The organism is Streptomyces sp. CB02058 (assembly GCF_001905505.1).
Classification (GTDB): domain Bacteria; phylum Actinomycetota; class Actinomycetes; order Streptomycetales; family Streptomycetaceae; genus Streptomyces.
This window is the reverse complement of sequence record NZ_LIPG01000001.1, coordinates 1,244,184-1,300,443: the sequence shown is the minus strand read 5'-3', so window position 1 is coordinate 1,300,443 and position 56,260 is coordinate 1,244,184. Positions and strand designations below refer to the sequence as shown.

Annotated in this window: 54 protein-coding genes and 1 riboswitch (2 of these 55 only partly in view); of the genes, 18 read left to right on the top strand and 36 right to left on the bottom strand. The window is 71.4% G+C overall.

Features of this window, described 5'->3' with window-relative positions; all coding sequences use genetic code 11:
• From AMK10_RS06045 to AMK10_RS05985, 13 genes are all read right to left on the bottom strand, one after another.
• On the bottom strand, positions 1–276 hold the start of the coding sequence (locus AMK10_RS06045) for a hypothetical protein (RefSeq protein ID WP_382563698.1). 378 nt of this gene lie to the left of the window's left edge; the window shows 276 of its 654 coding nt (coding positions 1–276); the start codon lies at positions 274–276; its stop codon lies beyond the left edge, outside the window.
• A gap of 35 nt (positions 277–311) precedes the next feature.
• Entirely contained in the window at positions 312–881 is a 570-nt protein-coding gene (locus AMK10_RS06040; RefSeq protein WP_073745490.1) for a GNAT family N-acetyltransferase, read from the bottom strand.
• 48 nt (positions 882–929) lie between these two features.
• Complete coding sequence (locus tag AMK10_RS06035) at positions 930–3,149, bottom strand: MMPL family transporter (RefSeq protein ID WP_073745488.1); 2,220 nt, start codon at positions 3,147–3,149, stop codon at positions 930–932.
• A 189-nt stretch (positions 3,150–3,338) separates the two neighbouring features.
• On the bottom strand, positions 3,339–5,450 hold the full coding sequence (locus AMK10_RS06030) for a phosphocholine-specific phospholipase C (RefSeq protein ID WP_073745486.1): 2,112 nt from the start codon (positions 5,448–5,450) through the stop codon (positions 3,339–3,341).
• Positions 5,451–5,613: 163 nt separating this feature from the next.
• On the bottom strand, positions 5,614–7,122 hold the full coding sequence (gene gatB / locus AMK10_RS06025) for an Asp-tRNA(Asn)/Glu-tRNA(Gln) amidotransferase subunit GatB (protein WP_073745484.1): 1,509 nt from the start codon (positions 7,120–7,122) through the stop codon (positions 5,614–5,616).
• 14 nt (positions 7,123–7,136) lie between these two features.
• The gene (locus AMK10_RS06020; RefSeq protein WP_073745482.1) at positions 7,137–7,379 is read right to left on the bottom strand and encodes a hypothetical protein; all 243 of its coding nucleotides are present in this window, start codon (positions 7,377–7,379) and stop codon (positions 7,137–7,139) included.
• Positions 7,376–8,878 (bottom strand): Asp-tRNA(Asn)/Glu-tRNA(Gln) amidotransferase subunit GatA, encoded by a 1,503-nt coding sequence (gene gatA, locus AMK10_RS06015; protein ID WP_073745480.1) that lies wholly within the window; start codon positions 8,876–8,878, stop codon positions 7,376–7,378. The genes AMK10_RS06020 and gatA overlap by 4 nt, the downstream gene beginning before the upstream one ends.
• 5 nt (positions 8,879–8,883) lie before the next feature.
• A complete protein-coding gene (gatC, locus tag AMK10_RS06010) occupies positions 8,884–9,180 on the bottom strand; it encodes an Asp-tRNA(Asn)/Glu-tRNA(Gln) amidotransferase subunit GatC (protein ID WP_014153935.1) in 297 nt (98 codons plus the stop codon).
• 226 nt (positions 9,181–9,406) lie between these two features.
• A complete protein-coding gene (locus tag AMK10_RS06005; RefSeq protein ID WP_073745478.1) occupies positions 9,407–11,560 on the bottom strand; it encodes a putative bifunctional diguanylate cyclase/phosphodiesterase in 2,154 nt (717 codons plus the stop codon).
• A gap of 314 nt (positions 11,561–11,874) precedes the next feature.
• Positions 11,875–14,070: an NAD-dependent DNA ligase LigA gene (gene ligA / locus AMK10_RS06000; RefSeq protein WP_073745476.1), complete on the bottom strand. Its 2,196-nt coding sequence runs from the start codon at positions 14,068–14,070 to the stop codon at positions 11,875–11,877.
• 40 nt (positions 14,071–14,110) lie between these two features.
• On the bottom strand, positions 14,111–15,136 hold the full coding sequence (locus AMK10_RS05995) for a methionine synthase (protein ID WP_073745474.1): 1,026 nt from the start codon (positions 15,134–15,136) through the stop codon (positions 14,111–14,113).
• 33 nt (positions 15,137–15,169) lie between these two features.
• Positions 15,170–15,859 carry an SDR family oxidoreductase gene (locus tag AMK10_RS05990; protein ID WP_073745472.1) on the bottom strand — a complete coding sequence of 230 codons (690 nt, stop codon included), beginning with the start codon at positions 15,857–15,859 and terminating at the stop codon, positions 15,170–15,172.
• 15 nt (positions 15,860–15,874) lie between these two features.
• Complete coding sequence (locus tag AMK10_RS05985; RefSeq protein WP_073745470.1) at positions 15,875–16,414, bottom strand: TIGR00730 family Rossman fold protein; 540 nt, start codon at positions 16,412–16,414, stop codon at positions 15,875–15,877.
• Between the two features lie 65 nt (positions 16,415–16,479).
• Here AMK10_RS05985 and AMK10_RS05980 point away from each other — a divergent pair, with 65 nt between their 5' ends.
• Both AMK10_RS05980 and AMK10_RS05975 read left to right on the top strand, forming a co-directional pair.
• A complete protein-coding gene (locus tag AMK10_RS05980; RefSeq protein WP_073745468.1) occupies positions 16,480–16,815 on the top strand; it encodes a DUF427 domain-containing protein in 336 nt (111 codons plus the stop codon).
• A 62-nt stretch (positions 16,816–16,877) separates the two neighbouring features.
• Positions 16,878–17,678, top strand: coding sequence for an alpha/beta fold hydrolase (locus AMK10_RS05975; protein WP_073745465.1), 801 nt, complete (start codon positions 16,878–16,880; stop codon positions 17,676–17,678).
• A gap of 63 nt (positions 17,679–17,741) precedes the next feature.
• Here AMK10_RS05975 and mnmA read toward each other — a convergent pair whose 3' ends face one another.
• Positions 17,742–18,875, bottom strand: coding sequence for a tRNA 2-thiouridine(34) synthase MnmA (gene mnmA, locus AMK10_RS05970; protein WP_073745463.1), 1,134 nt, complete (start codon positions 18,873–18,875; stop codon positions 17,742–17,744).
• Positions 18,876–18,936: 61 nt separating this feature from the next.
• Here mnmA and AMK10_RS05965 point away from each other — a divergent pair, with 61 nt between their 5' ends.
• Entirely contained in the window at positions 18,937–19,623 is a 687-nt protein-coding gene (locus tag AMK10_RS05965) for an N-acetylmuramoyl-L-alanine amidase (protein WP_073745461.1), read from the top strand.
• On the opposite strand, the gene AMK10_RS05960 is transcribed toward AMK10_RS05965, so the two are convergent.
• Both AMK10_RS05960 and AMK10_RS05955 read right to left on the bottom strand, forming a co-directional pair.
• Positions 19,616–20,785, bottom strand: coding sequence for a cysteine desulfurase family protein (locus tag AMK10_RS05960; RefSeq protein ID WP_073745459.1), 1,170 nt, complete (start codon positions 20,783–20,785; stop codon positions 19,616–19,618). The two genes, AMK10_RS05965 and AMK10_RS05960, sit on opposite strands and share 8 nt — an antisense overlap.
• A 115-nt stretch (positions 20,786–20,900) precedes the next feature.
• The gene (locus AMK10_RS05955; RefSeq protein ID WP_073745457.1) at positions 20,901–22,685 is read right to left on the bottom strand and encodes a serine/threonine-protein kinase; all 1,785 of its coding nucleotides are present in this window, start codon (positions 22,683–22,685) and stop codon (positions 20,901–20,903) included.
• A gap of 147 nt (positions 22,686–22,832) precedes the next feature.
• Between AMK10_RS05955 and AMK10_RS05950 the strand changes: the two genes are divergently transcribed.
• Positions 22,833–23,426, top strand: a complete 594-nt coding sequence (locus tag AMK10_RS05950; RefSeq protein ID WP_073745455.1) for a TetR/AcrR family transcriptional regulator — start codon at positions 22,833–22,835, stop codon at positions 23,424–23,426.
• Between the two features lie 11 nt (positions 23,427–23,437).
• On the opposite strand, the gene AMK10_RS05945 is transcribed toward AMK10_RS05950, so the two are convergent.
• Positions 23,438–23,719 (bottom strand): DUF4190 domain-containing protein, encoded by a 282-nt coding sequence (locus AMK10_RS05945; protein WP_073745453.1) that lies wholly within the window; start codon positions 23,717–23,719, stop codon positions 23,438–23,440.
• Positions 23,720–23,735: 16 nt separating this feature from the next.
• The gene (locus AMK10_RS37295) at positions 23,736–23,930 is read right to left on the bottom strand and encodes a hypothetical protein (RefSeq protein ID WP_143194940.1); all 195 of its coding nucleotides are present in this window, start codon (positions 23,928–23,930) and stop codon (positions 23,736–23,738) included.
• A 64-nt stretch (positions 23,931–23,994) separates the two neighbouring features.
• Here AMK10_RS37295 and AMK10_RS05940 point away from each other — a divergent pair, with 64 nt between their 5' ends.
• Both AMK10_RS05940 and AMK10_RS05935 read left to right on the top strand, forming a co-directional pair.
• Positions 23,995–24,618, top strand: a complete 624-nt coding sequence (locus AMK10_RS05940) for a TetR family transcriptional regulator (protein WP_073745451.1) — start codon at positions 23,995–23,997, stop codon at positions 24,616–24,618.
• Between the two features lie 10 nt (positions 24,619–24,628).
• The gene (locus tag AMK10_RS05935; protein WP_073745449.1) at positions 24,629–25,462 is read left to right on the top strand and encodes an alpha/beta fold hydrolase; all 834 of its coding nucleotides are present in this window, start codon (positions 24,629–24,631) and stop codon (positions 25,460–25,462) included.
• Here the strand turns inward: AMK10_RS05935 and AMK10_RS05930 are convergent.
• The 11 genes from AMK10_RS05930 to AMK10_RS05880 all read right to left on the bottom strand — a co-directional run bounded on the left by AMK10_RS05930 (position 25,434) and on the right by AMK10_RS05880 (position 37,527).
• Positions 25,434–26,405, bottom strand: coding sequence for a helix-turn-helix transcriptional regulator (locus AMK10_RS05930; RefSeq protein ID WP_073745447.1), 972 nt, complete (start codon positions 26,403–26,405; stop codon positions 25,434–25,436). The genes AMK10_RS05935 and AMK10_RS05930 overlap by 29 nt on opposite strands.
• 21 nt (positions 26,406–26,426) lie before the next feature.
• Positions 26,427–27,290 (bottom strand): thioesterase family protein, encoded by an 864-nt coding sequence (locus AMK10_RS05925; RefSeq protein WP_073745445.1) that lies wholly within the window; start codon positions 27,288–27,290, stop codon positions 26,427–26,429.
• A gap of 51 nt (positions 27,291–27,341) precedes the next feature.
• Positions 27,342–28,013 carry a trimeric intracellular cation channel family protein gene (locus AMK10_RS05920; RefSeq protein ID WP_073745443.1) on the bottom strand — a complete coding sequence of 224 codons (672 nt, stop codon included), beginning with the start codon at positions 28,011–28,013 and terminating at the stop codon, positions 27,342–27,344.
• A gap of 18 nt (positions 28,014–28,031) precedes the next feature.
• On the bottom strand, positions 28,032–29,438 hold the full coding sequence (locus tag AMK10_RS05915; RefSeq protein ID WP_073745441.1) for an ABC transporter ATP-binding protein: 1,407 nt from the start codon (positions 29,436–29,438) through the stop codon (positions 28,032–28,034).
• The gene (locus tag AMK10_RS05910; protein ID WP_073745439.1) at positions 29,435–30,523 is read right to left on the bottom strand and encodes an ABC transporter ATP-binding protein; all 1,089 of its coding nucleotides are present in this window, start codon (positions 30,521–30,523) and stop codon (positions 29,435–29,437) included. The genes AMK10_RS05915 and AMK10_RS05910 overlap by 4 nt, the downstream gene beginning before the upstream one ends.
• The gene (locus AMK10_RS05905) at positions 30,520–31,509 is read right to left on the bottom strand and encodes an ABC transporter permease (RefSeq protein ID WP_073745437.1); all 990 of its coding nucleotides are present in this window, start codon (positions 31,507–31,509) and stop codon (positions 30,520–30,522) included. Before AMK10_RS05905 ends, AMK10_RS05910 begins: the two co-directional genes overlap by 4 nt.
• A gap of 90 nt (positions 31,510–31,599) precedes the next feature.
• On the bottom strand, positions 31,600–33,360 hold the full coding sequence (locus AMK10_RS05900; RefSeq protein ID WP_073745435.1) for an ABC transporter substrate-binding protein: 1,761 nt from the start codon (positions 33,358–33,360) through the stop codon (positions 31,600–31,602).
• A gap of 48 nt (positions 33,361–33,408) precedes the next feature.
• Complete coding sequence (locus tag AMK10_RS05895; RefSeq protein WP_073745433.1) at positions 33,409–34,401, bottom strand: ABC transporter permease; 993 nt, start codon at positions 34,399–34,401, stop codon at positions 33,409–33,411.
• A 453-nt stretch (positions 34,402–34,854) separates the two neighbouring features.
• Positions 34,855–35,607: an enhanced serine sensitivity protein SseB C-terminal domain-containing protein gene (locus tag AMK10_RS05890; RefSeq protein WP_073745431.1), complete on the bottom strand. Its 753-nt coding sequence runs from the start codon at positions 35,605–35,607 to the stop codon at positions 34,855–34,857.
• 234 nt (positions 35,608–35,841) lie between these two features.
• Positions 35,842–36,618, bottom strand: a complete 777-nt coding sequence (locus AMK10_RS05885; RefSeq protein WP_073745429.1) for an enhanced serine sensitivity protein SseB — start codon at positions 36,616–36,618, stop codon at positions 35,842–35,844.
• 219 nt (positions 36,619–36,837) lie between these two features.
• The gene (locus AMK10_RS05880; protein ID WP_073745427.1) at positions 36,838–37,527 is read right to left on the bottom strand and encodes an AAA family ATPase; all 690 of its coding nucleotides are present in this window, start codon (positions 37,525–37,527) and stop codon (positions 36,838–36,840) included.
• A 172-nt stretch (positions 37,528–37,699) separates the two neighbouring features.
• Positions 37,700–37,797: riboswitch (glycine riboswitch) on the top strand.
• 167 nt (positions 37,798–37,964) lie between these two features.
• On the opposite strand from AMK10_RS05880, the gene gcvT reads away from it, so the two are divergent.
• The 6 genes from gcvT (at position 37,965) to AMK10_RS05850 (ending at position 43,273) form a co-directional block, all read left to right on the top strand.
• Positions 37,965–39,092, top strand: a complete 1,128-nt coding sequence (gene gcvT / locus AMK10_RS05875) for a glycine cleavage system aminomethyltransferase GcvT (RefSeq protein ID WP_073745425.1) — start codon at positions 37,965–37,967, stop codon at positions 39,090–39,092.
• A 90-nt stretch (positions 39,093–39,182) separates the two neighbouring features.
• On the top strand, positions 39,183–39,560 hold the full coding sequence (gene gcvH, locus AMK10_RS05870) for a glycine cleavage system protein GcvH (protein WP_073745423.1): 378 nt from the start codon (positions 39,183–39,185) through the stop codon (positions 39,558–39,560).
• An 18-nt stretch (positions 39,561–39,578) separates the two neighbouring features.
• Complete coding sequence (gene glyA, locus AMK10_RS05865) at positions 39,579–40,838, top strand: serine hydroxymethyltransferase (protein WP_073745421.1); 1,260 nt, start codon at positions 39,579–39,581, stop codon at positions 40,836–40,838.
• A gap of 154 nt (positions 40,839–40,992) precedes the next feature.
• The gene (locus tag AMK10_RS05860; RefSeq protein ID WP_073745419.1) at positions 40,993–42,378 is read left to right on the top strand and encodes an L-serine ammonia-lyase; all 1,386 of its coding nucleotides are present in this window, start codon (positions 40,993–40,995) and stop codon (positions 42,376–42,378) included.
• Between the two features lie 251 nt (positions 42,379–42,629).
• Complete coding sequence (locus tag AMK10_RS05855; RefSeq protein WP_073745417.1) at positions 42,630–42,884, top strand: hypothetical protein; 255 nt, start codon at positions 42,630–42,632, stop codon at positions 42,882–42,884.
• Positions 42,881–43,273, top strand: coding sequence for a type II toxin-antitoxin system VapC family toxin (locus tag AMK10_RS05850; RefSeq protein WP_073745415.1), 393 nt, complete (start codon positions 42,881–42,883; stop codon positions 43,271–43,273). Before AMK10_RS05855 ends, AMK10_RS05850 begins: the two co-directional genes overlap by 4 nt.
• Before the next feature lie 348 nt (positions 43,274–43,621).
• Here the strand turns inward: AMK10_RS05850 and AMK10_RS05845 are convergent, their stop codons facing one another.
• Positions 43,622–44,461 carry a hypothetical protein gene (locus AMK10_RS05845; RefSeq protein ID WP_073745413.1) on the bottom strand — a complete coding sequence of 280 codons (840 nt, stop codon included), beginning with the start codon at positions 44,459–44,461 and terminating at the stop codon, positions 43,622–43,624.
• 399 nt (positions 44,462–44,860) lie between these two features.
• Here AMK10_RS05845 and AMK10_RS05840 point away from each other — a divergent pair, with 399 nt between their 5' ends.
• The 6 genes from AMK10_RS05840 (at position 44,861) to AMK10_RS05815 (ending at position 51,427) form a co-directional block, all read left to right on the top strand.
• A complete protein-coding gene (locus AMK10_RS05840) occupies positions 44,861–45,334 on the top strand; it encodes a carboxymuconolactone decarboxylase family protein (protein WP_073745411.1) in 474 nt (157 codons plus the stop codon).
• A 155-nt stretch (positions 45,335–45,489) separates the two neighbouring features.
• Positions 45,490–46,434 (top strand): ABC transporter ATP-binding protein, encoded by a 945-nt coding sequence (locus AMK10_RS05835; RefSeq protein WP_073745409.1) that lies wholly within the window; start codon positions 45,490–45,492, stop codon positions 46,432–46,434.
• Complete coding sequence (locus tag AMK10_RS05830; protein ID WP_073745407.1) at positions 46,431–47,399, top strand: ABC transporter permease subunit; 969 nt, start codon at positions 46,431–46,433, stop codon at positions 47,397–47,399. The genes AMK10_RS05835 and AMK10_RS05830 overlap by 4 nt, the downstream gene beginning before the upstream one ends.
• 25 nt (positions 47,400–47,424) lie before the next feature.
• Positions 47,425–47,850, top strand: coding sequence for a GntR family transcriptional regulator (locus tag AMK10_RS05825; protein WP_073745405.1), 426 nt, complete (start codon positions 47,425–47,427; stop codon positions 47,848–47,850).
• A 76-nt stretch (positions 47,851–47,926) separates the two neighbouring features.
• Positions 47,927–48,934, top strand: a complete 1,008-nt coding sequence (locus tag AMK10_RS05820) for a terpene synthase family protein (RefSeq protein ID WP_241839480.1) — start codon at positions 47,927–47,929, stop codon at positions 48,932–48,934.
• Positions 48,935–49,135: 201 nt separating this feature from the next.
• The gene (locus tag AMK10_RS05815; RefSeq protein ID WP_079180616.1) at positions 49,136–51,427 is read left to right on the top strand and encodes an N-acetylmuramoyl-L-alanine amidase; all 2,292 of its coding nucleotides are present in this window, start codon (positions 49,136–49,138) and stop codon (positions 51,425–51,427) included.
• Between the two features lie 43 nt (positions 51,428–51,470).
• On the opposite strand, the gene AMK10_RS05810 is transcribed toward AMK10_RS05815, so the two are convergent.
• From AMK10_RS05810 to AMK10_RS05785, 6 genes are all read right to left on the bottom strand, one after another.
• Positions 51,471–51,686, bottom strand: coding sequence for an EF-hand domain-containing protein (locus AMK10_RS05810; protein ID WP_073745401.1), 216 nt, complete (start codon positions 51,684–51,686; stop codon positions 51,471–51,473).
• 125 nt (positions 51,687–51,811) lie between these two features.
• A complete protein-coding gene (locus tag AMK10_RS05805) occupies positions 51,812–52,648 on the bottom strand; it encodes a polysaccharide deacetylase family protein (protein WP_073745399.1) in 837 nt (278 codons plus the stop codon).
• Positions 52,649–53,028: 380 nt separating this feature from the next.
• Positions 53,029–53,544, bottom strand: a complete 516-nt coding sequence (locus tag AMK10_RS05800; protein ID WP_073745397.1) for an ATP-binding protein — start codon at positions 53,542–53,544, stop codon at positions 53,029–53,031.
• A gap of 251 nt (positions 53,545–53,795) precedes the next feature.
• A complete protein-coding gene (locus tag AMK10_RS05795) occupies positions 53,796–54,563 on the bottom strand; it encodes an enoyl-CoA hydratase/isomerase family protein (protein ID WP_073745395.1) in 768 nt (255 codons plus the stop codon).
• Between the two features lie 87 nt (positions 54,564–54,650).
• Positions 54,651–55,910, bottom strand: a complete 1,260-nt coding sequence (locus tag AMK10_RS05790; protein ID WP_073745393.1) for a L,D-transpeptidase — start codon at positions 55,908–55,910, stop codon at positions 54,651–54,653.
• A gap of 204 nt (positions 55,911–56,114) precedes the next feature.
• Positions 56,115–56,260, bottom strand: partial view of a L,D-transpeptidase gene (locus AMK10_RS05785; protein WP_073745391.1) — the final stretch only. 1,075 nt of this gene lie beyond the right edge of the window; only the last 146 of its 1,221 coding nucleotides appear in the window; its start codon lies off the right edge, out of view; it ends in the stop codon at positions 56,115–56,117.

Below are 56,260 nucleotides of genomic sequence, written 5' to 3'. Positions count from 1 at the left end.
GGCGCCCGTGCCGGCCCCGGCGGCGGCAGCCGCCTCGGCCTCGGCGTAGGGGTCGGGCTCCAGCTCGGTCTCGATGCCGTCCTCCGCCGCCGCGTCCGTCGCGGCGACGACCATCTCGGTCACGTCCGACGCGGTCACGCCCGGTGCGACGCCGTCCGGGACGGCGTCCTCCTCGGGTGCGGCCTTCTTCGTCACGTCCGGCACGGCGGCGGTCCCGCCCGCTGTCTCCTTCTCCTCGGTGTCGTCTGTGGTCGCGGTCGAGGGGGTGGTGTTCATGCGCCGCACGCTAGGGGTCCCGTATGAGAACCTCCTTAACGCCGGGCGTCCAGGTCCTTCGCGGCGCGCCATTCCGGGGCGAGGACGGCCCAGATCTCCTCGTCGTGGCGCTTGCCCCGGTAGGCGTAGGCCTCGCGCAGGACGCCCTCACGGGTCATGCCGAGCCGTTCGGCCACCGCGACGCTGCGGGTGTTTGCGGAGGAGGCGACCCACTCCACCCGGTGCATGCCGCGCGTGTCGACGGCCCAGTCGATCAGCTTCCGCGCGGCGCGGGTCACCAGGCCGTGGCCCTCCCCGGCGGCCTCCAGCCAGCAGCCGATCTCGCAGTTCCCGGCCTCGGCCTCGAATATCCGGAACAGGACGCCGCCGACGAGCGTGCCCTCCCACCAGATCCCGTAGATCCGTCCGGTGTCGGCGGCCTGCTTGTCGGCGTAGCGCTGGAGCAGCGCACGGGCGGAGGTGAGGTCCGTGGCCGCGGCGGCGAACGGGATCCAGGGGTCGACCAGGGCGCGCGCCCGGTCCATGTGGGCGAGGAACTCCTCCGCCTGCCAGGGCTCCAGCGGGCGGAGTTCCGCGCCGTCGTTCCCCAGTGACACCGTGAACATGGCTCTCCTCGGTCTGCGCGACGTCCTGTGCCGACGTGCCGCGACGTGTCAGTGGACGCGCTGCGCGCCCTGCCGGTCGAGGTCGTCGCTGCGCTCCTCCGGGATTTTCGCATGCGGTACGGGGCTGTCCGGCGGCTCGATGCTGATGCGCGGCAGCAGCCGGTCGATGCGGGCGGGCAGCCACCAGTTCGCCCCTCCGAGCAGGTGCATCAGGGCGGGCACGAGCAGGGTGCGCAGGACGAAGGCGTCGAGGGCGACGGCCGCGGCGAGGGCGATGCCGAACATCGCGATGACGCGGTCGCCGCTCAGCACGAAGGCGAGGAAGACCGAGATCATGATCACCGCGGCCGAGTTGATGACCCTGCCGGTCTCGGCGAGGCCGACCCGCACCGACCGGCGGTTGTCCCCGGTCTCCAGCCACTCCTCGTACATCCGGCCGACGAGGAAGACCTGGTAGTCCATGGAGAGCCCGAAGAGCACCGAGACCATGATCACCGGGAGGAAGGGTTCGATGGGGCCCGCGCTGCCGAGCCCGAGGAGCTCGCTGCCCCAGCCCCACTGGAAGACGGCGACGACGACGCCGAAGGAGGCGGCCACCGCGGCCACGTTCATCAGGGCCGCCTTCAGCGGGACGGCGAGTGAGCGGAACGCCAGCAGGAGCAGGAGACAGCCGAGAGCGATCACGACCCCGACGAAGAGCGGGAGCTTGCCGACGATGATGCCGGCGAAGTCGTCGTAGCTCGCCGTCACCCCGCCCACATGGGCCTGGAGCGAGGAGGTCTCCTCGCTCTGCGGCAGGACGTCGTGGCGCAGCCGGTCGACGAGTTCGCTGGTCCTCTTCGACTGGGGCGCGGAGTCGGGGACGACGGTGACGAACACCGTGTCGCCCGCCGCGTTGTAGGTCACCGGACTCACCGAGGCGACTCCGTCGGTGGCCCGCAGCACGGCGGGAAGGCCGTCCAGGGCGAGCCGGTCGTCGGCGCCGTCGAGACGGGCGGCGATCGTCAGCGGGCCGTTGACTCCGGGGCCGAACCCGTCGGCCAGCAGGTCGTACGCCTGCCGGGTGGTGGCGGTGGCGGGGTCGTTGCCCTGGTCCGACGTGCCCAGGTGCAGCCCGAGGGTGGGGATCGCGAGCACCGCCATGACGACGACGGCGACCGCTCCGAGCAGCCTGGGGTGCCGCTCGACGAAGGCGGACCAGCGGACGGCGAAGCCGGTGGGCCGTTCGGGGAGCGGCCCGTGCGCGGCGAGCCGTACGCGCTCGCGCCGGCCCAGCGCCCGCATGCCGATGAAGGAGAGCAGCGCGGGCAGCAGGGTCACCGAGGCGAGGACGGTGAGGACGACGGTGAGCGAGGCGGCGATCGCGACCCCGTCGAGGAAGCCGAGCCGCAGTATCAGCATGCCCAGCAGGGCGACGCAGACGGTGGCTCCCGCGAAGACGACTGCGCGCCCGGTCGTCGCGACGGCGTTCTGCGCCGCCTCGTGCACGGACATGCCGCGTCTCAGTCCCCGCCGGTGCCGGGTGACGATGAACAGGGCGTAGTCGATGCCGACGCCGAGCCCGATGAGCATGCCCAGCATCGGCGCGAAGTCGGCGACGGTCATGACATGGCCGAGCAGCACGGTGCCCGCGTAGGCCGTGCCGACGGAGACGAGGGCGGTGGCGATGGGCAGCAGGCTGGCGGCGAGCGAGCCGAAGGCGAGGAAGAGGACGAGCGCGGCGACGGCCACCCCGACGGCCTCGCCCACATGGAGGGACGGCGCCCCGGTCCCCGCGACGGCGGTGCCGCCGAGCTCGATCCGCAGTCCGTCGGTCTCGGCGGCCTTCGCGGTGCCGACGACGGCCGCGGTCTGCTCGGGCGGGATCTCGCCGGAGCGGTGGTCGAAGGTGACCGTGGCGTAGGCGGTGCGTCCGTCCTCGCTGATCTGCGCCCGGCCGGTCGCGCCGTAGGGCCCGGAGACGTCACCGACGCCGGGCAGAGCCCCGATCTCGTGGAGCGTCCTGGTCATCGTGCGCTCGACGCCGGCGTCCCGGACGGTGGAGTCCGGGGTGTGCCAGACGACGGTGCCGGTGTCGCCCCCGAGGTTCTCGAACCCGGACTGCAGGAGCTCCCCCGCGCGGCCCGACTCGGTGCCCGGGACCTCGTAGTCGTTGGAGTACGAGGAACCCGCGGACACCGCGGCGGCGGCCACGCCCCCGAGCGCGGTCAGCCAGATGAGGACGGTGGCGAGGCGGTGCGTGAGACACCAGCGTGCGATGGCGGCCAACGGAGGTGCTCCTGATGGTTCGTGGAGATTTGTCAGGAGTTGATGGGACAACTCATGGAAAACCTCACATGACCTGAGAACAATCACTCTGACAGCCGATCGCCGTCCTCGGCGCCATTCGTGGCCAGGGTCACACGTCCGGACTTCGCGTACGCGAACTCCTGGAGGCGCCCCGGCCACGTCGTGGGCTCAGCCGGTGACGCTCGCCCTGCCGTTCTCGATGTGTCCCATCAGCCGGCGCCGGAAGGAGCTCTCCCCGTCGGCCGTCACCTGGAGGTCGTACCAGCCGTGGGCGTCGGCCGCGGAGTGCACGAGCGTGCGGCTGCGCCCCGGCTTGACCTTCACCCTGCGGCTCCAGTCCCGCAGGTCGTCCTCGTCGACGTAACCGAGCGGCCGGACGGTGTAGGTCAGCGTCCGCCTGCCGTTGTTGCGCAGCGTGAGGTGCAGGTCGCGCTCGTGGGCGTCGATACGGGAGGCGAGCTCGGCGGCGCCGTCGGCCGCTCCCTCGAACTCCCGGCGGAAGCCGTTCGGGCCGGTCACCGTGAAGCGGTAGCCCTCACCGGTCAGCGGCACCGTCCACTGCCCGGTGCGCCTGACGTCCCGGTGCTGCGGAGCGGGGAACTCGTTCGCGTACGGGTAGAGCGCGAAGTGCGCGGAGGACCGGCCCGTGTTGCTGAGGGCCACCCGCAGCTCCCCCTCGACCCGCCTGGCCTGGGCGTCGGGCTGGTACGGCAGGGGCCTGGCGGGGCGGCTGCCCGGCTCCTGGACGGGCATGTGCTGGACGTCCGGGGGCTTCGGCTGCCAGCGTCCGCCGAACGGCGGGATGGCGGCAGGCGCCTCCGTCTCCGGCTGCCGCCGCGCGCGGGTGAAGTCGAAGGCGGAGGTGAGGTCGCCGGTGACCTGGCGCCGCCAGGCCCCTATGTTGGGCTCCTCCACGCCCGTCCAGCGCTCCAGGAAGCGGATCACGGACGTGTGGTCGAAGACCTCGGAGCAGACGTGGCCGCCGACGCTCCACGGCGAGACGACCAGCAGGGGGACGCGGACGCCCAGCCCCGTGGGCCTGCCCTCCCACTGCTCCTCGGTCACCTCGGCGGGGGCGACCGGCGGCGGCACATGGTCGAAGAAGCCGTCGTTCTCGTCGTAGTTGACGAGGACGACGGTGTGCCGCCAGACGTCGGGATGCCTGCCGAGCGCGTCCAGGATCTTGTAGACGACCGTCGCGCTGTGCACCGGCGAGGAGACGCTCGGGTGCTCCGAGTCCACGGCCGACGGGACGAGGTAGGAGACCTCGGGCAGCGTTCCCGCCGCCACGTCCGCGGCGAACGCGTCGGCCAGAGTGCCCGTCCCGACCCTGCGCAGCCCCCGCTCGAACAGGCTGCGCTCGGCCGTCGTCAGGGTGGCCACGCCCTCGTCGAGCAGGCCGAGCAGCCGCTCGCGCCCGCCCGCGTCCTCCGTCTCGCGCACCGCCGCGTAGAAGGACTCCATGTAGGTGTGCCCGCCGGTCCTCACCAGCGCCTTGCGGGCGATCGCCTTGAAGGTGGTGAAGAACTCGATCTGGTTGTCGGTGAAGTTCTCCCACTCCGTGTACGTCTTCCAGCTCCGCCCGGCCTTCTCCAGCCGCTCCGCGTAGGTGCCCCAGTCGTATCCGGGATGGGAGCCCTCGTCGTAGGCGTCGTTGCCCACGGCCCGCCGGCCGTCCGGCTCGTCGCCCGTCCTGCCGCTCCACAGGTGGTTGCGGTTGGGGCTGGTGGAGGTGTGGATCGAGGAGTGGTAGGCGTCGCAGACGGTGAAGGTGTCGGCGAGCTCGTAGTGCAGCGGGATGTCCCGGCGGTCGTAGTACGCCATGGTCGCGGCCGACTTCGCGGTGATCCAGCCGTTCATCCAGCCGCCGGCCCAGGCCTTGGCTCCCCCGTTCCAGGAGTGGTCGAGAGCGCCGATGTACTGGAGGTCCTTCTGCTGGGCCTCGGCCGCCCCGCGCACGGCGAACGGCAGCACGGTGGTCCCCGACGGGCCCGGCTGCTCGAAGACGGACGTGCCGGAGGGGAGTTCGACCGCGTTGCGGTCCCCGAAGCCGCGGACTCCGCGCAGCGTCCCGAAGTAGTGGTCGAAGGAGCGGTTCTCCTGCATCAGGATCACCACGTGCCGGATGTCCTTCAGCCCCTCGCCACCGGACTTCCCGCCGGTGGCCTCCGCGGCGATGGCCGCCTGGAGCGACGGGGGAAGAAACGATCCCGCCGCCGCGGCGCCGAGTGCGCCGCCGCCGAGCGCGAAGAGTCGCCGCCGTGACATGTCCGTGGTCAAGTGAGCCTCCCGGTTCCGTATCTACGGCGGGAAACTAGTCAGCCCGGATGGCCCCGGGAAGGCCGCGACGGGGCCTGACGGTGAACGTGACGACGGCCGCCGGGTGAAGCGAAGGGGCGGTGCACCCCGACCACGGGTGCACCGCCCCTCTGGCGTACGGGGATCAGCCCTCGACGCCGAGCTTCTCCAGGATCAGCTCACGGACGCGCGCCGCGTCCGCCTGGCCCCGGGTCGCCTTCATGACCGCGCCGACCAGCGCGCCCGCGGCGGCGACCTTGCCGCCGCGGATCTTGTCGGCGATCGCCGCGTTGGCCGCGATGGCCTCGTCGACCGCCGTGCCCAGCGCGCCCTCGTCGGAGACGACCTTCAGGCCGCGCTTCTCGACGACGGCGTCCGGGTCGCCCTCGCCCGCGAGGACACCCTCGAGGACCTGGCGGGCCAGCTTGTCGTTGAGGTCTCCGGCCGCGACGAGCTCGGCCACCCGGGCGACCTGCGCCGGGGTGACGGGCAGCTCGTCCAGGCTGCGGCCGGTCTCGTTGGCGTTACGGGCGAGCTCGCCCATCCACCACTTGCGGGCCTGGTCGGACGGGGCGCCCGCGTCCGTCGTGGCGACGATCAGGTCGACCGCGCCCGCGTTGAGGATGGACTGCATGTCGTGCTCGCTGACACCCCACTCCTCCTTCAGCCGCTTGCGGCGCAGCCGGGGCAGCTCGGGAAGCCCCTTGCGGAGCTCCTCGACCCAGTCGCGGGAAGGGGCGACCGGCACCAGGTCCGGCTCGGGGAAGTAGCGGTAGTCCTCGGCGTTGTCCTTGATGCGGCCGGCCGTGGTGGAGCCGTCCTCCTCGTGGAAGTGCCGGGTCTCCTGCACGATCGTCCCGCCGGAGTTCAGCACCGCGGCGTGGCGCTGGATCTCGAAGCGGGCGGCGCGCTCGACCGAGCGCAGCGAGTTGACGTTCTTCGTCTCGGAGCGCGTGCCGAAGGTCTCGGTGCCGTTGGGGCGCAGCGACAGGTTGACGTCGCAGCGCATCTGGCCCATCTCCATGCGGGCCTCCGAGACGCCGAGCGCCTTGATCAGCTCGCGGAGCTCGGCGACGTACGCCTTGGCGACCTCGGGGGCGCGTGCGCCCGCTCCCTCGATCGGCTTGGTGACGATCTCGATGAGAGGGATGCCCGCGCGGTTGTAGTCGAGCAGCGAGTGGGAGGCGCCGTGGATGCGGCCGGTGGCACCGCCGACGTGCGTCGACTTGCCGGTGTCCTCCTCCATGTGCGCGCGCTCGATCTGCACGCGGAAGATCTCTCCGTCCTCCAGCTGGACGTCCAGATAACCGTTGTAGGCGATCGGCTCGTCGTACTGGGAGGTCTGGAAGTTCTTCGGCATGTCCGGATAGAAGTAGTTCTTCCGGGCGAAGCGGCACCACTCGGCGATCTCGCAGTTCAGCGCGAGCCCGATCTTGATGGCGGACTCGACGCCGATCTCGTTGACGACCGGAAGCGCGCCCGGCAGCCCGAGGCAGACCGGGCAGGTCTGCGAGTTGGCGTCCTGCTTGAGCTCCGTGGAGCACCCGCAGAACATCTTTGTCTTGGTGCCGAGCTCCACATGGACCTCGAGGCCCATGACGGGGTCGTACGTCGCGAGGGCGTCCTCGTACGACTCCAGGTCGATGACAGTCACTGAAACTTTCCCTCTCAGCCCAGCAGGACGTCGTCGTCGCCGAGACGCTTGAGCTCGCGGTAGAGGATCGCGAGTCCGGTCACGATCGCGGCGGCGGATACGGCGGCGTCGATCAGCCGCAGTGTGTCGTTGTCCGAGCGGGCCATCTTCACCTGCTTGTAGACGCTGAGCGCACCGAAGGCGGTGGTGCCCATCGACACGTACGCGCCGGTCTTGGACTTCTTGAAGTTCTTGGCCTTCTTAGCCATGGCACTCATAGCGACGGAGCCTCCTCGAGCAGCGGGTGTCCCCACTTTTCCACGAAGGCGGCCTCGACGGCGGCTCCGACCTTGTACAGCCGGTCGTCCTTCATGGCGGGGGCGATGATCTGCAGCCCGACCGGCAGCCCGTCCTCCGGCGCCAGGCCGCAGGGCAGCGACATGGCGGAGTTGCCGGCGAGGTTGGTCGGAATGGTGCACAGGTCCGCGAGGTACATCGCCATCGGGTCGTCGGCGCGCTCGCCGATCGGGAAGGCGGTGGTGGGCGTCGTGGGCGAGACGATGACGTCGACCTGCTCGAACGCCTTCTCGAAGTCCCGCGTGATGAGGGTGCGGACCTTCTGCGCCGAGCCGTAGTACGCGTCGTAGTAGCCGGAGCTGAGCGCGTACGTACCGAGGATGACGCGGCGCTTGACCTCGTCGCCGAAGCCGGCCTCACGGGTGAGGGCGGTGACGTCCTCGGCGGAGCGCGTGCCGTCGTCGCCGACCCGGAGGCCGTAGCGCATGGCGTCGAACCGCGCGAGGTTCGAGGAGCACTCGGACGGCGCGATCAGGTAGTACGCCGAAAGGGCGAGGTCGAAGGAGGGGCAGTCCAGCTCGACGACGGTGGCGCCGAGGGACTTCAGCAGCTCGACCGACTCGTTGAACCGCTGGACGACGCCGGCCTGGTAGCCCTCGCCCGCGAACTGCTTGACCACACCGACGCGCATGCCCTGTACGGAGCCGTTGCGCGCGGCCTCGACGACCGGCGGGACGGGGGCGTCGATCGACGTCGAGTCCATCGGGTCGTGCCCGCCGATGGCCTCGTGGAGCAGCGCCGCGTCCAGGACCGTACGGGCGCAGGGGCCGCCCTGGTCGAGGGAGGACGAGAAGGCGACCATGCCGAAGCGGGAGACGCCGCCGTAGGTGGGCTTGACGCCGACCGTGCCGGTGACGGCGGCGGGCTGGCGGATGGAGCCGCCGGTGTCCGTGCCGATGGCGAGCGGGGCCTCGAAGGACGCCAGCGCCGCGGCGGAGCCGCCGCCGGAGCCGCCCGGGATGCGGGTGAGGTCCCAGGGGTTGCCGGTCGGGCCGTAGGCGCTGTTCTCGGTGGAGGACCCCATGGCGAACTCGTCCATGTTGGTCTTGCCGAGGATGACGACGTCGGCGGCCCGGAGCTTCTTGGTGAGGGTCGCGTCGTACGGCGGGACCCAGCCCTCGAGGATCTTCGAGCCGACGGTGGTCGGCATGTCCTGCGTGGTGAAGATGTCCTTGAGCGCGAGCGGGACTCCGGCCAGCGGGCCGAGCTTCTCGCCCGCCTCGCGCTTGGCGTCGACGGCGCGGGCCTGCGCGAGCGCGCCCTCGCGGTCGATGTGCAGGAAGGCGTGGACCTTCTCGTCGATGGCGTCGATCCGGGCCAGGTGGGCCTCGGTGACCTCGACGGCCGTCAGCTCGCCGGAGGCGATCCTCGCGGCGATCTCGGCCGCGGTGAGCTTGATGATGGTGCTGATGTCCGTCATGGCTGTTAGTCCTCCCCCAGGATCTGCGGCACCTTGAAACGCTGCTGCTCCTGGGCCGGGGCGCCGGAGAGCGCCTGCTCGGGGGTGAGCGACGGACGGACCTCGTCCGCGCGCATGACGTTGGTCAGCGGCAGCGGGTGGGAGGTCGGCGGTACGTCTTGGTCGGCGACCTCGGAGACGCGGGCGACCGCGCCGATGATGTCGTCGAGCTGACCGGCGAAGTGTTCGAGCTCTTCGCCCTTCAGCTCCAGACGCGCCAGCCGGGCGAGGTGGGCGACCTCCTCGCGCGTGATGCCAGGCATGCAGCGATCCTCAGGGTTCGGTGTGTGTTTTGGCCGGGGGTCGGTGTGTGCCACCGGCCCCCAATCCTATGGGGTCGCGGCCCACTGTCCCGCCTGCTCCCTCACCCGCGGCCTCACGGTCCCGGTCCTGCCGCGCCGGGCCCGCCCGCCGATCGAGGACAAAACGGTCGCGGGACGCCCGCGCGGGCATCGCCCGGCCTCCCGCCGGCCGCCGGAACGGCCCCGGTCAGGCCGTCGCGGGGCCGGAGACCGCGCGCCCGGCCGGCCGCTGCTGCTGCTCCGCCTCGGGCTGCATCGCCACGGCCGCCCTGGCCGCCGCCTCCAGCTCGGCCGGCCTGCGCCAGCCGTGCTCGCCGCGTGCCCGGAGCCAGGCCGTCGTCTCCTGCGGCGGCATCGCGGCGGCGACGAGCCATCCCTGCACCGCGTCGCAGCGCAGGTCCCGCAGCCGCTCCCAGGTCTCGTCGTCCTCGACGCCCTCGGCCACCACCAGCAGCCCGAGCGAGTGGGCCAGGTCGATGGTGCAGCGGACGATCTCCGCGTCCTCGTTGTCGACGGCCAGCCGCGCGACGAACGAACGGTCGATCTTGAGCTCGCTGACCGGCAGCTTGCGCAGGTGGACCAGTGAGGAGTAGCCCGTGCCGAAGTCGTCGAGGGACATCTTCACGCCGTGCCCGGTCAGCCCGGCCAGGGTGTCGGCGGCCCGCTGCGGGTCCTCCAGGAGGACGTGCTCGGTTATCTCCAGCTGGAGCGCCCCGGCCGGGACGCCGTGCCGGGCCAGCCGGGCGGCGACGCTCCCCGCGAAGCCCGGGGTGTGGACGTCGCGCGGCGAGACGTTGACGGCGACGGGCACGAACAGCCCCTGCGCGCGCCACCGGGCAACCTGGGCGAGGGCGGTCTCCAGCACGTACTCGGTGAGGTGGGGCATCAGCCCGGAGGATTCCGCGATCGCGATGAACTCGTCCGGGGGGACCCGTCCGCGCTCGGGGTGCACCCAGCGCACGAGCGCCTCGAGGCCGGCCACCTGGCCGTCGAAGCGGACCTTCGGCTGGTAGTGGAGCTCGACCTCCCGGGCGTCCAGGGCGCGGCGCAGGTCGCCCAGCAGGCCCAGCCGGTCCGGGGTGTTGCTGTCCCGCTTCGACTCGTACACCTCGACGCCCGTGCGGTCGCGCTTGGCCTGGTACATCGCCACGTCGGCCCGCCTGAGCAGCCCTTCGGCGTCGAGCGCGTGGTCGGGGTGGACGGCGACCCCGGCGCTGGCCTCCAGGACGAGGGTGAGCCCGTCGAGGTCGAGGGGCGAGGAGAGCTCGGCGACCAGATGGCGGGCGACGCGCTGGGCGCTGGTGGTCGAGTCCGCCGTCGGCAGGAGTACGGCGAACTCGTCGCCGCCCAGCCGCGCGGCCTCCGCACCGCGCGGCAGGGCCAGACGGAGCCGCTCCGCTATCTGGAGCAGGAGGCGGTCCCCCGCCAGATGGCCGAGGGTGTCGTTGACGGCGCGGAAGCGGTCGAGGTCGATGAGGACCAGGGCGGACCTGGTGCCGGTGCTCCCCGCCTCCTCCAGCGCCGTCCACGTTCTCTCCAGGAGCCACTGGCGGTTGGGCAGACCGGTCAGCGGGTCCCGCAGCTGCTCCTCGGCCCGCGCGCGGGCGATCCAGAGCGTGGAGTCCAGGGCGATCAGGGGTACGGCGAAGAGCGGCAGCAGGACGGGCATCGCCGAGGCGACCACGCAGATCAGCGGGGCGATGCCGAGCAGGGCGACCGCGACGAGGCACTGGCGCAGCAGCGCCGTGCGCGCGACCGTCGGGAGCCCTCCGGTCTGGGAGGCCCTGGCGTACCAGAGGAGTACACGGGTGACGAGGAGGTACACCCCGGCGGCGAGCAGCACCTCGGGCACGGCGTCGACGCCCCAGTGGAGCGGTCGCCAGGGTGTCTCGACCGTGGGTACTTCACCGAAGGCCGCCAGGACGAGCGCGGCGGCCCCTATGCCGAGTATGTCGACCGCGCCGTGCAGCAGCCCCTGCCACCAGCGGTGCCGCCGGGCCGTGCCGACGAGCACCACGACGACGAGGCTGACGAGGCCGGCGGCCACCCAGCCGTAGAGCAGGAGTACGGCGAGGGTGAGGGCTGCGCCGGAACCGGTGCCGCCCCACCAGCGGTCGCGCCCGAGGGCGACCAGATGGCCCACGATGATCCCCGTGAGCAGGGCGAGCGACCAGCCCGCCGTGCCGTCCGGGAAGGGTGCCTGGCCGTCACGGACCGTTCGGTAGAACCCGGTCGCGAGCTGCACCGCGGCGACCGCCACGACGACGGCTCCCACTTTTGACGTGAGGCCCACGAAACCCTGCAGCCGCGACACCACTGCGGCGCTCTCGGTCGGTTTCATTCCGTCCCTCTCACAGCCGGCGGTGCCGATGTCACACGGTGGCCCCCGCTCCCATGCCACCACGACCCAATTCCCACCACGCGGCCGGGCACGGCAGGTGCTCGTTCAACAGTAGGCCGCCGAGGGCCCGCGCGGGCAGCGCTCTGCAGCTCTTGCCCGAATGCGGACCTCGCGTCCCTGACGGTCTGGTATGCGCCGAACGGGTGGTGCGGGCGGGCCGGACGGGGGCCGCGGCCCCCTGTTGCCCCGCCTCGTCCGCTTACTTCCCCACCCGCGCAGCGCCACGCGTCGCCGGTGTCTCGATCGCGCCTCGATCAGGCCTCGGCGGGAACAGCGGCCTCCCGGGCGGCGTCCGGGCCCTGTTCGAGGAGCACGGCGAATCCGTCCTCGTCCAGGACGGGCACCTTGAGCTGCATCGCCTTGTCGTACTTCGACCCCGGGTTGTCCCCGACCACGACGAAGGAGGTCTTCTTCGAGACGGACCCGGTCACCTTCGCGCCCCGGCTCTGGAGCGCGTCCTTGGCGCCGTCCCTGGTGTGGCCGGTCAGCGTGCCGGTGACGACGACGGTCAGCCCCTCCAGCGGACGCGGCCCCTCGTCCTCGCCCGCGCCCTCGTCCTCCATCCGGACCCCGGCCTCGCGCCACTTGCGCAGGATCTCGCGGTGCCAGTCCTCGGCGAACCACTGCTTGACCGACGCGGCGATGATGGGTCCCACCCCGTCCGCCGCCGCGAGCTCCTCCTCGGAGGCCGCGTCGATCCGGTCGACGGAGCGGAACTGGCGGGCCAGCTCCACGGCTGCCACCGGGCCGACGTGGCGGATCGAGAGTCCCGTCAGGATGCGGGCGAGCGGCGCCTCCTTGGCCGCCGCGATGCCCTCCAGCATGCCGAGGGCGTTCTTCTTCGGCTCGCCCTGCTGGTTGGCGAAGACCGTGGCGATCTTCTCCTCGCCGGTCTTCGGGTCACGCCGGGGAAGCCCGCTGTCGGGGTCCAGGACGTACGCCCGGATCGGCAGCAGCTGGTCGACCGTCAGCCCGAAGAGGTCGCCCTCGTCCAGCAGGGGCGGCTCGGCGGGCTCCAGCGGCTTGGTCAGGGCCGCCGCGGCCACATAGCCGAAGTGGTCGATGTCGAGGCACTTGCGGCCCGCCAGATAGGCCACGCGCTCCCGCAACTGGGCTGGGCAGGAGCGGGCGTTGGGGCAGCGGAGGTCGATGTCGCCCTCCTTCATGGGGCGCAGCGGCGTCCCGCACTCGGGGCACTCGGAGGGCATGACGAACTCCCGCTCGCCGCCGTCCCGCAGGTCGACGACGGGCCCGAGGATCTCCGGGATGACGTCGCCCGCCTTGCGGAGCACCACCGTGTCGCCGATGAGGACGCCCTTGGCCTTGACGACGTTCTGGTTGTGCAGGGTGGCGAACTCGACCTCCGATCCCGCCACGTGGACCGGCTCGACCTGTGCGTAGGGCGTGACCCGTCCGGTGCGGCCGACGCCCACCCTGATGTTGACCAGCTTGGTGTTGACCTCCTGCGGGGCGTACTTCCAGGCGATCGCCCAGCGGGGCGCGCGGGAGGTGGAACCCAGCCTGCCCTGGAGCGGGATCTCGTCGAGCTTGACGACGACGCCGTCGATCTCGTGCTCCACGGAGTCGCGGTGCTCGCCGAAGTACCTGATGAACTCCCGCACCTCGTCGAGGGTTTCGACCACCCGGTTGTGCCGGGCGGTCGGCAGACCCCACTCGCCGAGCAGGTCGTACGCCTGGGAGAGCCGGTCGATGTCGAAGCCCTCGCGGGCTCCGATGCCGTGCACCACCATGTGGAGCGGGCGGGTGGCGGTGACCTTGGGGTCCTTCTGGCGCAGTGACCCGGCCGCCGCGTTGCGCGGGTTGGCGAAGGGCTTGTCACCGGCCTCGACCAGCCGGGCGTTGAGTCCTTCGAAGGCCTCCATGGGGAAGAAGACCTCGCCGCGGATCTCGACGAGCGCGGGGATCCGGTCGCCCTTCAGGCGGTGCGGGATCTCGGCGATCGTGCGGACGTTGGGGGTGATGTCCTCCCCCGTGCGGCCATCGCCCCTGGTCGCGGCGCGGGTCAGCCGGCCGTGCTCGTAGGTGAGGTTGACGGCGAGGCCGTCCACCTTGAGCTCGCACAGGAAGTGGTAGCCGCCCCTGCCCACGTCCTTGGCGACGCGGTCCGCCCAGGCACCGAGCTCCTCGTCGTCGAAGGCGTTGTCCAGCGAGAGCAGGCGCTCGCGGTGCTCGACGGAGGTGAACTCCGTGGTGTACGGGCCCGCGACCTTCTGGGTGGGCGAGTCCGGGGTGCGCAGCTCGGGGTGCGCCTCCTCGATGCCCTCCAGCTCGCGCATCAGCCGGTCGAACGCGGCGTCGTCGACGACCGGCTGGTCCTTCACGTAGTACCGGAAGCGGTGCTCCTCGATCTGCTCGGCGAGGAGTGCGTGCTGTTCCCGCACCTCCGCCGGCACACCCGTCAGCTGCTGCGGCTGCTGTTCGCCGGCCATCGTCCGTTCCTCCCGTTACCCCGTCGAAAACCCGAGCCCGTCACTCAGGGTTGTCCGCGAGCGACCTCGCGGCCCGGGCGCAGTGGGCGAGCGCGGCCCGTGCGTAGGCGGGGGATGCTCCCGCCAGCCCGCACGAGGGGGTGATCACGACGGACTCGGCGAGAGTCCCCGGATTCAGCCCCAGCCTGCTCCACAACGTCCTGACCCCCATGACGCTACCGCCCGGGTCCGACAATGCCGTCGAGGCGCCGTCGAGACCGGGGACGACGCCGAGGAAGAGCTGGGTGCCACCCTCGACGGCTTCCCCGATCGCGTCCTCCTCACGCTCGGTGAGCAGCGAGAAGTCGAAGGAGACCGCGCCCGCCCCGGCGCGGCGCAGCAGCGCGAAGGGCACCTCGGGGGCGCACGAGTGGACGACCGTCGGCCCGTCGCCGTTCACGGCGAGCAGCTCGCGCAGCGTCCCCTCGACGACCTGGCGGTCCACCGCGCGGTAGGTGCGGTAGCCGCTGGCCGATCTGACCCGCCCCAGCAGCACGGCGGTCAGGGAGGGTTCGTCGAGCTGGAGCACGACCTCGGCGCCGGGGACCCTGCGGCGCACCTCGGCGAGGTGGGCGCGCACTCCTTCGGCCAGGGAACCCGCCAGGTCACGGCAGGCGCCGGCGTCGGCGAGCATCGCCTCGCCGCCGCGCAGCTCCAGCGCGGCGGCCAGGGTCCAGGGGCCGACGGCCTGCACCTTGAGCGGGCCCTCGTAGCCCTGGGTGAACTCCTCCAGGGCGTCGAGGTCCTCGCCGAGCCAGGAGCGGGCCCTGCGGGTGTCACGGCCGGGCCGGTCGCTGACCCGCCAGCCGCTGGGCTCGACATGGCCGTACATCTCGACGAGCAGGCCGACGGTCCGGCCGATCATGTCCGCTCCGGGGCCCCGGGCGGGCAGTTCCGCCAGATGCGGCATGCCCTGGCCGTCGGCGAAGGACCCGGTGACGGTCCTGGCCGCCTCCCGGGCGTCTCCCCCCGGCATGGACCCGATCCCCGTCGCCGCGCTCCCGCTGAAACCGCTCTTCTCGCTCACGCGCAAAGCCTACGGGCCCGGGACCACGGGTTCTCAGCGGCCGGGGCGCACCGTCAGGTCGTTGATCTCGGCGTCCCTCGGCAGGTCGAGCGCCAGCAGGATCGTGGTGGCCACCGACTCGGGGTCGATCCAGCGCGAGGCGTCGTACTCCTTGCCCTCCTGCTGGTGGACCTTGGCCTGCATGGGGCTGGCGGTGCGGCCGGGGTAGACGGAGGTGACCCGGACCCCGTTGCCGTGCTCCTCGTGGCGCAGCGAGTCGGCGAGCGCCTTGAGGCCGTGCTTGCTCGCGGCGTACGCGCCCCATCCGGCGTGCGCCGCGAGGCCCGCACCGGAGTTCACGAAGACGACGTGCCCCTTGGCGACACGGAGCTGCGGCAGCAGCAGACGGGTCAGCTCGGCCGGGGAGACCAGGTTGGCGTTGAGCTGGAAGTGCCAGGCCTTGGGGGTGAGTTCGCCGACCTCGCCGAGCTCGACGACGCCCGCGATGTGCAGCAGGGAGTCGAGGCGCTCGGGCATCGGCTGCTGGCCGAACGCCCAGGAGAGCCGGTCGGGGTTGCCGAGGTCGCCGACGAGGGTGGTGGCCCCGGGGTGCAGCGCGGCCAGTTCCCTGGCGCGCCCCGCGTCCCGGGCGAGCAGCACGAGCTCGTCGCCGCGCTCCAGGAGGCGGCGCGCGACGGCCGCGCCGATGCCGGAGCCGGCGCCGGTGATGAGGTGAGCAGTCATGCCCTCATGCTCGCATCACCGGTGGCCGGCGGACTCCTCCAGGTAGGCCAGCGCCCCCACGCCGTCCTTGGCGAAGAAGACCAGGTCGGTGAGCGGGAGCGGCAGGAAGCCCTCGTCCTCCATGCGCTGGAACTGCTGGCGCAGGCCGTCGTAGAACCCGGCGGTGTTCAGCAGGACGACGGGCTTGGTGTGCTTGCCGTGCTTCTTGAGCTCCAGGATCTCCGTCGCCTCGTCGAGTGTGCCCGTCCCGCCGACCATGACCACGATCGCGTCGGACTTCTCCAGGAGCAGCGCCTTGCGCTCGGCGAGGTCCTTGGCGATCACCATCTCGTCGGCGTTCGTCCGGGCCTTCGCCGCCAGGAACTCCACGGAGACCCCGACGAGCCGCCCGCCGGACTCCTGCACACCGTCGGCGACGACCTTCATCAGGCCGCTCTCCGATCCGCCCCACACCAGGGTGTGACCGCCCCGGCCCAGCAGCTCGGCGAATTCCCGGGCGGGCACGGTGTAGCGGTCGTCGAGGTCGGCGGCGGAGAGGAAGACGCAGATGTTCATACGGACACCGTACGGCCGTCCCCCGGGTCGGGAAGAAACCGGGCTCCCGGACGGCTGAATCGGATATGACCTCCACCACAGGACACACCATCACCGTCGAGCCCTCGGACGTGCGGGTGCGCGTCGTGCACGAGGGGCAGGTGCTCGCCGAGAGCCGCCGCCCTCTGGTGCTGCGCGAGACGGGCTGTCCCGACCGCTACTACCTGCCGCCCGAGGACGTCCGCACCGGTCTGCTGACGCCGTCGGAGACCCGGACGCACTGCCCGTTCAAGGGGGACGCCTCGTACTGGTCCGTGCCGGGGGCCCAGGACCTCGTCTGGAGCTACGAGGAGCCCAAGGAGCAAGTCGCCTCGATCAAGGGGCACTTCTGCTTCTACGGCACCGAGGTCGTCCCCGGCTGACCGTCAGAAACATTTCTCCGCACGGGCGATGAGTTCCGGGCGGCCCGGCAGTCCACCCTCACATGGACAAGACTCTCTCCCGTGACGGCACGTCGATCGCGTACCGCCGCCAGGGCGACGGGCCGCCGGTGATCCTGGTCGGCGGGGCTCTGAGCACCGCCGCCGACGAGGCTCCGCTGGCCGCTCTGCTGGCCCCGCGCTTCACGGTCGTCACGTACGACCGCCGGGGCCGGGGCGCCAGTGGCGACAGCGGGCCGTACACGGTCCGCCGTGAGATCGAGGACCTGGCGGCGGTCGCGGCGCGGGTGGGCGGGCCCGTCTCGCTGTTCGGCATGCTGTCGGGCGGGGCGCTGGCCCTGGAGGCGCACGCCGCGGGGCTGCCCGTGGAGCTGCTCGCGGTCTACGAGCCGCCGTACACCCCGGGCACCGCCGGTCTGCCGCACACGTCGCGCTGCTCGGCGCAGCTGCACCGGCTACTGGCGGCCGGTGACCGGGGCGGCGCCGTCGAGCTGTACCTGTCGCGCACCGGGGTGCCGGAGGCGACCATCGCCCGCATGCGCGTGGCCCCGCTGTGGCGAGGCCTGGAGGCGGTGGCCCACACCCTCGCCTACGACGACGTGCTGCTGGGCGACGGGTCGGTTCCCGCCGGAAGGTTCGCGGCCGTGCGGGCACGCACGCTGGTGGCGACCGGCGGTTTCAGCACCGTGCAGGCCCGTGAGAGCTCCCTCGCCCTCGCCGCCGCGATCCCCAGGGCCAGGCACCGCACCCTGACCGGGCAGACCCGCGAGCTGGCACCCCATGTGATCGCGCCGGTGCTGGCGGACTTCTTCGGCCGGGCCGCGTTCCTGCCCACGGCGTCCTGACCGGGGCGTGAAGCCGGGCCGAGTCGTCGCAGGGGGGCGACCCGGCCCGCACGACCGTCGCCCTCAGCCGCCCGCCGCGGCCCTCTCGCGGCGTACCGTCGTCGCGATCGTGGCCGAGCCGACGACCCGGGTGCCGTCGTACAGCACGACCGCCTGGCCGGGGGCCACGCCCCGGACGGGCTCGGCGAAGGTGACGGCCAGGGTGCCGTCGGTCAGTTCCGCCGTCACCTCGGTCTCGCCGCCGTGGGCGCGGAGCTGCGCGGTGTACGTGCCGGGGCCTTCGGGCGCCAGGCCGCACCAGCGGGGCCTGATCGCGGTGAGGGCCGTGACGTCCAGGGCCTCCACCGGGCCGACCGTGACCGTGTTGTTCACCGGGGAGATGTCCAGGACGTAGCGCGGCTTGCCGTCGGGGGCGGGGTGGCCGATGCGCAGGCCCTTGCGCTGGCCGATGGTGAAGCCGAAGGCGCCCTCGTGGGTGCCCACCTTCGTTCCGGCCTCGTCGAGGATGTCGCCCTCCGCCGGGCCGCCGAGGCGGCCCGCCAGGAAGCCCTGGGTGTCGCCGTCGGCGATGAAGCAGATGTCGTGGCTGTCGGGCTTCTTGGCGACCGCGAGGCCCCGGCGCTCGGCCTCGGCCCGGATCTCGTCCTTGGTGGTCAGGGTGTCGCCCAGCGGGAACATGGCGTGGGCGAGCTGCTTCTCGTCCAGGACGCCGAGGACGTAGCTCTGGTCCTTGGCCATGTCCGACGCGCGGTGCAGCTCCCGGCTGCCGTCGTCGTTCAGCACGACGGTGGCGTAGTGGCCGGTGCAGACCGCGTCGAAGCCGAGGGCCAGCGCCTTGTCGAGCAGCGCGGCGAACTTGATCTTCTCGTTGCAGCGCAGGCAGGGGTTGGGCGTGCGCCCCGCCTCGTACTCCGCGACGAAGTCGTCCACGACGTCCTCGCGGAAGCGTTCCGCGAGGTCCCAGACGTAGAACGGGATGCCGATGACGTCCGCCGCGCGGCGGGCGTCACGGGAGTCCTCGATGGTGCAACAGCCGCGCGCACCCGTCCGGAAGGACTGCGGGTTCGCGGAGAGGGCGAGGTGCACACCGGTCACGTCGTGGCCCGCCTCGGCGGCACGGGCCGCCGCCACGGCGGAGTCGACTCCGCCCGACATGGCGGCGAGCACACGGAGGGGGCGCTGGGAGGTCTGAGTCATAGCTTCTCCAGAGTACGGGGCGCCGGGAACCGAATGCTCGCGGATAAGCGTTGAGGACGACATGGGGAACAACGGGAGTGCCGGCGGATCGGGTAAAGCACCTGGTCACGGCATCAGTCGGCGCTCACTGCTGATCGGTGGCGGTGTCGCGGCAGCAGGCACGGCCCTGCTGGCGGCCGAGGAGATCAAGCGCGTCTGGTGGCGGGTGCCGGGCGTGGAGAAGCCGCGCACGCCGGGTGAGCTCGACTACACCCCGGCGCGCTGGGTCGCGGCCTCCGAGGCGAACTGGCGGCGCGCGGACCGCCCCGACGACTACGGCGTGGACCGCGTGATCGTCCATGTCACCCAGGGCAGCTACGCCAGCGCGGTCCGTGTCTTCCAGGACCCGGCACACCAGGCGGCGACGCACTACATCGTGCGCAAGAACGGCCGGGTGACGCAGATGATCCGCGAGCTCGACGTGGCGTACCACGCGGGCAACCGCTCCTTCAACGAACGCAGCATCGGCATCGAGCACGAGGGCTTCGTCGACCGCCCCCAGGACTTCACCGCACAGATGTACGAGTCCTCGGCCCGGCTGACGGCCGCGATATGCGAGCGGTACGGGATTCCGGTGGACCGCGAGCACATCATCGGGCACGTCGAGGTGCCCGGCACGGACCACACCGATCCCGGACCGCACTGGGACTGGCCCCGCTACATGAAGCTGGTGCGCGCGGCGTCCACGGGCGGCTCGCGGGCTAGCTGAGCCCTGCCGTCCTGGCGCGCTCGACGGCGGGGCCGATCGCCCGCGCGACCTCCTCGACGTCCCGGGCGGTGGAGGTGTGGCCGAGCGAGAAGCGCAGCGTGCCGCGTGCCAGGCCCGGGTCGGTGCCGGTGGCCAGCAGCACATGGCTGGGCTGGGCGATGCCCGCCGTGCAGGCGGACCCGGTGGAGCATTCGATGCCCTGGGCGTCGAGCAGCAGGAGGAGGGAGTCGCCCTCGCAGCCGGGGAAGGTGAAGTGGGCGTTGGCGGGCAGCCGGCCGCCGGGGGCCGGGTCACCGCCGAGAACGGCGTCGGGCACCGCCTTGTGCACGGCGGCGGCCAGCTCGTCGCGGAGCGCGCCGATCTCACGGGCGAAGCCCTCGCGCCCCTCGGCGGCGTGCCGTCCGGCCACGGCGAACGCGGCCACGGCGGGCACGTCGAGGGTGCCGGAGCGCACATGCCGCTCCTGCCCGCCGCCGTGCAGCACGGGCACCGGGGTCTGGTCGCGGCCGAGCAGCAGCGCGCCGATGCCGAACGGTCCGCCGATCTTGTGCGCGCTGACGGTCATCGCGGCCAGCCCCGAGCCGGCGAAGTCGACGTCGAGCTGCCCGAACGCCTGCACCGCGTCGGCATGCATGGGCACGCCGAACTCGCGCGCGACCTCGGCGAGTTCGCGTATCGGCATGATGGTGCCGATCTCGTTGTTGGCCCACATCACGGTGACCAGCGCGACGTCGTCGGGGCTGCGGACGAGCGCTTCGCGCAGCACGTCCGGGTGCACCCGTCCGTACGTGTCGACCGGGAGGTACTCGACGGTGGCGCCCTCGTGCTCGGCGAGCCAGTCCACGGCGTCGAGCACGGCGTGGTGCTCCACCGGGCTGGCGAGGACCCTGGTCCGCCGGGGGTCGGCGTCGCGGCGGGCCCAGTAGAGGCCCTTCACGGCGAGGTTGTCGGCCTCGGTACCGCCGGAGGTCAGGACCACCTCGCTGGGGCGTGCGCCGAGCGCCTCGGCGAGGGTCTCTCTGGACTCCTCGACGGTACGGCGGGCCCGGCGCCCGGCAGCGTGCAGAGAGGACGCGTTGCCGGTGACGGCGAGCTGCGCGGTCATCGCCGCGATCGCCTCCGGAAGCATCGGCGTGGTCGCGGCGTGGTCGAGGTAAGCCATGGTGGAGACGATTCTACGAGCCCGGGGAGCGAAGCGTACCGAGGGCGGCACCCGGCGCAGGAGGATGCCCGCCCGCGGCAGCCCGGAGGAGCCGCGGGTGAGGGCCCGGCAGTACTCAGACGGCGGTCCAGCGCTGGGCCGCCGCTCCCGAGCAGTTGCTCGCCAGGAGGCCGCCGCCGTTCCCCGTTCCGAGGCAGCCCCCCGTGCCGACGCTCACGAGCGTGCCTCCCGCCCCCGCCCGCCACTGGCGTGAGGCGTCCTCGTTGCACGAGAGCAGCAGGATCCCTCCCGCGCCGGCGCTGAGGCACGACCTGCCCGATTCGTGGACGAGCTGGAAGGATCCGCCGGACACGCTCCGGACGCTCCAGACCGTGCCCGAGCCGTCGCAGTTCCCGGTGCTCGGGTAGCCGTTGAACGGGGCGGCGAGGCACTTGCCGTTCCCGCCGTTGCGATAGCGGTGGTTACCGGAGGGCGCGGTCCCGCCGGAGCCGGACCCGCCGGTGGCACTGGACCCGCCGGTGTCGCTGGAACCGCCGGAGCTGCCGGAGCCGCCGGAGGAGCCCGACGCTCCTGAGGCGTCGCCGGAGGCATCGCCGGAGCCTCCCCCGGCGCCCCCGGCTTCCGGCGCCGGCGCGGACGAGCCGGCAGGCGTCCTGTCCTCTCCCTCGCCCTGCTCGTCCTTCTCCTTGTCCTTCGGCGTTCTGGCCGGTGACGCCGAGCCGGACGGGCTCGCGGTCGTGGAGGAGGCACCGGGCACTGCCGGAGCCGTGGCGGAGACCGACGGACCGGCGGCCTTGTCGTCGTCCGGAGCGGAAACATGGGGCAGGTACTGGACGGCGAGCGTCGCTCCGCCCACCTTCACGACGACGGGGACGACGGCGAGGAAGACCCGCCTGCGCCGCCGGCGTTCCGGGGCCTTCGGGCCGCCCTTCCGCCCCAGGCGGAGCGTCTCCACCGACTCGGGCTCCGGCAGCTCGATCTCCTGGACGTGCGCGGCGAAGGTGGCCTTCTCCGCGAGGTCGCCGCTGATGGAGTCCGGCCACAGGGGGGACGTGAACGGCCCGTGTCCCTCCGCGCGCCGCACCAGCTCCGCAGCCGTGGGACGGGCCCCGGCATCCTTTTCGAGGCAGGCCGCGACGACATCGGCGAGGGCGGGGTCCAGCTCCCGCAGCGCCTCCAGGTCGGGCTCCTCGTGCACGATGCGGTAGAGCACCGCGGGGCCGGACTCGTCGCCGAAGGGCGGGGTGCCGCCGGCCGCGTACGCGAGGACCGAGCCGAGGGCGAACACATCGGCGGCACCGGTCAGGTCCCGCCTCGTCGTGGCCTGTTCGGGAGCCATGTAGGCGGGCGTGCCGATCACCATGCCGCTCCGGGTCAGCTGGCTCTGTTCGGTCGCCCGGGCCACGCCGAAGTCGATGACCGTGGCGCCCTCGACCGTCAGCATGACGTTGGACGGCTTGAGGTCCCGGTGCACCATGCCCAGTTCATGCACGGGAACCAGCCCCGCCGCGGCCTCGCGCAGCAGCAGCCACAGGGTCTTCGCGGGCAACGGGCCCCCGTGCAGCTCCAGGGCCTTGCTCAGGGTGAGCCCGGGCACGTACGCCGTCGCCAGCCACGGCGGCCGGGCGTCGCGGTCACTGGCCAGCAGGGGCGCGGTGGCCGCGGCGGGGAGCCGGGAGAGGTTGTCCAGCTCGTGTCCGAAGCGGCGTACGAAGTCCTGGTCCTCACCCGCGATCGAGGGCAGCACCTGCTTGACGGCGACGTACCGCCCCTCGTGGACCCCGAGGAACACCCGCCCCATTCCACCGGAACCCAGCCGGCCCGCCAGCGGAATCCCACCGATCTGCCGTGGATCATCCGCTTCCAGCGGCTTGGCTCCGCTGCCCGCCAGATCTGACACGCCCGCACCGTCTCCCCGTGACACACGATTTACGTACGAGGCGAAGTCTGACCAGTGGATACTGGTTGCGGAGGCACTTTCTAGAAAACTGCTCTAGAAGTTCACTGCGGAGGAACCCCGCCTCACGAACACAGGGACGGTCAGCGGATGAGCCCCAAGCAGCATCGCGGCGAGGTCACTTCCGATCTGCTCCTGGACGCCGCGCTACGGGTGTTCGTCGCGTCGGGCGAGCAGGGACTCACCGTCAGCGCCGTGGTGGAGGCCAGCGGCGTGAGCCTGGGCAGCCTCTACCACCACTTCGGCAGCATCGACGGCCTGGTCGCCGGCCTCAGCCACCGCTGGCTGGACCGGCTGCTGGGCGAACTGGCGAAGGCGGTGCGGGACTCCGGCACGGCCGAGGAGGGCATCGCCGCCGTCGTGGGCGCGTATCTGGCCTTCGTACGGGAACACAGCGGCCCCGCGCTCCTCCTGCACTCCCCGCTCTCCGACCGCAAGGGCATGGCGCGGGGCAGGGAACTCCGCGACGCGCAGGAGGCCAGGGTCTCGGAGCTGGGCGGCTGGATACAGCGGCGCGTGGGCTCCGGGGAGCTGGCCCCGCTCCCCCTTCCGCTGATCGAGTCCCTCGTGCTCGGCCCGGTCGTCGCCGTCGCGCGGCGCAAGCTGTCGGGCATCGACGACGTCGACCTCGACGAGGCCGCGCGCCTCCTGCCGGAACAGATCTGGCGGTCGGTCCGCGCGTAGGCGCGACCCGGTCAGCCGGTCAGGCTCCAGGAGACGGTGCCGTTGCCCGTGACCAGGACGGCGAGGACGACCAGGTCGGCGATGCCGAGTCCCAGTCCGAGCAGGGCGCGGCCCCGGCGGGCGGTGGAGCGGGCGAGCGCCAGGAGCGCCATGACGATGGCGACGGGCCCGAGCAGGATGTTCATCACCAGGAGGCCGAGCAGCCCCAGCACGAAGGAGGCGACGGCCAGCCCGTCGGCCTCACGCGTGGCCGTCCGGGCGGGGGTGGTGGCGCGTGCGGCGGCGAGTGTCATGGTGCGGGCTCCTTCGTCAGCGGGTGCGGCGGGCGAGGTGTTCACGGACACCGAAGACCGCCAGCCAGAGACCGATCACGGCCGCGGCGGTCAGGGCCAGGGGCAGCGGAAGGTGTGCGACCGCCCCGAGGACCACCCCCAGCAGGAGCAGTGCGGCGACGAGGACGAACATGTCCGGCCTTTCTGCGAGCTTGAGAGTACGACTGTTCACTGACTGATGAGTCTAGACCCCCGAACCCTTCCAAGACTCGGAGAACGGTTGTTTACTGAATGGCATGAGTCACACCATCGGCATCCGCCAGGCACAGAAGCTGAAGACGCGTCAGGCACTGCTCGACGCGGCGCTCCGGCTGCTGGAGCACCAGAGCCTGAGCAGCCTGGGCCTGCGCGAGGTGACGCGCGCCGTGGGGGTGGCCCCGACCGCCTTCTACCGCCACTTCGACGACACGGCGGCGCTGGGCGTCGCACTCGTCGAGGAGACCCTCGGCAGCCTGCACGGCATGATCGGCGCGATCCTCGCCGACACGGGGGACAGCGAGGAGCGGCTCGACCGGAGCGTCGGCCTGATAGCCCGTCACGTGGCCGAGCAGCCGGCCCACTTCCGCTTCATCGCCCGCGAGCAGCACGGCGGCGTCGCGCGCGTACGCGAGGCCATCGCCGCCCAGCTGCGCGGCTTCGCCGAGGAGGTCGCGCACGTCCTCGGCGAAGAGCCGGAGTCGGCCGGCTGGGAGCCCGAGGACCTGCTGATGCTGGGCGGGCTCTACGTCGACCACATGGTGCTCACGGCGTCGGCGCTGCTGGACGCGGGGCCCGAGGGCGAGCGGGAGGTCGTGCGGGAGGCGCGGCGCAGGCTGCGCCTCGTCACCGTGGGCCGGGCCCACTGGCTGGACAAGCCGTAGGGTCGGTCCCATGAGCGACTGGACCCTGGACCGGACCTTCACCAGTTCCTCCGGCGAGGTGCGCTGGGCCGCGCTCGGCCCCGAGCAGGCTCCGCCCGTCGTCCTGGTGCACGGCACGCCCTTCTCCTCGTACGTCTGGCGCTCGGTCGCCAGGGCCCTGGCCCAGGACCACCGGGTGTACGTGTGGGACCTGCCGGGTTACGGCGCCTCCGCGCAGCACGCCGACCAGGACGTGACCCTGCGCGCCCAGGCCTGGGTGTTCACCGAGCTCCTGGACCACTGGGAGCTGGCGGAACCCGCCGTGGCCGCCCACGACTTCGGCGGCTGCGTCGCCCTGCGCGCCCGCCTGCTGCACGGTGCCCGCTACCGGCGCCTCGCCCTCGTCGACCCGGTGGCGCTGGCCCCGTGGGGTTCGCCCGCCTACCGGCTGCTGGGCGGCCGGGCCGAGGTCTTCGAACAGCTGCCGCCCGCCCTGCACCGGGCACTGGTGGCCGAGTACGTGAGCTCGGCGAGCCGCCGGGGGCTGGGCCCCGCCGTGCTGGACCGGCTCGTCGCGCCCTGGTGCACCGCGTCGGGGCAGCCCGCCTTCTACCGGCAGATCGCCCAGAACGACATGCGGTTCACGGACGAGATCCAGCACCGCTACGGGGAGCTGGACCTGCCCGTGCTGATCTGCTGGGGGACGGACGACACCTGGATCCCGGTGGCCCGCGGCCATGAGCTGGCCGGGCTGATCCCCGGGGCGGAGCTGAGACTGATCGAGGGGGCCGGGCATCTCGTGCAGGAGGACGCCCCGGCCGAGCTGACGGCGGCCCTCACCCGCTTTCTGCGTACAACCGCGTGACGGAGGCCGCCGCTTCGGCCAGGACGCGGCGCGCCCCGGAGGGCGAGAGCACTTCGAGGTGGGCGCCGAAGGAGAGCAGGGAACGCGCCCACCCGAGCTCGGGCACGGCGAGTTCGGCGCGCACCCACTCCCCCGCGGACTCCGCTTCCGGCTCGGGCGGCCCGGCCAGCACCGCCGTGTGGAGACGTACGAAGAGGTCCACCCTGGAGCGGTGCACCCGCACGCGCAGCCGCACGGCCCCCGGCCGCTCCTCGACCTGCCTGCGCAGTTCCTCCCACATGCCGGAGGGCTCCACGCCCTCCCTGCGCACCACGGGTTCCTCCGTGAGGGACGCGAGCTTCACCCGGTCCGCGCGGAAGAGCCGGGGCACGCCGTCGAGGTCGGCGATCAGGTACCAGACACCGGCCTTCACCACGAGGCCGTACGGGTCGACCGTGTAGACGCGCGGGGAGTCCGTGCCACTGTGCCGGTAGTGGAGCAGCAGCCTGCGGTCGGCGAAGACCGCGTCGTGGAGCTCGCCCACGTCGACGGCGGTGCGCGGGCCGCTCATCCAGCGGACCGGGTCCACCAGGATGCGGCGGCTGGTCTGCTCGGCGGCCGGCCGGTGCGGCGCCGGGAGCGCCGCCATCACCTTGCGCAGGGCGGAGCCGAGCGCGGCGTCGAGCCCGAGCGCCGCGTGGGCGCCCTGCGCGGCCAGGACGAACAGGGCGCGCGCCTCGTCGGCGGTGAGCCCGGTGACATCCGTGCGGAAGCCCGGAAGCAGCGCGATGCCCCCGTTGCGCCCCCGCTCCGCGTACACGGGCACCCCGGAGGCCGAGAGCGCCTCGACGTCCCGGTAGATGGTGCGCACGGAGACTTCGAGGCGCTCGGCGAGCTCACCGGCGGACACCAGGCCGCGGGTCTGGAGCAGCAGCAGGATGGAGAGCAACCGGTCCGACTTCACCGCACCATCATGGCGCGGGGCTCAGCCCCGGGGCGCGCGGGCCAGCTGCCGGGACTGGGCGACGAGGCGGCCCGCGCTGTCCCAGACGTCCGCGTCCTCCTCCAGGAAGCCGCCGGCGAGGTTGCGGGTGGTGATGGAGACACGCAGCGGCCCGGGAGCGGGGCGGCAGCGGATGTGGGCGGTGAGCTCGATGGTGGGGGTCCAGCCCTTCAGCCCGAGCTCGAAGGAGGTGGGCGGCAGCGCGTCCACGGTGAGCAGCAGCGAGAGCGGGTCGGCGTCGCGGCCGTCCGCGAGACCGAACCAGCCCCGCATCTCCCCCTTGCCCGAGGGCGCGCCGACGGCCCAGCCGACCGTCGCCGGGTCGAGCTTGATGTCGAGCCGCTCGGTGATGGCGGAGCTGCCGGGGATCGGCGCCGTACCGTCGCTCGCTCCGAGGCACTGCTCCAGGGGCGGCATGACGGGCGGCTCGGCCGAGGTGCGGATGTCCTCGCTCAGGCCGTCGAGGTCCCCGTAGGTGGCCAGCACCCGGATGCGCTCGATCTCGCTGCCGTCCTCGGCGTACTGGAAGAGCGACGCCTCGCCGGTGGAGAGCGTGCGGCCGGTGCGGACGACCTGCGTCCGGATCACGGCGGGGCCGGGCACGGACGCCGTGAGGTAGTGCGCGGAGACCGAGAAGGGGTCGGCGTGCGGGAGCGCCTCGCCGAGCGCGCGGCCGAGCAGGGCCAGAAGGTATCCGCCGTTGACCGCGTGGATGATCGTCCAGCCCGCGGAGAGCTCCGCGTCGTAGACGCCTTCCTCCCGGAGGGTGACCGCCGTGTCGCGGTCGAACTCGCTGTCACCGATGGTCGCCTGTGTGCGCGACTCCTGCGCTGCTGCCTGTGCCATGGCATGCACGGTACACCGATCGTATTACTGAGCGGTAGCTTTGTATTGCGGTCAGATGACGGCCGGGGTCTCCTCGGCCGTCGCCGAGCGTCTGTTCCAGGCGCGCGGCGCCCGCCAGTGGAAGCGCATGGACAGCAGCCGCAGAACGAAGGCGGTGACGACGGCGGTGCCGCTGGTGTAGGCGTTGAGGGCGTCGAAGCGGATGCAGAGCACCACCATGGTGGCGCCGACGATCGCGGGCACGGCGTACAGGTCGCGGTCCCAGCGCAGCAGTGACGGCACCTCGTTGGCGAGCACGTCGCGCAGCACACCGCCGCCGACCGCGGTGGCGAGCCCGAGGGCGGCGGACGCGGTGAGGCCGAGGCCGTAGTCGTACGCCTTGACCGTGCCGGATACGCAGAAGAGCCCCAGCCCCGCCGCGTCGAAGACGTTGACACCGACCTGGATCCGCTCGACGTGCGGGTGCAGGAAGAAGACGAGCCCCGCGGCGAGCAGCGGCGTCGTGAAGTAGCCGAGATCGGTGAAGGCGGCCGGAGGGATCGCGCCGATCATCACGTCACGGAAGATCCCTCCGCCCAGCGCTGTCACCTCGGCCAGGACCGCGATGCCGAAGACATCGAAGTTCTTGCGTACGGCGAGCAGGGCACCCGAGATCGCGAAGACGAAGATTCCGACGATGTCGAGCGCATGCTGGACGGAGGGGGTGAAGAGTTCGTTGAGCACCGGGCAATTGTGCCGGTCCTACTCCTTGGGCTCCGCCTTGGTACCGGTGGACGGTGCGGCGGACTCCTCGGCGGCCTCGTCCGAAGCGGACGCGGCCGCGTCGTCGGACGAGGGCTCGGCGGCGTCGCCCGAAGCGGGCTCGGCGGCGTCGTCGGAGGCGGGTTCGGCCGCCTCCTCCGTCTCACCGGACGAGACGGGCTCCTCCGGCGCGGAGGGCTCCTCGGCCACCGCGACCGGTTCGGCCGCGACGGGCTTCTCCGAGACCGGCTTCTCGGCGACCGGCTCGGCCGCGACGGACTTCTCCGCCTCCGGCTTCTCCGCGGCCGGCTCCGCCGACTTCACCGTGATCACGTCCGCGACGAGCGGAGCGTCCCCCGGCGCCTGGTCCTCGCCGTTCTCCGGGTGGTGGCACGCCACCTGGTGCCCGGTCTTCAGCTGGAGCAGCGGCGGCTCGGTCGTCGCGCAGATCTGCGTCGCCTTCCAGCACCGGGTGTGGAACCGGCAGCCGCTGGGCGGCGAGATCGGCGACGGCACGTCGCCCTTGAGCAGGATGCGCTCGCTCTTGGCACCGCGCCTGCGCGGGTCCGGCACCGGCACCGCGGACATCAGCGCCTTGGTGTACGGGTGCATCGGCGCCTCGTACAGCGAGTTGCGGTCCGCGAGCTCGACGATCTTGCCGAGGTACATGACCGCGATCCGGTCCGAGACATGGCGGATGACCGACAGGTCGTGCGCGATGATCATGTACGTGAGGCCGAGCTCCTGCTGGAGGTCGTCCAGCAGGTTCACGACCTGGGCCTGGATCGACACGTCCAGCGCCGAGACCGGCTCGTCCGCGACGACCAGCTTCGGCTTCAGCGCGAGCGCGCGGGCGATGCCGATGCGCTGGCGCTGACCGCCGGAGAACTCGTGCGGATAGCGGTTGTAGTGCTCGGGGTTGAGCCCGACCAGCTCCAGCAGCCGCTGGACCTCGGCCTTCACTCCGCCCTCGGGCTTGACGCCCTGGAGCCGGAAGGGGGTTCCGACGATGCCGCCGACCGTGTGGCGCGGGTTCAGCGAGCCGTACGGGTCCTGGAAGATCATCTGGATGTCGCGGCGCATCGGCCGCAGCCGCCCCGCCGACATGTGCGTGATGTCGCGGCCCTGGAACTCGACCTTGCCGCCGGTCGGTTCCAGCAGCCGGGTCACCAGCCGGCCCATGGTCGACTTGCCGCAGCCGGACTCGCCGACGACGCCCAGGGTCTCCCCGGGGCGCACGTCGAAGGTGAGCCCGTCCACGGCCTGGACCGCGCCGACCTTGCGCTTCAGCACGCCCTTGGTGATCGGGAAGTGCTTGACCAGGCCTTCGACCTTGAGGAGCGGCTCGGACCCGGACCCGTCCGACCCGGCCGCGGACGCGGGAGTCTTCTTGTTCAGATCAGTCACAGCTTCGGCGCAATCTCTTCGGTCCAGATCCGGTCACGCTGCTCGCGCGACATGTGGCACGCGGAGTAGTGCCCGTCGCTGACCAGCTGCAGCTCAGGACGCTCGGTGCGGGTGATGTTGTCCGGCGGGACGTCGGCGTACGGGCAGCGCGGGTGGAAGGCGCAGCCGGACGGGACGTTGATGAGGCTGGGCGGCGAGCCCTTGACCGGGATGAGCCGCTCGGTCTGCTCCCGGTCGATGCGCGGCATCGAGCCGAGCAGGCCCCAGGTGTAGGGGTGCTGGGGCTCGTAGAACACCCTCTCGGCGCTGCCGCGCTCGATGCAGCGTCCCGCGTACATCACGAGCAGGTGGTCCGCGATCTCGGCGACGACTCCGAGGTCATGGGTGATCATGACGACGGCGGAGCCGAACTCCTTCTGCAGATCACGGATGAGGTCGAGGATCTGCGCCTGGACGGTGACGTCGAGGGCGGTCGTCGGCTCGTCGGCGATGAGCAGCTGCGGGTTGTTGACCAGGGCCATCGCGATCATGGCGCGCTGGCGCATGCCGCCGGAGAACTGGTGCGGGTAGTCCTCGTAGCGGCGGTGCGGCTCGGGGATGCCGACGCGGTCGAGCATCTCGATCGCGCGCTTCTTCGCGGTCTTCTTGTCGACCTTGTTGTGGACCCGGTGGGCCTCGACGATCTGCGCGCCGATGCTGTAGTAGGGGTGCAGGGCCGACAGCGGGTCCTGGAAGATCATGGCCATCTTCTGGCCGCGCAGCTCCCGTACGCGCTCGGGGCCGGCGCCGATGAGCTCCTCGCCGTCCAGCCAGATCTCACCGCCGATCCGGGCCCGCTCCGAGGTGTGCAGGCCCATGATCCCCAGCGAGGTCACGGACTTGCCGGAGCCGGACTCGCCGACGATGCCGAGGGTCTGGCCGGCCTTCAGGTCGAAGCTGACGCCGTCGACGGACTTGACCAGGCCGTCGTCGGTGTCGAAGTGGACGCTGAGGTTCCGTACGGAGAGGAACTCATGGCAGTCGCCGGACCTCGGGGCGGGAACGGTGTCCGCCGCCGGGGAGTCCTTCTTGGTTGCGTCGCTCATGAGAGCCTCACCCGGGGGTCGATCGCGGCGTACACGAGGTCCACCAGCAGGTTGCAGATGACGATGAAGAAGGCGGCGACCAGGGTCACGCCCATCACCTTGGGCAGGTCGGCGGTGGTCACGCCCTGGATGGCGAAGGCACCCAGTCCCTGGAAGGAGAAGACCCGTTCGGTGATGACGGCGCCGCCGAGCAGCAGCGCGAAGTCCATGCCGAAGATCGTGACGAGCGGGGTGAGCGCCGAGCGCAGCCCGTGCTTCACGACCACCTTGCGTTCCTTGAGGCCCTTGGCCCGTGCGGTTCTGATGTAGTCCTCGCCCATCGTCTCCAGCATCCCGGCCCGGGTGAGCCGGGCGTAGAGCGCGGAGTACAGGAGGGCGAGCGTGCACCAGGGGAGGACCAGGCTGCCCGCCCATTCGACCGGGTTGTCGGCGAAGGGCACGTACTCCCCGTTGCCGAACAGCGCGAGCACGACGAGACCGGTGAAGAACATCGGCAGCGAGACGCCGGCGAGGGCGACGCCCATGGAGAGGCGGTCGAAGAACGAGCCCCGCTTCAGCGCGGAGACGACACCGATCGCGACACCGGAGACGACCCAGATGACCGCGGCACCGGCGGCCAGCGACAGCGTGACCGGGACACGGTCGACGAGCTGGGGCCAGATCTCGGTGTGGGTCTTGAAGGAGTACCCGAAGCAGGGGGCGTTGCAGGTGACCGGGTCGGGGCCGAACTGGTAGTCGGCGCCGACGACGATGCCCTTGATGAAGTTCCAGTACTGGAGGTACAGGGGCTGGTCGAGCCCCAGGTTCTTCTTGACCGCGGCGATGACGTCGGGGTCGGGGCTCTTCCCGACGTACTGGGCGGCCATCGAGTCGAGGGTCTGCCCGCCGAGGCGGGGCACCAGGAAGAAGATCGCGAACGTGACTGCGCTGACCACCAGCAGCAGCAACACCGCGGCGAATACGCGTCGGATGATGTACGCAGCCACAGCCGTGCGGCGCCGGGCGGGCGGACGGGGTACGCCCGCCGGCCCGGCGCCTTCACCTGCCTTTCAGGGGATGCTGTCGATGAACAGGTGTTACTTGGTGGACGTCATCAGCACGTAGTCGTACATGCCGAGGTAGGCGTCCGTGACCGTGACGTTCGCCGCGGAGTCCGGGCGGTAGAGCAGGTTCTTGCGGTAGAAGAGCGGAACGACCGAGGCGTTCTCCATGACCTTCTGGTCGACCTCGCCCCACGTGGCGTTGCGCGCCGTGGTGTCGACGGTGCCGATGCCCTTGACGAGGAGCTCGTTGATCGCCTTGTCGTCGAGCTCCATCAGGTTCGTGCCGCCGGACGGCTTGATGGCCGAACCGTTCACGATCTGGTCGAGGAAGCCGAAGCCGGTCGGCCAGTCGGCGCCCCAGGCCATCATCATCATGCCCGCGTTGTTCTTGTGGACCCAGTCGGGGACACCGGCGAAGTCCGTGAAGTACTTGTCCGCGGGGAACTGCTTGATCTCGGCGGTGATGCCGATCGCCTTCAGGCTGCCCTGGAGCTGCGTGGCGGCGGTGATCTCGTCAGGACGGTCGGAGCGCGCCGTCAGCGTGGTCTTGAAGCCCTTGGGCTGACCGCACTTGGTCAGGTGCTCCTTGGCCTTGGCGACGTCGCCCTTGTTGCCCTCGGACGGGTACAGGTCGAACTTCTTGTAGCCGGCGACGGTCGGGGGGATGACCGTGGTGGCCGGGTCGCCCTTGACCGAGCCGCCGATCGAGTCGACCATGCTCTGCTTGTCGACGGCGTACTGGACGGCCTTGCGGCACTCGACGTTGTCGAACGGCTTCACGTTGACGTTCAGCGCCAGGTACTGCAGGGCGCCGGCGTACGGGTTGTCCGTCTTGGCCTTCTCGGAGGCCTTGACCAGGACCTTGGGCTGGGTCTTGGACTGCAGACCCGTGCCCTCGGCGCCCACGGTGATGGCGTCGTTGAGCAGGTGGTCGTCGATCGTCGTCGCGTTGACGTTGAACTTGAGCTCGACCTTGTCGGCCAGCGCCTTGCGGATCGGGTCCGTCTTCGGGTCCCACTCCGGGTTGCGGACCAGCGTCGCGCCCTTGCTCTCGTCGTACGCCTCGAACTTGTACGGGCCCGAGGAGATCATCTTCTGGACGTAGCTGGCACCCGTGTCGGCCTTCTGCGGGACCGGAGCGGTCTGCGAGAAGGCGGCGAGGTAGTCCATGTCCGCGAACGGCTTGTTCAGCTTGAAGACGATCGTGTAGTCGTCCGGGGTCTCGATGGACTTGAGGCCCTCGGCGGACTTGTCCTTGTAGGGACCCTTGTACTTGTCGCCGCCCTCGAGGTAGGCCTTGAAGTACGTCGGACCGTTGGACAGGGCCTCCGGCGCGAAGTTGGAGCGCTCGACGGCGTACTTGACGTCCTTCGAGGTGACCTCGGTGCCGTCCTCGTACTTGACGCCCTTGCGGAGCGTGTACGTCCAGGTCTTGGCGTCGTCACTGGCCTTGCCGAGGCCGGTCGCGAGGTCCGGGACGACCTCCAGGCTCTCCTTGCCGGCGGCCGGCTTGAAGGTGACCAGCGAACGGCCGTACAGGCGGGAGAAGTTCTGCACCCAGCCGTAGTACGTGTTGCCGGGGTCCAGGGAGTCCGGGCCACTGGCGTGCTCCAGCGTGACCGTTCCCCCCTTCTTGTCGGTCGCGTTGACGACGCTCGTCAGCGCCGCGTCGGCCTTGGCGTTGCCCCCGCTGCCACTGCCCTCGTTGTCCGAGTCACTGCCGCTGCACGCCGATGCGCCGAGCGAAACCGCTACGGCCATGGCTATGGCAGCCGCTGTCTTTCTGTTCTGCATGCTGAGGAAAGCCCCCTCGCTAGTCCGGTGCGGCACTGCCTGCCGCGATTACTTGCCACGAGGGTCGAGTGCGTCACGCAGCCCGTCCCCCAGCAGATTGAAGGCCAGCACGGTGATGAAGATCGCCATGCCGGGGATGACCATGAACATCGGGTCCACCTCGTAGAGGTCGACCGCCTGGGTGAGCATGCCGCCCCAGGACGCCTGCGGCGGCGCGATGCCGACGCCGAGGAACGACAGGGAGGCCTCGAAGAGGATGTTCGTGGGGATCAGCAGCGTCGAGTAGACGAGGATCGGCGCGATCAGGTTCGGCAGCAGCTCGCGGAAGAGGATGAACGGGCCGCGGGCGCCGAGCGACCTGGCGGCCTCGACGAACTCGCGCTCGCGCAGCGACAGGGTCTGGGCGCGGACGATGCGGCCGATGTAGGGCCAGCTGAAGAAGCCGATCACGAAGATGAGGACCGCGATCCGCAGCGTGAGCCCTTCCAGCCCGAAGGCGTTGCCCTGCAGGGAGGCGGAGATGGAGATCGCGAAGAGCAGCAGCGGGAAGGCCAGGAAGGTGTCCATCAGACGGCTGATGAAGCTGTCGACCCAGCCGCCGTAGAACCCGGCCACGACACCCATGACGACGCCGATGACCACCGAGAGCAGCGTGGAGCCGACGGCGACGACGAGGGAGACCCAGGAGCCTTCGAGGATGCGCGCCAGGATGTCGCGTCCGGTCTGCGGTTCGACGCCGAGCGGGTGGTCCCAACTCATCCCGCCCAGGGCACCCTTGGGCGCCAGCATGACGGGGTCGACGAGGCTCTGGTTGAACGCGTTGGGGTCGAGCCCGAGCAGCGACTGGAGCGGCTTGGACAGGATGGCGATCAGGATCAGCAGCACGACAACGATGCCACCGGCCATCGCGGCCTTGTCCCGCTTGAAGCGGGTCCAGGCGATCCGGCCGAGCGAGCGGCCCTCGATCTCCTTGCGCCCGGCGCCTTCCAGCACCGTTTCGGGCCGCGCGTCCGCCCCGGTGGTCTCGATCGGTGCCGTCATTGCGCTGGAGACCCCTCTCGGCCGGCGGATGGCCGGCCTGTGACCGCCGCGGTAGCGGCTCTTACGAAATGTGACACATGTGGCGATGTGCAGCCGAACGGACCCTGTTTGAAAGAGGGATGCGCCGGGCATGGACCACCTGCTGTGTGGAGTCTTCAACCACTTTGCGATCACCCGCCAGACCTGACGGTGAATGTTTGCTCAAACGTGATGCTGCCAAGGGGCTTCCGTTATCCGGACAGCCGTGCTCACTGAGCGGACCTCTCGGTCACTATTCCGCGATAACGGACATGACGCCCAACAGCGTTGATCAGGTGATCAATTGGCCGTACGGCCGGGGCCGTCGTCAGCCGATCGGCACGCTTCCCGCACACGCCCGCACACGTCCGGCACATACATCCGGCGGCGGTCCCGGACGCTCGCGGACGGCCACCGGGAACGGCGGACGGCCGGTCAGTAGGCGTACGGAGCGGAACCGGTGGCGGGCGGGTAGCCGTAGCCCTGGGCGGCGGGCGCCGGGGCGTGCGCCTCGCGGTCGTAGAAGGGCCGGGAGTTGGCCTGCAGCCACATCGCGACCGGGTCGTACTCGTCGGACATCGAGACCGTGGAGACGGGGAGCCCGTCGGGGACCACGCCGATCGACTGCTGCATCATCGCGCGGACCGCGTCGACGGAGGGGCGTCCGGTGTCGTAGAGGTCGAGCCCGATCGCGAGATACGGGACACCGAGGGCGGGCTGCACCCAGGCGCGGCGCAGCGCGCGGACGGCGGGCGTGCGGTGGGCGTTCTGCGACAGCAGGGCGTAGAACTGCGGGAGCTCGATGGCGGGTTCGGTGAGCCGCAGCGGCCCGGCGGGCATCCGGTCGAGTCCGGTGGCGATGCGCCGCAGGTCCAGCCAGGGGATGCCGACGCCGCCGCCGGGCGCGTGCGGGTTGAGCCAGATGCCCCAGCGGTCGGGGAACAGGGCGCGGGCGATGTCGCGGCCGGTGGTCACCTCGTGCGCCCGGTTCCAGCCGCTCGCCGAGAGCTCCTGCGCGGAGGTCACGCACGGGGCGTAACCCAGGCCGTCGACCTCCATGTTGCCGTACTGGGCGTCGGGCGAACCCGCCGTGCCGTGCCAGAGCAGCATCCAGACCTGGCCGTCCGCCAGGGAGCGCAGCAGCGCCTCGTACGCGTCGAGGCGGCCGGGGGTCACCTGGCGCAGCATGTGCTCGACCTGTCCCCCGGCTCCCGCCCCCGCCCGAGCGGGGGAGACCCCGTCGGCCGCCCCCGTGCCTGACGCACTCACCCTGGTCCCGCCCCTCGTTCGATCCGCTGTTGACGCATGCTTCGCGGTGCTGTCGTCCCGCTCCCGGGCACACGGGGCGGCCTCGTCATCCAACCAGCTTATGCGCCGCCCCTGACACCGTCTTGACGCCACGTGGCGGCGGGCACTGCGCTGTCAGTGACCCTCGCGCCGGTAGAACGGGCGTACTTTTTCCAGCATCCAGTCGCCGACCGGGTCCTGTGCCACGTCCAGCAGGACGAGATTGACCGGCCAGGGCACCTGGACGTGGCCCAGCGCACGGCCCAGCGCCTCCATCGGGGCGCTCTGCCCCGCGCCGTCCCAGGTGGCGAACTCGACGCCGACGAAGAGGACGGGGCTGTCGCCCTCGATGCTGGCCAGCGTCCTGCGGGCGGTGCTCACCACGCCCGTCGCCTGGAACTCGGCGGCCACGGCGGAGAGGAAGTCGACCGGGTCCTCCTTCCAGTCCGGCTCGTACAGCCGCACGCGGCCGCCGCTCGCGGGGCCGTCCAGCGGGGTGCGGCCGGCCCGGCAGAGTTCGGCGACGGCGGGCGGAGGCAGGGGGACGCCGACGGCGCCGCCCGGGTTGACGGCCATGCCGAGCTGCGGGGGCAGTCCGCGGGCGAACTCGCGCGCGGGCGCGATGGTGAAGGAGACATGGGAGCCGACGCACTGGAGGAACTGCCCCTCGGAACTGAACACGGGGACGTAGGCGCCGCCCTCCAGCTCGATCGTCGGCAGATCGAGGTCGGGGCTGTCGGGGCCGCCGCCGTTGGGGAGGGGCACCCAGATCTGGCTGCGGCCGAGCACCTCGACCAGCCGTCCGCCCGCCCCGGGGACGCCGAGCGAGGCGCTGAGCACTTCTTCGAGCTCGTTGGCCGGCCATCCGTGCGACGGATGCGTCGGGGCCTGTGCCTGGGCCGGAATGTCCACGGTGTCTGTGTCCCTTTCTCGCCATGCTGTGCGGCAGAAACCTTAGACCGGCTCGCGGCCGTGGGGCAGCGCCGCAGGCAGGGGGCCCGCGCCGCTCCGCCGTACCGTCCAGATTCCGGACAGCCGGCCGGACCGTCGCGAACTGTGCGTATGCGAACGGTGACGCCCCGGAACCCGCTGTTCCGGGTCCCCGGACGGGCGCTCCCCGGGCCCTCCGTACTACTCCTGCCCCGGTCGCGCGTCGGGGAACGAGATGCGGGTGATGGTCCCGGCCGTCTCGCGGTCGATCAGCACCGCCGAGGCGCACCCGGGCGGCAGCAGACCGCTCTCGGTCTCGCGCAGCAGCCTGCCCACCGCGCGGCGGTGCCGGGCGAAGGCGTAACCGGTGACGCCCCGGCCGCGCTCCCGCTGTCCCCGCCTGGCCACCTCGGGCGTGACGTCGAGGAGGACGAGGTGCAGGGTGCTGCCGCGGCGCGCGGCCTCGCGCGCCAGCCAGCGCCGCACCCAGGCCTGTGTGCCGCAGTCGTGGACGACGACGGACGCGCCCGAGCGCAGGGTCCGCCGGAGCCCGGCGTAGTGCGCGGCGCGCACCAGCGGGCGGTAGAGGGCGTACGGGAGTAAGCCGGGCAGGGCGGCGGCCCAGCGGTCCCGGGTGTCCTGGGAGTCGATCGCGTGCTCCTGGACCGCCCGCCGGATCAGCGTGGACTTCCCGCTGCCCGGCAGCCCGGAGACCACGACCACGTCGCCCGGACCGAAGTCGAGACTGCGCGGGCCCTGTCCGCCCGTGCCCCGGAGATCACGCACCAGCGGGGCCTGCCCGCCGAGCACCTCCCGGGCCGGCGCGCCCGCCTGCTGGGGCATCGCACCGTGTGCGGCCCCCGCGCTCGTCGCGTAGCGCTGCAACGTCATCGCCTCCCCCTGCCGAGTCACCCACTGACCTGCCCAAGAAGTGTAAAGAAAGGGTAATGCGGCACAAGCGGTTCCGGCCGCACGTGTCGCCGTCGTGGCGGGTGCGGACCGGGACGCCCCACTCTCCCCCAATGCGTGCGATGATGGCCCCGCCAACTGCATACCGGCCGTTTGAATCCGCGCGGGAGAGTCCCGGTCACCGTGTGCACCGGGCGCCGAAGGAGCAAGTTCCTCCCTTGAATCTCTCAGGCCCCGTACCGCGTGGATGAGGCAGATCTGAAAAGCGGGCCGCTTCGCGGCTCCACCCAAGGTGCAAGCCGACCCTGAAGGGGATGCCCCCTCCAGGACCCTTTCAGGGGCTCTCGGCGAACCTCTCAGGTTCCGATGACAGATGGGGAGGGAACCACCCCCTGTCGTCATGCCCTGGAGCCATGTCCATGAGCACTGCCCCGAGCGCCGCCCCCCGTCTGACCGCCCTCGATGCCCTGCATCGCTCCCTGGGCGCCACCATGACCGATTTCGCCGGCTGGGACATGCCCCTGCGGTACGCCAGCGAGCGCGACGAGCACAACGCCGTACGCACCCGGGCCGGACTCTTCGACCTGTCGCACATGGGCGAGATCACCGTCACCGGACCGCAGGCCGTCGCCTTCCTGAACCACGCGCTGGTCGGCAACATCGCGACCGTCGGCGTGGGCCGGGCCCGCTACACGATGATCGTCGCGGAGGACGGCGGGATCCTGGACGACCTGATCGTCTACCGCCTGGCCGACACCGAGTACATGGTGGTCGCCAACGCGGGCAACGCCCAGCTCGTCCTGGACACGCTCACCGAGCGCGCCGGGGCCTTCGACGCCGAGGTGCGGGACGACCGCGACGCGTACGCGCTGATCGCCGTCCAGGGCCCCGACTCCCCCGCCGTACTGAAGTCGGTCACCGACGCCGACCTGGACGGACTGAAGTACTACGCGGGCCTCCCCGGCACGGTCGCCGGTGTACCCGCCCTCATCGCCCGTACCGGCTACACCGGCGAGGACGGCTTCGAGCTCTTCGTGGCCCCCGGCCACGCCGAGCAGCTGTGGAATGCCCTCACCGAGGCCGGCGCGCCGTACGGCCTGATCCCCTGCGGCCTCTCCTGCCGGGACACGCTCCGCCTGGAGGCGGGCATGCCGCTGTACGGGCACGAGCTGACCACCGCGCTGACGCCGTTCGACGCGGGCCTGGGCAGGGTCGTGAAGTTCGAGAAGGAGGGCGACTTCGTCGGCCGCGAGGCGCTGGCCGCCGCCGCGGAGCGCGCGGAGACCGCCCCGCCCCGCAAGCTCGTCGGCCTGGTCGCCGAGGGCCGCAGGGTCCCGCGCGCCGGCTTCAAGGTCATGGCCGACGGCGAGGTCATCGGCGAGGTCACCTCCGGCGCGCCGTCGCCCACCCTGGGCAAGCCGATCGCCATGGCGTACGTGGACGCGGCGCACGCCGCGCCCGGCACCGTGGGTGTCGGCGTGGACATCCGGGGCACGCACGAGCCGTACGAGGTCGTGGCACTGCCCTTCTACAAGCGCCGCAAGTGACACGGACCGCCGCACACGTGACGCAGTCGTGTCTCACACCGTAAGACCACCGTTCATCAGCACTCCCCCGCGTACAGGAGAATTCAGGTCATGAGCAACCCCCAGCAGCTGCGGTACAGCAAGGAGCACGAGTGGCTGTCGGCCGCCGAGGACGGTGTCGCGACGGTCGGGATCACCGAGTACGCGGCCAACGCGCTCGGCGACGTCGTCTACGCCCAGCTCCCGGAGGTCGGTGCCACGGTGACCGCGGGCGAGACCTGCGGTGAGCTGGAGTCGACCAAGTCGGTCAGCGACCTGTACTCGCCGGTGACCGGCGAGGTGACCGCGGCGAACCAGGACGTCGTGGACGACCCGTCGCTGGTGAACTCCGCCCCCTTCGAGGGCGGCTGGCTGTTCAAGGTGCGCGTCACGGAGGAGCCGAAGGACCTTCTCTCCGTGGACGAGTACACCGCGTTCTCCGGCAACTGAGACCCAAGGGACCACCTGATGTCGCTTCTCAACTCCTCCCTCCACGAGCTGGACCCGGACGTCGCCGCCGCCGTCGACGCCGAGCTCCACCGTCAGCAGTCCACCCTCGAGATGATCGCCTCGGAGAACTTCGCTCCGGTCGCGGTCATGGAGGCGCAGGGCTCCGTCCTGACCAACAAGTACGCCGAGGGCTACCCCGGCCGCCGCTACTACGGCGGCTGTGAGCACGTCGACGTGGTCGAGCAGATCGCGATCGACCGCATCAAGGCGCTCTTCGGTGCCGAGGCCGCGAACGTGCAGCCCCACTCGGGTGCGCAGGCCAACGCCGCCGCGATGTTCGCGCTGCTCAAGCCGGGCGACACGATCATGGGCCTGAACCTGGCCCACGGCGGTCACCTGACCCACGGTATGAAGATCAACTTCTCCGGCAAGCTCTACAACGTGGTCCCGTACCACGTCGACGACACCGGTGTCGTGGACATGGCCGAGGTCGAGCGCCTCGCCAAGGAGTCCAAGCCGAAGCTGATCGTCGCCGGCTGGTCCGCCTACCCCCGCCAGCTGGACTTCGCCGCCTTCCGCCGCATCGCGGACGAGGTCGGCGCGTATCTGATGGTCGACATGGCGCACTTCGCGGGCCTGGTCGCCGCGGGGCTGCACCCCAACCCGGTGCCGCACGCCCACGTCGTCACGACCACCACGCACAAGACCCTGGGCGGTCCGCGCGGTGGCGTCATCCTGTCGACGCAGGAGCTCGCCAAGAAGATCAACTCGGCGGTCTTCCCCGGTCAGCAGGGCGGCCCGCTGGAGCACGTCATCGCGGCCAAGGCCGTCTCCTTCAAGGTCGCGGCGACCGAGGAGTTCAAGGAGCGCCAGCAGCGCACCCTGGACGGCGCCCGCATCCTCGCCGAGCGCCTGGTGCAGCCGGACGTCACCGAGGCGGGCGTATCCGTCCTCTCCGGCGGTACGGACGTCCACCTGGTCCTGGTCGACCTGCGCAACTCCGAGCTGGACGGCCAGCAGGCCGAGGACCGGCTCCACGAGCTGGGCATCACGGTCAACCGGAACGCCATCCCGAACGACCCGCGGCCCCCGATGGTCACCTCGGGTCTGCGCATCGGCACGCCGGCCCTGGCCACCCGTGGCTTCCAGGCCGAGGACTTCACCGAGGTCGCCGAGATCATCGCGGCCGCGCTGAAGCCCGCCTACGACGCCGACGCCCTCAAGGCCCGCGTCGTCGCGCTGGCCGAGAAGTTCCCGCTGTACCCCGGCGTCAAGTAGTCACCCGCGATTTGCACGCCGGGTGGGGGCACCGCGCACACTGAACATGTGTGCGCGGTGCCCCCACCCCTTTGCCCCGCGCTCCCGGGCCCACCGGCCCGTCCCGCGCCCCCGGCGGACAACGTCGTCCACCAACGCCTTAGGAGTACCCCCCGTGGCCCTCTCGGTCTTCGACCTCTTCTCGGTCGGCATCGGCCCCTCCAGCTCCCACACGGTCGGCCCGATGCGCGCGGCACGCATGTTCGCCCGCCGCCTCAAGAACGAGGGCCTGCTGGCCCACACCGCTTCGGTGAGGGCCGAGCTGTACGGATCGCTCGGTGCGACCGGCCACGGCCACGGCACCCCCAAGGCGGTGCTGCTCGGCCTGGAGGGCGAGTCGCCCCGCACCGTCGACGTCGAGGGCGCCGACACCCGTGTCGAGGAGATCCGCTCCTCGGAGCGCATCAGCCTGCTCGGCATGCACGAGATCCCCTTCGACGCCGACGAGCAGCTGGTCCTGCACCGCCGCAAGGCCCTGCCGTACCACGCGAACGGGATGACGATCCTCGCGTACGACCGGGACGGCGCCCCGCTCCTGGAGAAGACGTACTACTCGGTGGGCGGCGGCTTCGTCGTCGACGAGGACGCGGTGGCCGGCGAGAACCCGATCGTCCCGGACGACACCGTCCTGAAGCACCCCTTCCGCACCGGCGACGAGCTGCTGCGGCTCGCCCGCGAGACCGGCCTGTCCATCTCCTCGCTCATGCTGGAGAACGAGAAGGCCTGGCGCACCGAGTCCGAGATCAGGGACGGCCTCCTGGAGATCTGGCGCGTCATGCAGGCCTGCATCGCCCGGGGCATGTCCCGCGAGGGCATCCTGCCCGGCGGCCTGAAGGTCCGCCGCCGCGCGGCGAACTCCGCCCGGCAGCTGCGCGCGGAGGGCGACCCCCAGACGCACGCCATGGAGTGGATCACCCTCTACGCGATGGCGGTCAACGAGGAGAACGCCGCCGGAGGCCGCGTCGTCACCGCCCCGACCAACGGCGCGGCGGGCATCATCCCGGCGGTCCTGCACTACTGGATGAACTTCGCGGCGGGCGGCTGCACCGAGGCCGAGAAGGACGACAGCGTGGTCCGCTTCCTGCTGGCCGCCGGAGCCATCGGCATGCTCTTCAAGGAGAACGCCTCCATCTCGGGCGCCGAGGTCGGCTGCCAGGGCGAGGTCGGCTCCGCCTGCTCCATGGCGGCCGGCGCCCTCGCCGAGGTCCTGGGCGGCTCCCCGGAGCAGGTGGAGAACGCCGCGGAGATCGGCATGGAGCACAACCTGGGCCTCACCTGCGACCCGGTCGGCGGCCTCGTCCAGATCCCCTGCATCGAGCGCAACGGCATGGCCGCGGTCAAGGCGGTCACGGCGGCGAAGATGGCGCTGCGCGGCGACGGCAGCCACAAGGTCTCCCTGGACAAGGTCATCAAGACCATGAAGGAGACGGGCGCGGACATGTCCGTGAAGTACAAGGAGACGGCCCGCGGCGGGCTCGCGGTGAACATCATCGAGTGCTAGGCGAATGGGCCCTGACCAGTGCGTTTGTATCTTTCAGCGCTGTCAGGGCCTTCCCTGCTTGCACGGCAGAAAGTCCCTGGATCGGCCCTGGGACAGACGCGAAAGTCCCTGAAAAGTCCTGACGAATCCCGCACCGATGGGCGCTTGACCTGGAAGTTCGCGACACCCGCGCAGCTGTGGATGTCCCTCCGGCACACCCGCTCGGAGAATCACCCTCATCCAATAACAAGAGTTTTGTTAAACTCGGCCCCATGGCTACCTCCCAGGCGCCCGGCGAAGGACCCGTCCGGCCCGTATCGGTCTCCCTCCACGAAGGCACCATCGCCGCCCTCAAGGCACGTACGGGCAAACGAGGCATGTCCGCCTACGTCGAGACCCTCATCCAGCGCCAACTGGAACGGGACCGGCTGCGCGAGCTCATCGAAGACGCGGAAACCGAACACGGCCCGGTCGATCAGGCAGCGGTCGACGCCAAACGCGCCATTCTCCGCGGCGACGCCGCGTGAGCGGCACGCTCGTCCTGGACTGCGAAGGCCTGTCCGAACTGGTGCGACGCACGCCCGAGATCACCGAGTGGCTGGCCGCGGCCGAAGCCGAAGACATCCGCGTCGTCACCAGCTCCGTCACCCTCGTCGAAGCACGCGACCCCAGGGTCAACCAGGCCCGCTTCGACTACACAGTCTCCCGCGTGAACATCATCCCGCCCACCGAAGCCATCGCCCGCCATGCGAGCAAGCTCCTGGCCGCGACCGGACTGCACGGCCACAAGTACGCCCTCGACGCCGTCGTGGCCGCCACCGCACTCACCTCGCCGGCCCCAGCGACCGTCCTGACATCGGACCCCGAAGACCTCCTGATGCTCTGCGGTCCCAGCATCCGCGTCATCAAGGTCTGACCGCGAGGCCATGACTCGACCCACCTCTTGTGCGAATCAGAGCGCTGCTCGGAAGGCCTCGGGCAGTAGCCCTCCTCGGCCGACCAGACGCCGGCTCGACCGTCATCACCTCGAGTGCTTGAGGGGTCCGGCCCGCACGGCTGACGCCCGTACGCACGGACGCTCCCCGGAGCCCGCGTGAGGCCGCCCGGCGCCCGGGGTCCCACGCGGCTCGTGTCACCGCCCGGGGGTGCCCCCGTAGAGGTACCGGCGCGCGGTCGTGAAGCGGCGCAGGGCGTCCGGCCGCGGGCTGATGCCGATGCCGGGGGTGCGCGGCACGGGCGGGCGGGCCTCCCGGAGGAGGAAAGGTCACGGCCGTTCGAAGAACTGGAGGAGACCGCCGGCGGAGAAGCAGAGCGCGCCGGCGAGGGTGCCCCAGTTGGCGATGTCGGCGTTGCTCAGGCTGCCGGTGGCCGGGCGGGTGTACGCGGCGAGTGCCGAGACCATGAAGAGGACGGAGCCGAGCTGGTTCACGGCGACGATCCACCAGCCCAGCTCCCTCGGCAGCAGGCGCGGCCGGCCGTGGCAGATCTCGACGACGGCTAGGTGCCCGGAGATCAGGAAGAGCACGCAGCCGATCATGTCGGGCGTCCAGATCAGCCGGTTGATCTGCTGCACGCTCAGACCTTGCAGGAAGGAGTCGAGCAGGTTGACGCCGAACACCAGGGTCCCGGCGAACAGGATGAACGTGCTCAGCCAGTCGGCCCGCCCCGGCTCGTAGCTCCACCAGCGCCAGCGCCGGGTGACCAGGGCGCCTTCGCCCCCTGGCACATGGCGAGGCGCGTTGATCACCTGGAGCAGCGACACATAGCCGCCGGCGTTGAAGCACAGGCCGCCCGCGAAGTAGACCGACGCGGCGGTGGTGCCGTCACCGGAGCCGAACTGGGCGACGGCGGCTCCGGCGGCGAAGAGCAGTCCGCCGAGGACGAAGACGGTCGCGGCGATCGCGTTGAGCCTGCGCAGCCGGGCGAGGGCGATGCCGTCGGCCCTGGCGTGACGGGTGGCCGCCCCGGGTGGGTGGACCGTGATGATTCCGCGCCGCCGGGCGGGCCGGGACTCCCAGACCACGCTCCCGCCGCCGGAGGGCTGCCAGGTGAGCCGTGTCGTGAACGGTCCGGCGCCCTCGGCGCGCTGCCCGGGCTGTCTCATGCGGGCGGGAGGGCGGTGACCGGCTCCGTCTCCCGCTTCGCTCATGGCATCTCCTCGGACCGCTGAGATTCGGGGCGCCGTCGGCCTCGGACCCCTGCCCCGTCGACTCTGCCAGAGCTGTTCGAAGGAGGCCCGGTGCCGGAGCTCGCATTGGTCCGGTCAGCAGACGGCCGGGGCCGGTCGCGGTGGACGCAGCACCCACCGTCACGATCTGCCGGGCGCCCGCCGGCGGAGCTGCGGCTGCCGGTGCACCAGCAGGTGCGCGCCGCCCCGCTCCCCGCTCCCCGCTCCCCGCTCCCCGCAGGGAGGCGTACGTCACATCGGCGCCGTGTCACATCCGCGGGCATCCATTCCGTCGAAGGGGTGTAAGCAGCAACGACGACGGCACGGGAGTACACCATGAACGCTCGCCTGAACCTCTTCGCCAGCCCCCTCTCCGGCCAGTTCCTGCGGCACATCAACTCGGCCGGCAAGGTGCTCGCGGACTCGGGACTGCCGGCCACCACGCAGGAACTGGTGAAGATCCGCGCGAGCCAAATCAACGGCTGCGGATTCTGCACCGACATGCACACGAAGGACGCCACCAAGGCCGGTGAGACCCCGACGCGCCTGAATCTGATCGCGGTCTGGCGCGAGGCCACGGTGTTCACGGACGCCGAGCGCGCCGCCCTGGCGCTGGCCGAACAGGGCACCCGGATCGCCGACGCCGCCGGTGGCGTCACGGACGAGGTCTGGGCCGAGGCCGCCGAACACTACGACGAGGACCAGCTCGCCGCCCTGGTCGGCCTCATCGCGCTCATCAACGCCTACAACCGCATGAACGTCATCGTCCAGCAGCCCGCGGGCGACTACCAGCCCGGCCAGTTCGGCTGACGGGCGGTCCGGCCGGGATTCCGGCCGGGGACGGAGGCACCCGGCTCCCCGGGGTTCGCGGCCAAGGCCGTGGGCCCCGGGGAGCCGTGCTTGACAGGCATGTCCACGCATGACCATGATTCCATTAATTGACTAATGGAATTGAGGCGAGACGCGTGACGGAAACGAGCATTCCGGGCGGGGGCCCGAGCGCATGGGCCCTGGAGGCCCGCGGTCTGGGGAAGCGCTACCGGCGCGGCTGGGCGCTGCGCGACTGTTCCTTCCGGCTGCCGGCCGGCCGGATCTGCGGGCTCGTAGGACCCAACGGGGCGGGGAAGAGCACCCTGCTGGGCATCGCGTCCCGTCAGGTGGACCCGTCGGAGGGCGAACTCCGGGTCTTCGGGGTGCCGGTGAGCGACCCCGCGGTGATGCCGAGGTTCGCCTTCCTCGGGCAGGACAAGCCGTTGTTCAAGCGGTTCACCGTGGGTGAGACGCTGCGCATGGGCAGCGAGCTCAACCCCGGCTGGGACGCCGGGGCCGCGGAGCGGATCGTGCGCGCGGGGAACGTGCCGGAGCACGCCGCGGTGGGCACGCTCTCCGGCGGCCAGCGCACCCGGGTCGCCCTGGCACTCGCCTTCGGCAAGCGGCCCGATCTGCTGCTGCTCGACGAGCCGATGGCGGATCTCGACCCGCTGGCAAGGGACGAGATGAGCACCCTGCTGATGGCGGAGGCCGTCGAGCACGGGACGACCGTGGTGATGTCCTCGCACATGCTCACCGAGCTGGAGGACATGTGCGACTACCTGCTGGTCGTCGCCGACGGCCGGGTCCGCATGGCCGGTGACGCCGACGCGCTGGTCCCCGCGCACTCCCTGGTCACCGGAGTGGTCCAGGACGGCGGGCTGCCCGCCGCTCTCGCCGCTCACACGGTGATCGAGAGCCGGGTGCAGGGACGGCAGTTCCAGGCGATGGTACGGCCCGGCGGCCCGCTCTCCGGGGACTGGCAGGTGTCCGAACCCAGCCTGGAGGAAGTGCTGCTCGCGCATCTGCGCTCGCCGGACGCACCCGTGCTGTACACGCCGGGAGCGCAGTACGGGACCGAGGGGACCAGGACCGCATGAACACCACCGTGACCGCCGCGCAGACCACACGCACCACCCGCCCGAGGATGCTGCACGGACTGACCTGGCTGGTGCTGCGCCAGCACCGGGCCGCGTTCGGCGGCCTCCTGGCCCTGACGGTGCTCGGTTCGGTCTGGATCGTCCTCCAGCGCGGCCGGATGATCGATCTGCTGGAGGCCGGGGGCTGGCCGGAGAGGACGGTGCCGCTCCCTGTCGTGGACGACGCCTACGGCAGTCTCACGACGCTGCTCGGGCTGCTGCCCGGCGTCATCGCGGTGTTCATCGGCGCTCCGCTGATCGCCGCCGACCAGGAGCAGGGCACCGCGCAGCTCGTCACCACGCAGTCCGTGACGCGCCGCCGCTGGCTGATCGCGAAGCTCGGCTGGTGCTACCTGATCACGCTGGTGGCCTGCTCGGCGCTCTCCGCGGTCTTCACCTGGTGGTACCGGCCCTACCACTCGGTCATGCCCGACATCTGGATGGACCCCTCGGCCTTCGACACCACGGGCCCCGTCCTCCCCGCGCTCGCCCTGTTCCTCACCGCGGCCGGTGTCACGATCGGGCTCCTGCTGCGCCGGGTTCTCGCCTCGATGGTCGTCACGTTCTTCTTCGCCGTGGCCACGCAGACCGTCTGGGGCATGTTCCGGGACCATCTGGCCCCGACCCGCACGCTCCGGTACCCGCTGGACGGCGAGTTCCCCGCCCGTCTCGACGACGCGTACGAGGTGGACCGCTGGTTCGGGAGCGCCGACGGCCGTCTGTTCGGCTGGGGGTCCTGCGCCGAGCAGACCGAGAAGGCCACGAACGCCTGCATCGCGGAGAAGGGCATCGTCGACAACGTCGTCGAGTTCCTCGAGTTCGACCAGATGGCGGGCATGCAGTGGGCGGGCGCCGGAATCCTGCTGGCCGGCACCGTGGCGCTGACCGCGTTCGCCCTGTGGTGGGCCTCCCGGCGGCCACTGTAGGACCGGCTCACGATCTCTACGTAAAATGTCGCTATTCGAGCGGAGGGTGATGTCCGTGGTCGTGTTCCGCATCGACAGGCGCAGCGGGGTGGCGACGTATCTCCAGATCGTCCGGCAGGTCGAACAGGCCCTGCGGATGGGCGCGCTGGAGGAGGGCGACCGGCTGCCGACGGCCGCCCAGGTGGCCGCCACCACCAAGGTCAACCCGAACACGACGCTCAAGGCCTACCGCGAGCTGGAGCGTGCCGGACTCGCCGAGGTCCGCCAGGGGGCGGGGACCTTCATCACCCGCACCCTCACCGAGCCGGGGTCCGGTCCCGAGTGGCCGCTGCGTACGGCGCTGACCGAATGGCTGCACCAGGCGCGGGCCGAGGGGCTCGGCGGCGAGGAGGTCCAGGCCCTTTTCCGGACATCCTTCGAGGCCACGTACTCCTCGGAGCCCGAGAGCTGACCGGGAGGCCGCTTTCCTCTCCCCCGTACGAAGGGTTCACTGGCCTGACGGGTGGTGATCTCGACGAGGGGCGGCGATGGGCCAGATCGTTCTGCCGGTGTTCCACATGCCGTTCCGGAGCGCGGGATGCAATCCGGGCATGGCGGAGGCGGGGAGGGCCGCCTGGCACTGGGCCGGGGAGCACGCTCTCGGCCTGTCGCCGTCCGTCCGTACGCGCATGCTCAGGGCCCGCCCGGAGCTGCGGATCTCTCTCCTGTTCCCCGAGGTCCCGCAGGACCGGCTCGACCTCTTCAGCCAGTGGCTCTTCTGGGCGTACCTGGTCGACGACGAGTTCGACGACGGGCCGGCCGGCCATGATCCGGACGTGTGCGGCGGGACGATCGGCAGGCTGGTCGAGGTCTTCCAGGGGGCCGGGCCGCGCAGCCCCATGGAGCACGCGCTCGTCGATGTGCGGGAGCGGACCTTCCGGGGCCGGTCGCCGCTCTGGACCGGGCGTTTCGGGCGGCACATCGTCCGCTGGCTCTGGACGCACTACGCCGAGGCCGTCGAGCGGGCCGCCGGACAACTGCCGGGCCGGGCGGACTTCGTGAGGCACCGCAGGGACTCGGGGGCGATGCGGGCGTTCCTGGACCTGCACGAGACCGCCGCCGGCCACGAGCTCCCGCAGCCGGCGCGCGCCCTGCCCGCGTACGCCGCCCTGCGCGACGCGGTCACCGACCACTCGGGGCTGTGCAACGACATCTGCTCCGTCGAGAAGGAGGCCGTCGTCGGGTACACGCACAACGCCGTCCGCCTGGTCCACCGGGACCGGGGCTACACGCTCCAGCAGGCCGTGAACGAGGCCGGCATCCAGCTGTCCCGCATCGCCGAACGCCTCCAGCGCGCCGAGACGGAGCTGGCCGCGCAGATCGGGGCCGCGGGAATCGAGGGTCCGGCACGGGCGGCGCTGGAGCGCTGCGCCCGGGACTACCGGGGCCTGGTGCGGGGCGACTTCGACTACCACGCGCGCGCCGAGCGCTACACGCGCCCGGACCTGGTCGAGGTCGACCGGCGGGAGACCCTGTCCGGCTGGTTCACCGGCTGACGCCGCCGCGCCCCGGGCCCGCGCGGGCTCCGGGAAGCCCGCCGGGGGACCTCGGGCCCGGTGATCGTGACCGGTCCGAGTCCTGGGAACTGGCTCCGGGCTCGGCGCATGCGCGAAGATCGGACGGAACCCCGGCGCCCCCCACCGCCGGGCACATCCTGCTCACTGCCGCCACGGCAGTCATACATCCTCGGGGACCACGTGCGAGTGAAGCGAAGAATATGGGCCACGGCTGCCGTCGCGACGACGGCCGTGGCGGGTGTCCTTGTGTTCGAGGGGGTGACCGGCACCGGCGACGTGCCCGACGGCATCCACGCCTCGACGGGCCCCGCGCGGACCGAGGTGCACCGGTCCGCCCTCAAGGTGTCGAAGGACGGGGCGAGCGCCACCCTGCGACAGGACAGCACCGAACCGTTCAGCATGCTCGGCGTCACCTGGACCGACCCGTCGGCCAAGGTCACGGGCACGGTCGAGGCCCGTACGCGGGCCGTGCCGAGCGGTGAGTGGTCGGCCTGGCTGCCCATCGACACCGAGGTCGACGGACGCACGGAGGCCGGGCAGCCCGGCACCCGGGGCACCACCGAACCCCGCTGGGTCGGGTCGTCCGACGGTGTGGAGGTGCGGGTGACCGCCGGGGACGGCGCGTCCGCCGGACTCCCCGAGGGGCTGCGGCTCGACACCGTGGACCCCGGCAGGGTCTCCGGCGCCGAACCCGCCGCGTACGCCGTCGACACCACCGACGAACCGACGGCCGAGCCGACGGACACCACGACGGAGTCCGCCTCACCGTCCGCCGGACCCACCGAACCGCCCGCCGAGGAGACCACGCCCCCGGCGACGGAGGAGCCGGGCACCGGCGCCCCGGTGGACCCGTCAACCACCACGGACCCCGGCAGCGCCTCGCCCTCGGCCCCCTCCGAGTCGCCGTCCGCCACCGCCGAGCCGACCGCGACGCTGCCGCCTCCGCTGCCGTCCACGGCACCGAAGCCCCCGATCGTCACCCGGGCCGGCTGGAACGCGGACGAGTCGCTCAACGACGAGTCCCCCGACTACATGGACACGGTCAAGGCCGTCTTCGTGCACCACACCGCGCAGACCAACACGTACTCCTGCGCCGACTCGGCGGCGATCGTCCGCGGGCTGCACGCCTACCACGTGCAGTCGAACGGCTGGAAGGACCTCGGCTACAACTTCGTCGTCGACAAGTGCGGCACGGTCTTCGAGGGCCGCAAGGGCGGCGTCGACCGGGCGGTGCTCGGCGCGCACACCTACGGCTTCAACCGTGAGACGGCGGGCATAGCCGTGATCGGGCTGTACACCGACTCGGCCGCGGCGACCGCCGCGACGACCGCGGTGGCCAGGGTCGCCGCGTGGAAGCTCGGCCAGTACGGCGTCAGCCCTTCGGGCACGGCCACGCTGACGGCGGGCGCGAACGGCACCAACTACGCGGGCAAGGCGTTCACCGGGGGCACGGCCTACCCGTTCGCCGCCGTCTCCGGGCACCGCGACGGCTACAACACCGAGTGCCCCGGCACCAGGCTCTACGCCCAGCTGCCCACGATCCGCGGCTACGCGGCCGGGCCCGTCACGGGTCTGACGGTCAAGTCGGTGACCGGAGCGGTGCTTTCGGGCACGTCTTACCACACGAAGGCGGACATCACCGTCGGCTGGTCCGCGACCACGCCCGCCGTGTTCGTCACGAAGTACGAGCTCCTGGTGGACGGGAAGCCGGTCACCACCGCGCCGGGCAGCGCCACGTCCGCCAAGGCCACCCTGGCCGTCGGCACCCACAAGGTGCAGGTGCGGGCGACCCACCAGTCCGGGAAGACCTCCGTGTCGGCGGCGGCCACCGTCGTGGCCGACAGGACCGCACCCGTCTTCTCCACGAAGCCGAACCTGTCGCTGCGCACCGGCACGGTGAGCACGACGGCCGTCCCGCTCACCCTGAAGTGGAAGGCGTCCGACGCGGTACAGCTGCGGGACGTACGCCTGACCGCTCCGGTCGCCAGGACGTACGGTCCGACGACCACGAGCGCGTCGCACACGGCGAAGTCCGCGGTGGCGACGACCTGGAGGATGACCGCGTACGACCGGGCGGGCAACAGCCTGGCCGCCTCCGTCGCCGGTACTCCCGTCGTCCTCCAGGAGACCTCGGCGACGAAGAGCGGCAGCTGGACCACCAAGTCCTCGTCCAGCTACCTCGGCGGCAAGTCCTATTCGAGCGGCACCAGGAACGCCTCCCTGACGTGGACGTTCACCGGCCGCTCGGCAGCGTGGGTGGTGTCCAGGGCCTCGACGTCCGGACAGGCGTACGTCTACGTGGACGGCGTCAAGGCGGCGACGGTGGACCTGAAGTCCTCCACCACCACGTACCGCCAGGCGATCTGGACGAAGTCCTGGTCGGCCTCCGCCAAGCACACCGTCAAGATCGTGGTGGTGGGTACGAGCGGCAGGCCCACCCTCACCACCGACGGCCTGGTCTACCTCAAGTAGCCGGCCTCCGCACCGGACCGGCACCCCGCCGGTCCGGTGCGGGTCAGGCCTTGTTCTGCGAGGCCCAGAACTCGTCGAAGGTGAGCTCGCCGTCACCGTTGGCGTCATGGGCGTTGATGACGGCCTGCGCCACCGTCTCGGTGACGTAGGGGTCACCGAGCTGAGCCATGGCGCTCTTGTACTCGGACGCCGTGATGCTGCCGTCGCCGTTCTGGTCGAAGCGCTCGAATGCCTTGCGTGCCGACTCGATGTCCGCCACTGTTCCGCCCCTTCGTTGTGCGTTGTTGACGAAGGTCAGATTATCCGGCGGTCCGATCGGCGACGGCAGCGCTCCACCCGTGGGCGGACTCCGCCCCTCGCGCGTCGGCGCATGGGCCGCGGGCGTCAGGTCAGCAGCTCCGTGGCGGTGACCGCGCGCATGCGGCGCCGGCGGATCTCGGTCAGGAGGAGGGGCAGCGCGGCGACGGTGTCCCGGTAGCCGAAGTGCAGGCTGACCACCGAGCCGTTGCGGAGTTCACCGGCCACCTTGCGGGTGACCGCCGCCGTGCCGGGCGAGGTGAAGTCGAGGGAGTCCACCCCGTAGGACAGGACCTGCGGGTATCCGGCCCGGCGCGCGAGCTCCGTGACGAGCGGGGTGGCGCGGCGGGCGCGTGAGGGCCTGAACCAGGTGCCGATCGACCCGGTGAGCCGCCGCAGCCGCCGGGCGCAGCCGGTGATCTCCTCGTACGCCCGCCTCTCGTCCAGGGCGTTGATGTCGAGGTGGCTCTGCGTGTGGTTGCCGAGGTCGTGTCCGCCGTCGAGGATGCGGCGGGCCATGCCGGGGTACTCGTCGAGCCAGCTGCCGACGGCGAGGACGGTGAGCCGGGCGCCCGCCCGCTCGGCCTCGGCGAGGACGGCCACGGCCAGGGCCGGGTCGCCCCGGCCGTGGAAGGTGAGGGCGACGCGCGGGCGATCGGCGGGGCCGTGCTCGATCTGGACCGGATGCCCGGGGAAGCGGCGCGGGGCGGGGGCGGGGCGGGCGGCGCCGTGGGCCTTGTGCCCGCTCCCCGCGCGCTCCTTGTTCGGCCGGGCAGCGGGTGCCCGGTCCGCATGCGGCGGGGTTCCGTCCGGCGGTGGGGTTCCGTCCGGTGCGCATCCCGGGGCGAACGCACCGGTCACGAGCGCTCCGGCAGCCGCCCGCAGGGCGCCCCGTCGGGGCACCCCGGTCCTGCGAGCGCTCATGGCCGTCCACCTCGCCGGTCGGTTCGGGTGCTCCGTTCCCCGAGACCCGAGCAGAGTAGGACGGGACGAGCGGAAGGACGGGTGGGACACATCCGGGCAGTGATCAATGAATCACCAAGCGAATGTGAGAGATATGCAAAGAATGCCAGGCAAGTGACCCATCGCACCTATGATTGCGAAGGCGAATGGACGCATTTATCCGGTTTTGGCGGTTATGCGGCTTTGGCTACGGGGTCGCCCGTCTGCCATAGTCGGTGGCACGACCTCCTCCGACCCGAGCCAGGTCCCCTGTGCGGCCGTGGACACACCCCCCATTCCACGGCCCCCTCAGAAGCCCCCGACGCGGCCCCCACCCCGGCCGACCCGGGGGCTTCTGCGTGTCAGCGGTCGGAGGTGCGCATCTCGAACCAGGTGGTCTTCCCGCGGGGTAAGAGATCCACGCCCCAGCGGTCGGAGAGCTTGTCGACGAGGAAGAGCCCCCGCCCACTGACGTCCATCTCGCGGACCGGCATCAGGCACGGCAGCCCGCGCGAGGGGTCGCGCACCTCGATCCGGACCCAGCCCCTGCGCCGCAGCATCCGCAGACCGAAGACCCGGGCCCCGGTGTGCCGCACCGCGTTGCCGACGAGCTCGGAGACCAGCAGCACCCCGTGCTCGGCCGTCTGCGCGGGCAGCTGCCACTGGCGCAGCATCACGCACGAGGTGATCCGGCGCGCGGTGGCGGCGGACTCCGGGCGGGACGGCAGACGGACTTCGTCCTCCGTCGGATTCCCGAACAACTCCAGCGCCTTGAACGCCTGTTCGTCATCGCCGGCAGCAATCCAGCGTGCCGCCGTCGCGCTGCTGCGCGGTCGCGGCTGCTCCACACCCTCCAGGCCCGCCATGCTCACCATCATGGCCGCACAGAACGCTCTCCGTGACCGTTCCGACGGAATCCCCTACCCGGAACCAGTCATTCCGGGTTGGTTCTCCGGCATATGCCGGGGGCAGAAAAGGGGGACCGGCACCCACTACCACCTGCGACGACACGAGTGGATCGAGTAATTGCACGAGCGGAACGGGCGCTGGACCTTAAGGTCCCCTTAAGGTCCAGCTAATCCGCCCGCATGGATGAACCTCTGCGCCCTTGTACGCAACTCACTTTCGGTCAGAGGAATTTGGCCTTGCCCGGCCCCTCCTCCACGAAGCTCCGCATACCCCGCTCCCGGTCCTCCGTGGCGAACAGGCCGGCGAACCAGTTGCGCTCGATCGTCAGCCCGGTGTCGATGTCCGTCTCCAGACCCGCGTCCACGGACTCCTTGGCGGCCCGCAGCGCCAGCGCCGGGCCCGCGGCCAGCCGGGCGGCCCAGGCGCGGGCCTGTTCGTACACCTCGGCGGCGGGCACCACACGGTCGACCAGACCGATCGTCAGGGCCTCGTCGGCCTTCACCTGACGGCCCGTGAAGATGAGGTCCTTGGCCTTGGACGGGCCGACGAGCCGGGCGAGGCGCTGGGTGCCCCCGGCGCCCGGGATCAGCCCGAGCAGGATCTCCGGCTGGCCGAGCTTCGCGTTGTCCCCGGCGATCCTGAAGTCGGCGCAGAGCGCGAGCTCGCAGCCGCCGCCCAGGGCGTAGCCGGTGACCGCGGCGACCACCGGCTTCGGGATGCGCGCCACGGCGGTGAAGGACTCCTGGAGCGCCCTGGAGCGCACGACCATCGCCGTGTGGTCCATCTCCCGCATCTCCTTGATGTCCGCTCCCGCCGCGAACACCTTCTCGCCGCCGTAGAGGATCACCGCGCGCACGTCGTCGCGCCGGCCCGCCTCCTCGGCGAGCTCGCGCAGCCGGTCCTGGACGGCGACGTCCAGGGCGTTCATCGGGGGCCGGTCCAGGCGGATCGTGCCGACGTTGTCGCTTACTTCGAGGGTTACGGTCATGGTGAGCAGGTTAACCGTCGCTAACGGCGACGGGCCCGGTGCCGTTGGTCACAGCACCGGGCCCGTCCTCCGCGTACGGGAGGGGATCTACTTGATCCACTCCGCCCAGTCCATGTTCCAGCCGTTGAGGCCGTTGTCCGGCTGGATCACCTTGTCCTTGGAGTTCTTGACGATCACGACGTCGCCGATGAGGGAGTTGTCGAAGAGCCACGCGGCGGGCGTCTTGCTGTCCCAGGCGCCGCGCACGTCCCGCAGACCGACGCAGCCGTGGCTGGTGTTGGTCGTGCCGAAGATGCTGGACGCGCCCCAGTAGTTGCCGTGGATGAAGGTGCCCGAGGTCGACAGGCGCATCGCGTGCGGCACGTCCTTGATGTCGTACTCGCCGCCGAAGCCGACGGTGTCACCGTTCATCCGGGTCACCTTGAGCTTCTCGCTGATGACCATCTGGCCGTTGTACGTGGTGGTGGCCGGCGCGCCCGCGGAGATCGGGATGTCCTTGATCTGCTTGCCGTCGCGGACCACCTTCATGCGGTGGGAGCTCGCGTCGACCGTGGAGACCTGGCTGCGGCCGATGGTGAAGCTCACCGTCTTGGCCTGCTTGCCGTAGACCCCCGGGCGCCCCTCGACGCCGTCGAGGTCCAGACGCAGGGTCACCTTCGTGCCCGCCGCCCAGTAGTTCTCGGGACGGAAGTCGAGGCGGTCGTTCCCGAACCAGTGGGGCTCGATCTGCACGGCGGGCTCCGCCGTCACGCTGATCGCCTTCTCCACGGCGGCCGGGTCGGTGATGCCGCGGGTGAAGTGGATCGAGACCGGCATGCCGACGCCGACGGTCGAGCCGTCCTCGGGCGTGTACTGGCCGATGAAGGTGTTCTGCGGGACCAGCGTGGTGAAGCTGGTGTCCTTGGCCGACTGGCGGCCCTTGTCGTCCTTGGCGACCGCGTGCACGGTGTACTTGGTCGCGGCGGCCAGGTGGCGGTCGGGCACCCAGCTCAGGCCGTCCTCGGCTATCTTGCCCTCCACGGCCTTGCCCTTGGGGTCGGCCACCTTCACCGTGCTCAGCTTGCCCTTGGCCGCCGAGACCTTCAGCGCCCCGCTGGTCGCCACGTCGTCGGCGCCGTCCTTCGGCGCGATGGTCACCACCGCCTGCGAGGCGCTGGTGTCGGCGGGCTTGGCGCTCCCCGTCCCGCCCTTGCCGTCCGCGTCGCCGGCGGCCGCGTTCCCGCCGCAGGCGGTCACCAGCAACAGCAGCACACCCACGACCGGTGCGAGGAGTCCGGGGGTGCCGCGCCGCCCGCGCCGTCCCCCGCTCGTACCGGCCCGCTCCCCCGATATCGGCTGCCCGTTCAATGTGGTCGTCTCCCCTCGCACGGCCTGGCCCCGCCATGGCCCGCACCCCCGCGCGCTGTACATGCACGCTCCGCGCAAGATAATCACACCGCACGTGGGGAAGAGTTCCCCGGAATGTCACCGTTCCGTCCCAAGTCGCCCCACGGGCCACCCGGGTGGTCCCGGAGGGTGTTCCTCCGGGACCCGCGCAGGTCGGACCGGGGGTCAGCGCAGGGCGGAACCCGCCTTCCACCGGGGCCAGTCGAGGTTCCAGCCGCCGAGGCCGTTGTCCGGGGCGACGGTCCTGTCGGCGGAGTTGACGACCTCGACGACGTCACCGACGAGCGTCCGCTCGAAGAACCATCCGGCCG

Excerpts from the sequence above, each read along its gene's own strand:
- AMK10_RS05980 (WP_073745468.1), top strand. The coding sequence starts at position 16,480 with ATGACCTCCACCACAGGACACACCATCACCGTCGAGCCCTCGGACGTG.
- AMK10_RS05840 (WP_073745411.1), top strand. The coding sequence starts at position 44,861 with ATGAACGCTCGCCTGAACCTCTTCGCCAGCCCCCTCTCCGGCCAGTTC.
- AMK10_RS05940 (WP_073745451.1), top strand. The coding sequence starts at position 23,995 with ATGAGTCACACCATCGGCATCCGCCAGGCACAGAAGCTGAAGACGCGT.
- AMK10_RS05890 (WP_073745431.1), bottom strand. The coding sequence starts at position 35,607 with ATGCTGCGCCAGGTGACCCCCGGCCGCCTCGACGCGTACGAGGCGCTG.
- gcvH (WP_073745423.1), top strand. The coding sequence starts at position 39,183 with ATGAGCAACCCCCAGCAGCTGCGGTACAGCAAGGAGCACGAGTGGCTG.
- AMK10_RS05960 (WP_073745459.1), bottom strand. The coding sequence starts at position 20,785 with ATGGCTTACCTCGACCACGCCGCGACCACGCCGATGCTTCCGGAGGCG.
- AMK10_RS05965 (WP_073745461.1), top strand. The coding sequence starts at position 18,937 with ATGGGGAACAACGGGAGTGCCGGCGGATCGGGTAAAGCACCTGGTCAC.
- AMK10_RS05820 (WP_241839480.1), top strand. The coding sequence starts at position 47,927 with ATGGGCCAGATCGTTCTGCCGGTGTTCCACATGCCGTTCCGGAGCGCG.
- AMK10_RS05855 (WP_073745417.1), top strand. The coding sequence starts at position 42,630 with ATGGCTACCTCCCAGGCGCCCGGCGAAGGACCCGTCCGGCCCGTATCG.
- mnmA (WP_073745463.1), bottom strand. The coding sequence starts at position 18,875 with ATGACTCAGACCTCCCAGCGCCCCCTCCGTGTGCTCGCCGCCATGTCG.
- AMK10_RS05800 (WP_073745397.1), bottom strand. The coding sequence starts at position 53,544 with ATGATGGTGAGCATGGCGGGCCTGGAGGGTGTGGAGCAGCCGCGACCG.
- gatC (WP_014153935.1), bottom strand. The coding sequence starts at position 9,180 with ATGCCTGGCATCACGCGCGAGGAGGTCGCCCACCTCGCCCGGCTGGCG.
- AMK10_RS06040 (WP_073745490.1), bottom strand. The coding sequence starts at position 881 with ATGTTCACGGTGTCACTGGGGAACGACGGCGCGGAACTCCGCCCGCTG.
- AMK10_RS05950 (WP_073745455.1), top strand. The coding sequence starts at position 22,833 with ATGAGCCCCAAGCAGCATCGCGGCGAGGTCACTTCCGATCTGCTCCTG.
- AMK10_RS06020 (WP_073745482.1), bottom strand. The coding sequence starts at position 7,379 with ATGAGTGCCATGGCTAAGAAGGCCAAGAACTTCAAGAAGTCCAAGACC.
- AMK10_RS05985 (WP_073745470.1), bottom strand. The coding sequence starts at position 16,414 with ATGAACATCTGCGTCTTCCTCTCCGCCGCCGACCTCGACGACCGCTAC.
- AMK10_RS05910 (WP_073745439.1), bottom strand. The coding sequence starts at position 30,523 with ATGAGCGACGCAACCAAGAAGGACTCCCCGGCGGCGGACACCGTTCCC.
- AMK10_RS05795 (WP_073745395.1), bottom strand. The coding sequence starts at position 54,563 with ATGACCGTAACCCTCGAAGTAAGCGACAACGTCGGCACGATCCGCCTG.
- gatA (WP_073745480.1), bottom strand. The coding sequence starts at position 8,878 with ATGACGGACATCAGCACCATCATCAAGCTCACCGCGGCCGAGATCGCC.
- AMK10_RS05945 (WP_073745453.1), bottom strand. The coding sequence starts at position 23,719 with ATGACACTCGCCGCCGCACGCGCCACCACCCCCGCCCGGACGGCCACG.
- AMK10_RS05880 (WP_073745427.1), bottom strand. The coding sequence starts at position 37,527 with ATGACGTTGCAGCGCTACGCGACGAGCGCGGGGGCCGCACACGGTGCG.
- AMK10_RS05895 (WP_073745433.1), bottom strand. The coding sequence starts at position 34,401 with ATGACGGCACCGATCGAGACCACCGGGGCGGACGCGCGGCCCGAAACG.
- gcvT (WP_073745425.1), top strand. The coding sequence starts at position 37,965 with ATGAGCACTGCCCCGAGCGCCGCCCCCCGTCTGACCGCCCTCGATGCC.
- ligA (WP_073745476.1), bottom strand. The coding sequence starts at position 14,070 with ATGGCCGGCGAACAGCAGCCGCAGCAGCTGACGGGTGTGCCGGCGGAG.
- AMK10_RS05845 (WP_073745413.1), bottom strand. The coding sequence starts at position 44,461 with ATGAGACAGCCCGGGCAGCGCGCCGAGGGCGCCGGACCGTTCACGACA.
- AMK10_RS05830 (WP_073745407.1), top strand. The coding sequence starts at position 46,431 with ATGAACACCACCGTGACCGCCGCGCAGACCACACGCACCACCCGCCCG.
- AMK10_RS05925 (WP_073745445.1), bottom strand. The coding sequence starts at position 27,290 with ATGGCACAGGCAGCAGCGCAGGAGTCGCGCACACAGGCGACCATCGGT.
- AMK10_RS05935 (WP_073745449.1), top strand. The coding sequence starts at position 24,629 with ATGAGCGACTGGACCCTGGACCGGACCTTCACCAGTTCCTCCGGCGAG.
- glyA (WP_073745421.1), top strand. The coding sequence starts at position 39,579 with ATGTCGCTTCTCAACTCCTCCCTCCACGAGCTGGACCCGGACGTCGCC.
- AMK10_RS05990 (WP_073745472.1), bottom strand. The coding sequence starts at position 15,859 with ATGACTGCTCACCTCATCACCGGCGCCGGCTCCGGCATCGGCGCGGCC.
- AMK10_RS05900 (WP_073745435.1), bottom strand. The coding sequence starts at position 33,360 with ATGCAGAACAGAAAGACAGCGGCTGCCATAGCCATGGCCGTAGCGGTT.
- AMK10_RS05825 (WP_073745405.1), top strand. The coding sequence starts at position 47,425 with ATGTCGCTATTCGAGCGGAGGGTGATGTCCGTGGTCGTGTTCCGCATC.
- AMK10_RS05805 (WP_073745399.1), bottom strand. The coding sequence starts at position 52,648 with ATGAGCGCTCGCAGGACCGGGGTGCCCCGACGGGGCGCCCTGCGGGCG.
- AMK10_RS06005 (WP_073745478.1), bottom strand. The coding sequence starts at position 11,560 with ATGAAACCGACCGAGAGCGCCGCAGTGGTGTCGCGGCTGCAGGGTTTC.
- AMK10_RS05975 (WP_073745465.1), top strand. The coding sequence starts at position 16,878 with ATGGACAAGACTCTCTCCCGTGACGGCACGTCGATCGCGTACCGCCGC.